The organism is Rahnella sp. RcJ3 (genome assembly GCF_009498575.1).
Classification (GTDB): domain Bacteria; phylum Pseudomonadota; class Gammaproteobacteria; order Enterobacterales; family Enterobacteriaceae; genus Rahnella; species Rahnella aceris.
Map to the genome: position 1 here is coordinate 1 of NZ_QSNX01000006.1, position 57,671 is coordinate 57,671.

The 57,671-nt window shown below is 48.0% G+C and carries 55 protein-coding genes and 1 tRNA gene (1 of these 56 running past the window's edge); 24 read left to right on the top strand and 32 right to left on the bottom strand.

Features of this window, described 5'->3' with window-relative positions; translation table 11 throughout:
- The 9 genes from DXU84_RS09430 to ruvX all read left to right on the top strand — a co-directional run.
- On the top strand, nucleotides 1-288 hold a 288-nt coding region (locus DXU84_RS09430; RefSeq protein ID WP_305076204.1), incomplete at its 5' end, for a CfaE/CblD family pilus tip adhesin.
- 55 nt (nucleotides 289-343) lie between these two features.
- Nucleotides 344-1,093: a fimbria/pilus periplasmic chaperone gene (locus DXU84_RS09435; protein WP_119261931.1), complete on the top strand. Its 750-nt coding sequence runs from the start codon at nucleotides 344-346 to the stop codon at nucleotides 1,091-1,093.
- A 308-nt stretch (nucleotides 1,094-1,401) separates the two neighbouring features.
- Nucleotides 1,402-2,796 (top strand): sugar porter family MFS transporter, encoded by a 1,395-nt coding sequence (locus DXU84_RS09440; protein ID WP_013576822.1) that lies wholly within the window; start codon nucleotides 1,402-1,404, stop codon nucleotides 2,794-2,796.
- Nucleotides 2,797-2,886: 90 nt separating this feature from the next.
- A complete protein-coding gene (locus DXU84_RS09445; protein WP_037033267.1) occupies nucleotides 2,887-3,408 on the top strand; it encodes a SprT family zinc-dependent metalloprotease in 522 nt (173 codons plus the stop codon).
- 93 nt (nucleotides 3,409-3,501) lie between these two features.
- Nucleotides 3,502-4,215: a deoxyribonuclease I gene (endA, locus tag DXU84_RS09450; RefSeq protein ID WP_013576824.1), complete on the top strand. Its 714-nt coding sequence runs from the start codon at nucleotides 3,502-3,504 to the stop codon at nucleotides 4,213-4,215.
- An 87-nt stretch (nucleotides 4,216-4,302) separates the two neighbouring features.
- Complete coding sequence (rsmE, locus tag DXU84_RS09455; RefSeq protein ID WP_013576825.1) at nucleotides 4,303-5,034, top strand: 16S rRNA (uracil(1498)-N(3))-methyltransferase; 732 nt, start codon at nucleotides 4,303-4,305, stop codon at nucleotides 5,032-5,034.
- A gap of 11 nt (nucleotides 5,035-5,045) precedes the next feature.
- A complete protein-coding gene (gene gshB, locus DXU84_RS09460) occupies nucleotides 5,046-5,996 on the top strand; it encodes a glutathione synthase (protein WP_013576826.1) in 951 nt (316 codons plus the stop codon).
- Between the two features lie 128 nt (nucleotides 5,997-6,124).
- Nucleotides 6,125-6,688, top strand: a complete 564-nt coding sequence (locus tag DXU84_RS09465; RefSeq protein WP_013576827.1) for a YqgE/AlgH family protein — start codon at nucleotides 6,125-6,127, stop codon at nucleotides 6,686-6,688.
- A complete protein-coding gene (gene ruvX, locus DXU84_RS09470) occupies nucleotides 6,688-7,116 on the top strand; it encodes a Holliday junction resolvase RuvX (protein ID WP_013576828.1) in 429 nt (142 codons plus the stop codon). The genes DXU84_RS09465 and ruvX overlap by 1 nt, the downstream gene beginning before the upstream one ends.
- Here the strand turns inward: ruvX and DXU84_RS09475 are convergent.
- Nucleotides 7,107-8,129 (bottom strand): type IV pilus twitching motility protein PilT, encoded by a 1,023-nt coding sequence (locus DXU84_RS09475; RefSeq protein ID WP_013576829.1) that lies wholly within the window; start codon nucleotides 8,127-8,129, stop codon nucleotides 7,107-7,109. The two genes, ruvX and DXU84_RS09475, sit on opposite strands and share 10 nt — an antisense overlap.
- Before the next feature lie 22 nt (nucleotides 8,130-8,151).
- On the opposite strand from DXU84_RS09475, the gene DXU84_RS09480 reads away from it, so the two are divergent.
- The 6 genes from DXU84_RS09480 (at nucleotide 8,152) to hemW (ending at nucleotide 12,455) form a co-directional block, all read left to right on the top strand.
- Nucleotides 8,152-8,871, top strand: coding sequence for a YggS family pyridoxal phosphate-dependent enzyme (locus DXU84_RS09480; RefSeq protein ID WP_153375529.1), 720 nt, complete (start codon nucleotides 8,152-8,154; stop codon nucleotides 8,869-8,871).
- Nucleotides 8,872-8,943: 72 nt separating this feature from the next.
- Complete coding sequence (proC, locus tag DXU84_RS09485) at nucleotides 8,944-9,765, top strand: pyrroline-5-carboxylate reductase (RefSeq protein WP_013576831.1); 822 nt, start codon at nucleotides 8,944-8,946, stop codon at nucleotides 9,763-9,765.
- An 86-nt stretch (nucleotides 9,766-9,851) separates the two neighbouring features.
- A complete protein-coding gene (locus DXU84_RS09490; RefSeq protein WP_013576832.1) occupies nucleotides 9,852-10,406 on the top strand; it encodes a YggT family protein in 555 nt (184 codons plus the stop codon).
- Nucleotides 10,391-10,696, top strand: coding sequence for a DUF167 family protein YggU (yggU, locus tag DXU84_RS09495; protein ID WP_013576833.1), 306 nt, complete (start codon nucleotides 10,391-10,393; stop codon nucleotides 10,694-10,696). Before DXU84_RS09490 ends, yggU begins: the two co-directional genes overlap by 16 nt.
- A gap of 21 nt (nucleotides 10,697-10,717) precedes the next feature.
- On the top strand, nucleotides 10,718-11,326 hold the full coding sequence (locus DXU84_RS09500; RefSeq protein WP_119261936.1) for an XTP/dITP diphosphatase: 609 nt from the start codon (nucleotides 10,718-10,720) through the stop codon (nucleotides 11,324-11,326).
- Nucleotides 11,319-12,455, top strand: coding sequence for a radical SAM family heme chaperone HemW (gene hemW / locus DXU84_RS09505; protein ID WP_121019745.1), 1,137 nt, complete (start codon nucleotides 11,319-11,321; stop codon nucleotides 12,453-12,455). The genes DXU84_RS09500 and hemW overlap by 8 nt, the downstream gene beginning before the upstream one ends.
- Nucleotides 12,456-12,536: 81 nt before the next feature.
- Here the strand turns inward: hemW and DXU84_RS09510 are convergent, their stop codons facing one another.
- From DXU84_RS09510 to trmB, 4 genes are all read right to left on the bottom strand, one after another.
- Nucleotides 12,537-13,271 carry a DUF2884 domain-containing protein gene (locus DXU84_RS09510; protein ID WP_013576836.1) on the bottom strand — a complete coding sequence of 245 codons (735 nt, stop codon included), beginning with the start codon at nucleotides 13,269-13,271 and terminating at the stop codon, nucleotides 12,537-12,539.
- 24 nt (nucleotides 13,272-13,295) lie between these two features.
- Nucleotides 13,296-14,222: a glutaminase B gene (gene glsB / locus DXU84_RS09515; RefSeq protein ID WP_013576837.1), complete on the bottom strand. Its 927-nt coding sequence runs from the start codon at nucleotides 14,220-14,222 to the stop codon at nucleotides 13,296-13,298.
- Nucleotides 14,223-14,414: 192 nt separating this feature from the next.
- Nucleotides 14,415-14,741: a YggL family protein gene (locus tag DXU84_RS09520; RefSeq protein ID WP_013576838.1), complete on the bottom strand. Its 327-nt coding sequence runs from the start codon at nucleotides 14,739-14,741 to the stop codon at nucleotides 14,415-14,417.
- Nucleotides 14,741-15,460: a tRNA (guanosine(46)-N7)-methyltransferase TrmB gene (gene trmB, locus DXU84_RS09525; protein ID WP_013576839.1), complete on the bottom strand. Its 720-nt coding sequence runs from the start codon at nucleotides 15,458-15,460 to the stop codon at nucleotides 14,741-14,743. Before trmB ends, DXU84_RS09520 begins: the two co-directional genes overlap by 1 nt.
- A 223-nt stretch (nucleotides 15,461-15,683) precedes the next feature.
- Between trmB and mutY the strand changes: the two genes are divergently transcribed.
- The 3 genes from mutY to mltC all read left to right on the top strand — a co-directional run bounded on the left by mutY (nucleotide 15,684) and on the right by mltC (nucleotide 18,222).
- Complete coding sequence (mutY, locus tag DXU84_RS09530) at nucleotides 15,684-16,760, top strand: A/G-specific adenine glycosylase (protein ID WP_013576840.1); 1,077 nt, start codon at nucleotides 15,684-15,686, stop codon at nucleotides 16,758-16,760.
- Between the two features lie 33 nt (nucleotides 16,761-16,793).
- Nucleotides 16,794-17,066, top strand: a complete 273-nt coding sequence (locus tag DXU84_RS09535; protein ID WP_013576841.1) for an oxidative damage protection protein — start codon at nucleotides 16,794-16,796, stop codon at nucleotides 17,064-17,066.
- 76 nt (nucleotides 17,067-17,142) lie between these two features.
- Nucleotides 17,143-18,222, top strand: coding sequence for a membrane-bound lytic murein transglycosylase MltC (gene mltC, locus DXU84_RS09540; RefSeq protein ID WP_013576842.1), 1,080 nt, complete (start codon nucleotides 17,143-17,145; stop codon nucleotides 18,220-18,222).
- Nucleotides 18,223-18,270: 48 nt separating this feature from the next.
- Here the strand turns inward: mltC and DXU84_RS09545 are convergent, their stop codons facing one another.
- The 13 genes from DXU84_RS09545 to speF form a co-directional block, all read right to left on the bottom strand.
- A complete protein-coding gene (locus tag DXU84_RS09545) occupies nucleotides 18,271-19,404 on the bottom strand; it encodes a glycosyltransferase family 4 protein (RefSeq protein WP_112150892.1) in 1,134 nt (377 codons plus the stop codon).
- Between the two features lie 41 nt (nucleotides 19,405-19,445).
- The gene (locus tag DXU84_RS09550; protein WP_153375531.1) at nucleotides 19,446-20,405 is read right to left on the bottom strand and encodes a right-handed parallel beta-helix repeat-containing protein; all 960 of its coding nucleotides are present in this window, start codon (nucleotides 20,403-20,405) and stop codon (nucleotides 19,446-19,448) included.
- A gap of 46 nt (nucleotides 20,406-20,451) precedes the next feature.
- Complete coding sequence (locus tag DXU84_RS25100) at nucleotides 20,452-21,096, bottom strand: glycosyltransferase family 4 protein (RefSeq protein ID WP_370461759.1); 645 nt, start codon at nucleotides 21,094-21,096, stop codon at nucleotides 20,452-20,454.
- A complete protein-coding gene (locus DXU84_RS25105; protein WP_228388987.1) occupies nucleotides 21,083-21,637 on the bottom strand; it encodes a hypothetical protein in 555 nt (184 codons plus the stop codon). Before DXU84_RS25105 ends, DXU84_RS25100 begins: the two co-directional genes overlap by 14 nt.
- On the bottom strand, nucleotides 21,634-22,215 hold the full coding sequence (locus DXU84_RS09560) for an acetyltransferase (protein ID WP_153375533.1): 582 nt from the start codon (nucleotides 22,213-22,215) through the stop codon (nucleotides 21,634-21,636). The genes DXU84_RS25105 and DXU84_RS09560 overlap by 4 nt, the downstream gene beginning before the upstream one ends.
- Complete coding sequence (locus tag DXU84_RS09565) at nucleotides 22,208-23,293, bottom strand: glycosyltransferase (RefSeq protein WP_153375535.1); 1,086 nt, start codon at nucleotides 23,291-23,293, stop codon at nucleotides 22,208-22,210. The genes DXU84_RS09560 and DXU84_RS09565 overlap by 8 nt, the downstream gene beginning before the upstream one ends.
- The gene (locus DXU84_RS09570) at nucleotides 23,280-24,503 is read right to left on the bottom strand and encodes a hypothetical protein (RefSeq protein WP_119261941.1); all 1,224 of its coding nucleotides are present in this window, start codon (nucleotides 24,501-24,503) and stop codon (nucleotides 23,280-23,282) included. Before DXU84_RS09570 ends, DXU84_RS09565 begins: the two co-directional genes overlap by 14 nt.
- Nucleotides 24,504-24,510: 7 nt before the next feature.
- A complete protein-coding gene (locus DXU84_RS09575) occupies nucleotides 24,511-25,728 on the bottom strand; it encodes an oligosaccharide flippase family protein (RefSeq protein WP_112150898.1) in 1,218 nt (405 codons plus the stop codon).
- Nucleotides 25,729-25,831: 103 nt separating this feature from the next.
- Nucleotides 25,832-27,982 carry a polysaccharide biosynthesis tyrosine autokinase gene (locus DXU84_RS09580; protein WP_112150899.1) on the bottom strand — a complete coding sequence of 717 codons (2,151 nt, stop codon included), beginning with the start codon at nucleotides 27,980-27,982 and terminating at the stop codon, nucleotides 25,832-25,834.
- A complete protein-coding gene (locus DXU84_RS09585) occupies nucleotides 27,979-28,428 on the bottom strand; it encodes a low molecular weight protein-tyrosine-phosphatase (RefSeq protein ID WP_370461760.1) in 450 nt (149 codons plus the stop codon). The genes DXU84_RS09580 and DXU84_RS09585 overlap by 4 nt, the downstream gene beginning before the upstream one ends.
- Before the next feature lie 6 nt (nucleotides 28,429-28,434).
- Nucleotides 28,435-29,565, bottom strand: coding sequence for a polysaccharide export protein (locus tag DXU84_RS09590; protein WP_153375537.1), 1,131 nt, complete (start codon nucleotides 29,563-29,565; stop codon nucleotides 28,435-28,437).
- A 310-nt stretch (nucleotides 29,566-29,875) separates the two neighbouring features.
- Complete coding sequence (gene wecA, locus DXU84_RS09595; protein ID WP_223509105.1) at nucleotides 29,876-30,970, bottom strand: UDP-N-acetylglucosamine--undecaprenyl-phosphate N-acetylglucosaminephosphotransferase; 1,095 nt, start codon at nucleotides 30,968-30,970, stop codon at nucleotides 29,876-29,878.
- Nucleotides 30,971-31,310: 340 nt separating this feature from the next.
- On the bottom strand, nucleotides 31,311-33,473 hold the full coding sequence (speF, locus tag DXU84_RS09600) for an ornithine decarboxylase SpeF (protein ID WP_037033294.1): 2,163 nt from the start codon (nucleotides 33,471-33,473) through the stop codon (nucleotides 31,311-31,313).
- Between the two features lie 706 nt (nucleotides 33,474-34,179).
- Here speF and DXU84_RS09605 point away from each other — a divergent pair.
- Nucleotides 34,180-34,255, top strand: a tRNA-Phe gene (locus DXU84_RS09605).
- Nucleotides 34,256-34,563: 308 nt separating this feature from the next.
- On the opposite strand, the gene DXU84_RS09610 is transcribed toward DXU84_RS09605, so the two are convergent.
- The 4 genes from DXU84_RS09610 to rbsK all read right to left on the bottom strand — a co-directional run bounded on the left by DXU84_RS09610 (nucleotide 34,564) and on the right by rbsK (nucleotide 38,801).
- Nucleotides 34,564-35,877: an MFS transporter gene (locus DXU84_RS09610; protein WP_173362116.1), complete on the bottom strand. Its 1,314-nt coding sequence runs from the start codon at nucleotides 35,875-35,877 to the stop codon at nucleotides 34,564-34,566.
- 15 nt (nucleotides 35,878-35,892) lie between these two features.
- Nucleotides 35,893-36,390 (bottom strand): YhcH/YjgK/YiaL family protein, encoded by a 498-nt coding sequence (locus DXU84_RS09615; RefSeq protein ID WP_041673240.1) that lies wholly within the window; start codon nucleotides 36,388-36,390, stop codon nucleotides 35,893-35,895.
- 172 nt (nucleotides 36,391-36,562) lie between these two features.
- The gene (locus DXU84_RS09620; RefSeq protein ID WP_015690356.1) at nucleotides 36,563-37,492 is read right to left on the bottom strand and encodes a dihydrodipicolinate synthase family protein; all 930 of its coding nucleotides are present in this window, start codon (nucleotides 37,490-37,492) and stop codon (nucleotides 36,563-36,565) included.
- Nucleotides 37,493-37,586: 94 nt separating this feature from the next.
- Complete coding sequence (rbsK, locus tag DXU84_RS09625; RefSeq protein WP_112197496.1) at nucleotides 37,587-38,801, bottom strand: ribokinase; 1,215 nt, start codon at nucleotides 38,799-38,801, stop codon at nucleotides 37,587-37,589.
- 285 nt (nucleotides 38,802-39,086) lie between these two features.
- Between rbsK and DXU84_RS09630 the strand changes: the two genes are divergently transcribed.
- The 3 genes from DXU84_RS09630 to DXU84_RS09640 are packed head-to-tail and all read left to right on the top strand — an operon-like array spanning nucleotide 39,087 to nucleotide 42,054.
- The gene (locus tag DXU84_RS09630; protein WP_013576859.1) at nucleotides 39,087-39,848 is read left to right on the top strand and encodes an endonuclease/exonuclease/phosphatase family protein; all 762 of its coding nucleotides are present in this window, start codon (nucleotides 39,087-39,089) and stop codon (nucleotides 39,846-39,848) included.
- Nucleotides 39,845-41,092: a cardiolipin synthase ClsB gene (gene clsB / locus DXU84_RS09635; RefSeq protein ID WP_015690357.1), complete on the top strand. Its 1,248-nt coding sequence runs from the start codon at nucleotides 39,845-39,847 to the stop codon at nucleotides 41,090-41,092. Before DXU84_RS09630 ends, clsB begins: the two co-directional genes overlap by 4 nt.
- Nucleotides 41,092-42,054 carry a YbhN family protein gene (locus DXU84_RS09640; protein ID WP_015690358.1) on the top strand — a complete coding sequence of 321 codons (963 nt, stop codon included), beginning with the start codon at nucleotides 41,092-41,094 and terminating at the stop codon, nucleotides 42,052-42,054. Before clsB ends, DXU84_RS09640 begins: the two co-directional genes overlap by 1 nt.
- Nucleotides 42,055-42,065: 11 nt before the next feature.
- On the opposite strand, the gene DXU84_RS09645 is transcribed toward DXU84_RS09640, so the two are convergent.
- Nucleotides 42,066-43,370: an Nramp family divalent metal transporter gene (locus DXU84_RS09645; RefSeq protein WP_153375539.1), complete on the bottom strand. Its 1,305-nt coding sequence runs from the start codon at nucleotides 43,368-43,370 to the stop codon at nucleotides 42,066-42,068.
- 542 nt (nucleotides 43,371-43,912) lie between these two features.
- Between DXU84_RS09645 and DXU84_RS09650 the strand changes: the two genes are divergently transcribed.
- Nucleotides 43,913-45,520 (top strand): methyl-accepting chemotaxis protein, encoded by a 1,608-nt coding sequence (locus DXU84_RS09650; protein WP_013576863.1) that lies wholly within the window; start codon nucleotides 43,913-43,915, stop codon nucleotides 45,518-45,520.
- A gap of 9 nt (nucleotides 45,521-45,529) precedes the next feature.
- Nucleotides 45,530-46,543 (top strand): substrate-binding domain-containing protein, encoded by a 1,014-nt coding sequence (locus DXU84_RS09655; RefSeq protein ID WP_037033306.1) that lies wholly within the window; start codon nucleotides 45,530-45,532, stop codon nucleotides 46,541-46,543.
- Between the two features lie 87 nt (nucleotides 46,544-46,630).
- Here the strand turns inward: DXU84_RS09655 and DXU84_RS09660 are convergent, their stop codons facing one another.
- The 9 genes from DXU84_RS09660 to DXU84_RS09700 all read right to left on the bottom strand — a co-directional run.
- Entirely contained in the window at nucleotides 46,631-47,701 is a 1,071-nt protein-coding gene (locus DXU84_RS09660; protein WP_015690360.1) for a GDP-mannose 4,6-dehydratase, read from the bottom strand.
- Nucleotides 47,702-47,839: 138 nt separating this feature from the next.
- Complete coding sequence (locus DXU84_RS09665; protein WP_015690361.1) at nucleotides 47,840-48,994, bottom strand: glycosyltransferase family 4 protein; 1,155 nt, start codon at nucleotides 48,992-48,994, stop codon at nucleotides 47,840-47,842.
- Between the two features lie 85 nt (nucleotides 48,995-49,079).
- Nucleotides 49,080-50,459, bottom strand: a complete 1,380-nt coding sequence (gene cpsG / locus DXU84_RS09670) for a phosphomannomutase CpsG (protein WP_015690362.1) — start codon at nucleotides 50,457-50,459, stop codon at nucleotides 49,080-49,082.
- Nucleotides 50,460-50,473: 14 nt separating this feature from the next.
- On the bottom strand, nucleotides 50,474-51,895 hold the full coding sequence (locus DXU84_RS09675; protein WP_015690363.1) for a mannose-1-phosphate guanylyltransferase/mannose-6-phosphate isomerase: 1,422 nt from the start codon (nucleotides 51,893-51,895) through the stop codon (nucleotides 50,474-50,476).
- 120 nt (nucleotides 51,896-52,015) lie between these two features.
- Nucleotides 52,016-52,996, bottom strand: coding sequence for a polysaccharide pyruvyl transferase family protein (locus DXU84_RS09680; RefSeq protein WP_119262063.1), 981 nt, complete (start codon nucleotides 52,994-52,996; stop codon nucleotides 52,016-52,018).
- A 35-nt stretch (nucleotides 52,997-53,031) separates the two neighbouring features.
- Nucleotides 53,032-54,549 (bottom strand): hypothetical protein, encoded by a 1,518-nt coding sequence (locus tag DXU84_RS09685; protein ID WP_119262064.1) that lies wholly within the window; start codon nucleotides 54,547-54,549, stop codon nucleotides 53,032-53,034.
- 89 nt (nucleotides 54,550-54,638) lie between these two features.
- Nucleotides 54,639-55,622: a glycosyltransferase family 1 protein gene (locus tag DXU84_RS09690; protein ID WP_119262065.1), complete on the bottom strand. Its 984-nt coding sequence runs from the start codon at nucleotides 55,620-55,622 to the stop codon at nucleotides 54,639-54,641.
- Between the two features lie 23 nt (nucleotides 55,623-55,645).
- Nucleotides 55,646-56,692 (bottom strand): glycosyltransferase, encoded by a 1,047-nt coding sequence (locus tag DXU84_RS09695; protein ID WP_153375541.1) that lies wholly within the window; start codon nucleotides 56,690-56,692, stop codon nucleotides 55,646-55,648.
- A 39-nt stretch (nucleotides 56,693-56,731) separates the two neighbouring features.
- Nucleotides 56,732-57,671, bottom strand: partial view of a hypothetical protein gene (locus tag DXU84_RS09700; protein ID WP_153375543.1) — the 3' portion only. The gene runs 278 nt beyond the window's last position; 940 of the gene's 1,218 nt are visible here — the last part of the coding sequence; its start codon lies off the right edge, out of view; the stop codon is at nucleotides 56,732-56,734.

Below are 57,671 nucleotides of genomic sequence, written 5' to 3' on the forward strand. Positions count from 1 at the left end.
ATTTATTCTGATCACGGCGACACTAATTTGGATTCAGGACGCATTGATTATTATGTGCGAATGCAGGCACCCGACGGTAAATACGTCAGCGTAATACGCGGTGATGATCTGGTAATTTCTGATATTCAGACCGCTCATACCCGGCCAGTGCATCTGCCCGGGATCCCACAGGCAGTATTGTGTGTTCCTGCACCACTGGAACTCAGCACCAAGACAATGGATATCAACAGTAAACAAGCTGGGCATTATACCGGACATCTGATTGTGAATTTTACGCCGCAGCTTTAGGAGATTCTCCTGGCAACGGATTGCACTTCATCACCGCATTCACGTAAGGATTTTTATGCGCAGATCACAAATACAAAGGCGGGTCTCAGACCTGAAACTGCTCCCGTTACTGATGCTGACCATACCTGTCCTGTGTTTTGCCAACATCACCGTTTCACCGATGAAAGTAACGCTTAACGAACAACATGCTGCTGCACTGGTCATCAGTTCTAAAAGCGAAACTACCCAGTATATTCAGGGAAAAATCACCGAGGTTCATAACCCCGGCACACCACAGGAAAGTGAAACGCCTGCACCACAGGGCGCACAAAACAGTCTGGTGGTCTCGCCGCTAAAATTTGGTTTGCCCGCCGGTAACAGCCAGCCGGTGAGGATCGTCGGCCTCGGTGAAAGCAACGAAGAAAAAATCTACCGCGTGCATTTTCAGTCAATGACTCCGGAAGAATTCAAAAACCCTGCCAGCAACAAAAATTTCACCAGCGAACTGAACCTGACCATTGTCTGGGGGGTCGTCGTCATGGTGCCGCCAGCAAAACCGGTCGCCAGACTGGGTTGGGATCCATCTACTCAGCAAATTACCAATACCGGCAATATCCATCTGCTGGTACAGCGTATTGGCCTGTGTGACAGCGATAAAAAGGAAGCACGGTGCCAGTGGAAAGAGCTGAAGAAAAACGTCTATCCGGGCAAGCCATACAGCCCATCGTTACCATTTTCGGCTTCAGCATCGTCTGAAAAAGTCCGAATTGAGTATTTCAACGATTACACTCAAAAGCAGGAAGCGGGAAGTTTTATGGCCAGATGATGGCTAAAATGAAAACGGTTACAGAAAATAATTTGTTATAAATTAATAAGTTATTTGTATATGTAAAAGTTTGAAACACTGTATTGATTGATATAAATCAATTTATGGGCTATTACTCTCAGGCACATCTCCTTCCTGTTACGCTATCCGTTTGAAACCCTTCAGAAACAAGATACCCAGCCACACCTATTAGTGTAAACGATTACAACACTGTGACCGGGTTCACGTTAAGCTGTGTGCAGGGTTAATAACATAACAGCCTAAGCATTATTACAAACTCAAAACGATTGCATTATTTTGGAGACCGGATGAACAACTCAACTTCGACCAAAGGAAAACGCTCGAACAAAAGCGTCACTTTCTTTGTCTGTTTTCTTGCTGCACTTGCCGGACTGCTGTTCGGCTTAGATATCGGCGTCATCGCGGGCGCCCTGCCCTTTATCAGCCATGACTTCCAGATTACTAACCACCAACAGGAATGGGTTGTCAGCTCCATGATGTTTGGTGCCGCCGTCGGTGCTGTCGGCAGTGGCTGGCTGAACTTCCGTCTGGGACGTAAATTCAGCCTGATGATCGGCGCAGTTCTGTTCGTTGTCGGCTCCCTGTGTTCCGCCTTTGCGCCCAACACAGAAGTGCTGATTGTTGCCCGTGTTCTGCTGGGTCTGGCTGTCGGTATTGCCTCTTACACCGCACCGATTTACCTGTCAGAAATCGCACCGGAAAAAATCCGCGGCAGCATGATTTCCATGTACCAGCTGATGATCACCATCGGTATTCTGGCCGCATACCTGTCGGATACCGCGTTCAGCTACACCGGTGCATGGCGCTGGATGCTGGGCATCATCACCATTCCGGCATTGCTGTTGCTGGTTGGCGTCTTCTTTCTGCCGGACAGCCCGCGCTGGCTGGCCGCTCGTGGCGATGACGGTAAAGCACGCCGCGTACTGGAAAAACTGCGTGATTCCAGTGAGCAGGCAAAACATGAACTGGATGAAATCCGTGAAAGTCTGAAAGTAAAACAAAGCGGCTGGGGTTTGTTCGTTAATAACAAAAACTTCCGTCGTGCGGTTTACCTCGGCGTTCTGTTGCAGGTCATGCAGCAGTTCACCGGTATGAACGTCATCATGTACTACGCACCAAAAATCTTCGGCATCGCCGGTTTCGCCAGCACCTCTCAACAGATGTGGGGCACGGTGATCGTCGGGCTGGTTAACGTTCTGGCGACGTTCATCGCCATCGGTCTGGTTGACCGCTGGGGCCGTAAACCTACGCTGAAACTGGGCTTCCTGGTGATGGCAGTCGGTATGGGTGTGCTGGGTACTATGCTGCATATCGGTGTCGAATCCGATGCGGCGAAATACTTCTCCATTGCAATGCTGCTGATGTTCATCGTTGGTTTTGCGATGAGTGCTGGTCCGCTGATTTGGGTACTGTGTTCTGAAATTCAGCCGCTGAAAGGCCGCGATTTTGGTATCACCGTGTCTACTGCGACCAACTGGATCGCCAACATGATTGTCGGCGCAACCTTCCTGACCATGCTCGACAGCCTCGGCAACGCCAACACCTTCTGGGTGTACGCGGCGCTGAACGTGGTGTTTATCTTCATTACCATTGCGCTGATCCCTGAGACCAAAAACGTCTCTCTGGAACACATCGAACGCAACCTGATGAAAGGTGAAGCCCTGCGCGACATCGGTAAGTAAGTTAGCAATAAATAAGCCTGCCATTCCTCCCCTGCAAAGGGGAGGAATTCCATATTGCATCTCTCCCCCGCCAGATTTATCCTTCGCCAGATGAAAACCTCACGTCTCCCCATCGCCCTGCAACAAGCCGTTATGCGCTGCCTGCGGGAAAAACTCCAGATGGCAAATCAGTTTTTTGGCACCGATTACACGGAGCCGGAAATCAGCTATCAGCAACGCGGCACCAGCGCGGGAAGCGCGTATCTGCAACACTGGCAAATCCGCCTTAATCCGGTATTACTGCTGGAAAATCAGCAACCGTTTATCGATGAAGTGGTGCCACACGAGCTGGCCCATTTGCTGGTATACCGCCGTTTTGGTCGCGCTCCTGCACCGCACGGCAAAGAGTGGCGCTGGATGATGGAACATGTGCTGGGTGTCTCAGCGAGCAGAACGCACAAGTTCGAAGTGGCATCCGTGCAAAGTAAAACCTATCCGTATTTATGCGCCTGCCGCGACCACCAGTTGACCGTGCGACGCCACAATAAGGTGATGCGCAAGGAGTCGGAATACCGCTGCCGCCATTGCGGCGAACTGTTACGTTTTAACGCTAACGGCATCACTAATTGCTGATTTTTCAATCACTCATTAGCAGCAAAGTCCCATTGTCACATCGCGCCGCATCCGTTACCCTTCCGGCCTTTTAGTCTTGGGTCTTTCAGAAACATGTTTCATAAAACGTTCTTATCTTTTCTGTTTATCAGTGCGCTGACACCGCTGAGCGCCTTCAGCCAGTCCGGCAACGCCATCAATAACTTCAGTCAGGCCAAAGCCGCTGCCGTGAAAATCAATCAGGGCGCGCCAACATTTTACTGCGGCTGCGATATCAGCTGGCAGGGGAAAAAAGGCACGCCGGATCTGCAATCCTGCGGTTACGCGGTACGTAAAAGTGAACAGCGCGCCAGCCGGATCGAATGGGAACATGTGGTTCCCGCGTGGCAGTTCGGCCACCAGATGCAATGCTGGCAGGATGGCGGGCGCAAAAATTGCGCGAAAAGCGCCGACTATCGCAAGGTTGAAACTGACCTGCACAACCTTGAACCGGCCATCGGTGAAGTGAACGGCGACCGCAATAATTTCATGTACAGCCAGTGGAACGGTGGCGAAGGTCAGTATGGCCGCTGTGAAATGAAAATCGACTTCAAAGCCAAAGCCGCCGAGCCGCCAGCCCGCGCCCGTGGGGCCATTGCGCGCACTTACTTCTACATGCGTGACCAGTACAAACTGAATTTATCCCGCCAGCAGACACAGCTGTTTACCGCCTGGGATCGCCAGTATCCGGTCACATCATGGGAATGTGAACGCGATAACCGCATTGCCAGGGTGCAGGGGAATCACAACCCTTACGTTCAGCAGGCTTGCGTGCAAAGAAAAAGCTAACCTACTATAGGGCACAATAGTCAGCGACAGGGCTGGCAACAGTTGCCAAAATAGCCCACTTCACCACTTTAAGGACAGCAGTCACACATGCGCATACCCCGCATTTATCATCCGGAAATCCTGACCGCTCACAGCGAGATTGCGCTGAGCGAAGATGCCGCCAATCACGTCGGGCGCGTTCTGCGTATGCAGCCGGGTCAGGCGATTCAGTTATTTGACGGCAGCAACCAGGTCTTCGAAGCCAGCATCACGCAGGTTGATAAGAAAAGTGTGAGTGTCAGCCTGAATCAGGGGGTGCTGGCGGATAATGAATCCCCGCTGAATCTGCATCTTGGTCAGGTGATCTCGCGTGGCGAGAAGATGGAATTCACCATTCAGAAATCTATTGAGCTGGGCGTGAATACGATTACTCCGCTGTTTTCCGAGCGCTGTGGCGTCAAACTTGACGGCGAACGTCTGGAGAAAAAATTGCAGCAGTGGCAGAAAATCGCCATTGCCGCCTGCGAACAGTGCGGACGTAACCGTATCCCTGAAATTCGTCCGGCGATGCAGCTCGAAGCCTGGTGCAACGAGCAGGACGACAGCCTGAAGCTGAACCTGCACCCGCGCGCCAGCCACAGCATTAACACCCTGCCGCTGCCGGTAAGCCATGTCCGCCTGCTGATCGGTCCGGAAGGCGGTTTATCCGCTGAAGAAATTGCAATGACCTCCGGCTACGGATTTACTGATATCCTGCTGGGACCCCGTGTTCTGCGTACAGAAACCACAGCACTCACCGCGATTACAGCCTTACAGGTTCGTTTCGGCGATCTGGGTTAAGAGGAAACCAAATGATTAAGCTTGGCATCGTGATGGATCCGATCTCTTCCATCAACATTAAAAAAGACACCAGTTTCGCTATGTTGCTGGAAGCGCAGAGTCGTGGTTACGAACTGCATTACATGGAAATGAATTCCCTGTATCTGCGCGGCGGCGAAGGCCGTGCGACCACCAAAAAACTCAGCGTGAAGCAGGATTACGATGGCTGGTATGAGTTTGGCACAGAGCAGGATATCGCCCTGCAGGAACTGGACGTGATCCTGATGCGTAAGGATCCGCCGTTCGATACCGAATTCATTTACGCCACTTACATCCTCGAACGTGCCGAAGAAAAAGGCACGCTGATCGTCAATAAACCGCAGAGCCTGCGCGACTGTAACGAAAAGCTGTTCACTGCGTGGTTCCCTGAACTGACGCCAGATACGCTGGTTACCCGCAATGCAGCGCAGTTGAAAGCGTTCCATAAAGAACACACTGACGTGATCCTCAAGCCACTCGATGGCATGGGCGGCGCTTCCATTTTCCGTCTGAAACCTGAAGATGCCAACGTCTCCGTCGTTATCGAAACACTGACCGAACACGGCAGCCGTTTCTGTATGGCACAAAACTACCTGCCAGCCATCAAGGACGGTGACAAACGCGTTCTGGTGGTCGACGGCGAACCGGTGCCTTACTGCCTGGCGCGTATTCCGGCGCAGGGTGAAACCCGCGGTAATCTGGCTGCCGGAGGCCGTGGCGAAGCCCGTCCGCTGAGCGAAAGTGACTGGGCAATTGCCCGTACCGTTGCGCCAATCCTCAAGCAGAAAGGCCTGATTTTTGTCGGTCTGGATATTATCGGCGATCGTCTGACGGAAATTAACGTCACCAGCCCGACCTGTGCACGTGAAATCGAAGCCGCCTTCCCGATTTCCATCACCGGCATGCTGATGGACGCCATCGAGAAACGTCTGGCTTCACGATAAGCACAGATTAAAATCGATAAACGGGTTGTTCAGCATTGCTGGATAACCCGCTTTTTTTGGCGAGCCTGACGTAATAAACTGGCCTGCCTGCACTGATTTCAATTCTGAGGTTAAACATCCTGCATACCATGAATCTACAACATCACTTTCTTATTGCGATGCCTGGCCTGGATGAACCCCAGTTCAAACGTTCGGTCGTGTACATCTGCGAGCACAATGAAGACGGCGCCATGGGGCTGGTGATTAACAAACTGGTCGACGATTTCACCATTGAAAGCGTACTCGACAAACTCGACATCACCCCCGAACCCCGTGACCTGAGTATTCGTCTTGATCGCCCGGTTTTTTCCGGGGGGCCGCTGGCAGACGATCGCGGTTTCATTTTGCATACGCCGCGCGAAGGTTTTGGCTCCAGCATCCGCATCTCTGACTGCACGATGATCACCACCTCGAAAGACGTGCTGGAAACGCTGGGCACGCCCGATCAGCCAAAAGATGTGCTGGTGGCACTGGGTTATGCCGCATGGGAACAGGGCCAGCTTGAAAAAGAATTACTGGAAAACTCGTGGCTGACCATTGAAGCCAGCAGCGATATTTTGTTCCGCACCCCCATTGCTGACCGCTGGCGCGAAGCAGCGAAAATGATCGGCGTTGACGTCGGACAGCTCGCCACCCATGCGGGGCATGCATAATGGCAAACCGCACGGTTTTTGCTTTCGACTTCGGCACCAAAAGTATCGGTCTGGCTATTGGTCAGGAAGTCACCGGCACCGCCCGTCCGCTGACCTCGTTTAAAGCGCAGGACGGCACACCGGACTGGCAGAAAATTGAAAAACTGCTGAAAGAATGGCTGCCGGATCTGGTGGTTGTCGGTTTGCCGCTGAACATGGACGGCACAGAACAACCTCTGACTGCCCGTGCGCGCAAATTTGCCAACCGTCTGCATGGCCGTTTTGGCGTTCAGGTTGAACTGCACGACGAACGCCTGAGTACCGTAGAAGCCCGCGCCGATTTGTTCGATCGCGGCGGTTTCCGTGCGCTGGATAAAGGCAGCGTGGATGCCGCTTCCGCTGTCATTATTCTGGAAAGCTGGTTCGAGAAACAGTGGAGTCAGTCCTGATCTTCCGCCAGTAATCCCGCACGTTGCCGCTGCTGACGGCTTTGTGCGAACGTCTGCATGCCGGCCTGCGCGCCGGTTTGCAGGATATCCGCCAGTTGATGAGTTTTCCCTTCACGGATTAAATTGCACACCGCCGGTGTGGAAGTCAGCACTTCAAAAAGCGCTACCCTTCCCGCTTTTCTACCGTCCTTTTCTTCAGTCACCGCCAGTTTTTGCGCGATCACGGCCCGCAGGCTACCCGCCAGTTGAGCGCGGACAAACGCTTTTTCTTCTGCCGGAAACACATCAACCAGCCGGTCAATGGCCTGTGTGGCGTTGCGCGTATGCAGTGTCGCGAGAACCAGATGTCCGGTTTCTGCCGCCGTCAGCGCCAGCCGGATACTGTCAGTGTCACGCAGTTCGCCCAGTAACAATACATCCGGATCTTCACGCAGAGCACCGCGCACCGCTTCGCCAAATGAACGCGTATGCAGCCCGAGTTCGCGCTGCTGAATCAGACAGTGCCTGCCAGTATGGATAAGCTCAATGGGGTCTTCCAGCGTAATAATATGGCGCTTCGCATGGCGGTTGAGATGATCAATCAGCGCCGCCAGCGTGGTGGATTTCCCGCTGCCCGTCGCACCGGTGACCAAAATCAGGCCGTCTTCCTGCATAATCACATGCTGCAAGATATCCGGCACCCTCAATGCAGCCAGCTCGGGGCAACGGGCAGGCACCGGTCTCAGCGCCGCAGACAACCCGTGCAGTTGCTGAAAGATATTGAGCCGCATCCGCACGCCATCACCCAATGTCAGCGCTTTATCCACCTGTCCGGCCAGCTGCAAAGTATGTTGTTCAGTGGCATCCAGCCACGCATGGATCAGCCCCAGCATCTGCGAAGCCTCCACCACCGGCAGATCTTCACAGCGACATAATTCCCCGTCAATGCGCAACACAGGCGGATAGCCGGTACAAAGGTGCAGATCGGAGGCATTTTGCTTTACACTACGTCCCACTAATCCATCAATATCCATGTTGAAATCCTCCTGAGTCCCTATGAGCCTTAGTCAGCAAAACGCTATTGAGCAGAACTTACAGAATGTCCGCGAGAAAATCGCAGCCGCTGCACAACATTGCGGCAGGTCTCCAGAAGAAATTACCTTGCTTGCAGTCAGCAAAACAAAACCTGCGAGCGCTGTCGAAGAAGCGATTGCCGCCGGGCAGTTAGCGTTCGGCGAAAACTACGTGCAGGAAGGCGTGGATAAGATTGCCCACTTTGCCGGACATCAGCCTGCGCTGACCTGGCATTTCATCGGGCCATTGCAGTCGAATAAAAGCCGCCTGGTGGCGGAGAATTTCGACTGGTGCCATACCATCGACCGCCTGAAAATCGCCCAGCGACTGAACGAACAACGTCCGGCCGGTTTAGCACCTTTACAGGTGCTGATTCAGGTCAACATCAGCGATGAGGCCAGTAAATCCGGCATTGCGGTGGGCGATATCGCAGAACTGGCCCGACAGATTATGGCGATGCCCCGCCTGACACTGCGCGGCCTGATGGCGATTCCGGCAGTGGAAACGGATCACGCGCGACAGCTTGAGGTCTTCGGCAAGATGCGGGATGCGCTGAAAGATTTACAAAATATTTGTCCGCAGGCCGATACGCTGTCGATGGGTATGACCGATGATATGCCTGCGGCAATTGCGGCTGGCAGCACGATGGTTCGCATCGGGACCGCCATTTTCGGTGCCCGTGATTACAGCATAAAACAGTAACCTTTATCTTTGGGTTTACTGCTTTACTCTTGATAGGCTCAATTCAGCCCCCATTAAAAGCAAGGAGCATGAATGCAACATCGCAAAATCAGTTTTATCGGCGCCGGTAATATGGCGGGCGCAATTATTTCCGGCCTGGTCGAAAGCGGCTATCCGGCAAATCTCATCAGCGTTTGTGCCCCTTCCACCACGCATCGCGATGCGCTGGCTGATAAATATGGCGTGCAAAGCAGCAGCGATAACAGCGGCTGTGCAAAGGAGGCGGATGTCGTTGTTTTGTCGGTAAAACCGCAAATGATGGCCGATGTGTGTAAAGCACTGCAAAAAGACGTGGATTTTAGCGACAAGCTGGTACTGTCGATTGCCGCAGGCGTCAGTGTGGCGCGCTTCTGCGAGTTGCTGGGCGATAATCTGAACATCGTGCGTATCATGCCGAACACGCCATCCCTGGTCGGGAAAGGCATGAGTGGCCTGTACGCACCTTCTCAGGTTTCTCAGGCAGACCGTGATTACAGCGGCGAACTGATGACCGCCGTCGGGAAAATTTGCTGGGTCGATACCGAAGAAGGTATCAACCACGTAATTGCCGCCGCAGGCAGCGCCCCGGCGTATTTCTTCCTGTTTATGGAAGCAATGCAGGCTGAAGCGCAACGTCTGGGTTTCAGCGCTGAAACCGCACGGATGCTGGTTGAGCAAGCCGCCAGCGGCGCCAGTGCTTTAGTCGCCGCCAGTCCGGACACGCCATTGTCACAACTTCGTGAGAATGTGACGTCCAAAGGCGGCACGACGTTTGAAGCTCTGAAGGTTTTCACCGACCGTAAATTACCGGAGATTGTCTCCGAGGCCATGCAGGCCGCCATTACCCGCGCGCAGGAAATGGAAAAACTGTTCTAATAAGAGCAAATAATAAAATAACACTGCCCAAAATCATTCGTGTTGCGTCAAGGCGACACGCGAAGGATGAAGGGCATAGGAGAATTATGTTAACGCTGACGTTTCTGGTTAAAACCCTCATAGATCTCTACGTGATGGTTCTGCTACTGCGCATCTGGATGCAATGGGCACGTACAGATTTTTATAACCCGTTTTCACAGTTCGTGGTGAAAATTACTCAGCCCATTATCGGACCACTTCGCCGGATTATTCCGCCGCTGGGCCCGATTGACAGCGCGAGTTTGCTGCTGGCGTTTATCCTTTGCACCATCAAATTCCCGCTGCTGTTGCTTATTCAAAGCGGCGCTATTTTCTTTGGTCTGAGCAGCCTGCTGATTGGCCTGATAGGGCTGGTTAAAGCAGCCGGTTATCTGGTGTTCTGGCTGGTGATTATCCGCTCGCTGATGAGCTGGGTGAGCCAGGGCCGCGGGCCGATGGATTATCTGCTGATGCAGCTGACTGAGCCGCTGATGGCGCCAATTCGTCGTATTCTTCCGGCGATGGGCGGCATCGATTTCTCGGCGATGGTGGTGATCCTTATCCTCTATATGCTGAATTATCTGGGGATGGATCTGCTGGGTGCGTTGTGGTTCCAGCTTTAAGCCCGGCGTTCTGGCAATCTGATGCGCTGGTTTTGCGGCTGGTTATCCAGCCCAAAGCCAGCCGCGACAGCCTGGTGGGTTTGCATGGCGACGAACTGAAAGTCGCCATCACCGCCCCGCCGGTTGATGGTCAGGCGAACACACATCTGGTGAAATTTCTCGCAAAACAGTTTAAAGTCGCCAAAAGTCAGGTCAGCATTGAAAAGGGCGAACTGGGCCGCCATAAACAAGTCCGCATTACACATCCGCAAAATATCCCGACTGAGGTCGCGGTACTGCTCGCAGAATAACGTTTACGTCAGGACTCTCCCATGCAGAAAGTCGTATTAGCTACCGGCAACGCCGGTAAAGTGCGTGAGCTCGCACATCTTCTGGCCAGTTTCGGGCTGGACGTGGTCGCACAAACGGAACTCGGTGTTGAATCTGCCGAAGAAACCGGGCTGACGTTCATTGAGAACGCCATCCTGAAGGCCCGCCATGCGGCAGCGGTCACCGGTTTGCCAGCCATTGCTGATGATTCAGGTCTGGCGGTGGATTTTCTCGGCGGCGCGCCGGGGATTTACTCCGCACGCTACGCAGGCGTTGATGCCAGCGATCAGCAAAACCTCGATAAACTGCTGGTGGCGCTGAAAGACGTGCCACAGGGTCAGCGCGATGCGCGGTTCCATTGTGTGCTGGTGTATATGCGCCACGCTGAAGACCCGACGCCGCTGGTGTGTCACGGCAGTTGGGCTGGTGAGATTACCTTTGCCGAAGCAGGCGAAGGCGGCTTCGGTTATGACCCGATTTTTTATGTTCCTGAGCTGGGCAAGACCGCCGCAGAACTGACCCGTGAAGAAAAAAGTGCGGTCTCGCACCGTGGACAGGCACTGAAACTATTGCTTGCCGCGATGAAAGAGGCTGTACAAAAGAATGCGTAAGTTACCGCCGCTGAGTCTCTACATCCATATTCCGTGGTGCGTGCAAAAATGCCCTTACTGCGATTTCAACTCGCACGCGTTAAAGGGTGAAGTGCCGCATGACGATTATGTCGCGCATCTGCTGGCTGATCTGGATGCAGACCTGCATCTGGTGGGCGGACGCAGTGTGGGGACGATTTTTATCGGCGGCGGAACCCCAAGTCTGCTGAGCAGCGAAGCGATGCAGAATCTGCTCGACGGCGTGCGCGCGCGTTTGCCGCTCGATGCTAATGCTGAAATCACCATGGAAGCTAATCCGGGTACCGTCGAAGCAGACCGCTTCAGCGGCTATCAGCGCGCCGGTGTGAACCGTATCTCCATTGGCGTGCAAAGTTTTGATGCGCAGAAACTGGAGCGTCTGGGGCGTATTCATGGCCCTGACGAAGCCACACGCGCGGCGCATCTGGCGACCGACCTGAACCTGCGCAGCTTCAATCTGGATCTGATGCACGGCTTGCCGGATCAGACGCTGGAAGAAGCGCTGGACGATTTGCGTCAGGCTATTGCACTAAACCCGCCGCATTTGTCGTGGTATCAGCTGACTATTGAGCCGAATACAATGTACGCCTCGCGCCCGCCGACCCTGCCGGATGACGATGCACTGTGGGATATTTTCGAGCAAGGCGATCAGTTGCTGACTGCGGCTGGTTATCAGCAGTATGAAACCTCGGCGTATGCCAAACCGGGCTACCAGTGTCAGCACAATCTGAACTACTGGCGCTTCGGGGATTATCTCGGCATCGGTTGTGGCGCGCATGGCAAACTGACGCAGCCCGACGGGCAAATCCTGCGTACCGTAAAAACCAAACATCCTCGCGGCTATATGCAGGGACGTTATATGGACAAACAACATCCGGTCGAAACCGAAGATTTGCCGTTTGAATTCTTCATGAACCGCTTCCGCCTGCTGGAAGCCGCGCCGCGTGAAGAGTTTGGTCTGTATACCGGGCTGGATGAGTCGGTGATACGCGCACAGCTTGACGAAGCGATCACCAAAGAATATCTGGTGGAAACCGCCACGCACTGGCAGATCACCGGCAAAGGAAAATTATTCCTCAACTCACTGCTGGAGCTGTTTTTGGGGGAGTAAGGTGCAGTTCACAAAGGACGGTTCGTTTTCCAACAAAAAAACCGCGTAATCGCGGTTTTTTTGTGTCTGTCATTTAGCCGGTTACTTTTTCAAATCCGCCAGCAAGGCTTTGTGCTGAGTATCCAGATTCGTCACACGCTTACAGACGTCATCGCCAAAGGCTTTGAACTCTTTTTCCTGCTTGTTCCACTCTTCCTGAATGGCTTGCTGCAGCCCGCCAAGATTACCCATCATCGCCTGCAACGGATTCCCACCGCTGGTAGCCTGTTTGAGGCCCATTTCGTTGATGCTGTCCTGCATCACGCCGCCCATGGTTTGTTCCATCAGCTTCTGACCGTTTTGCTTAACCTGATCCACCGCTTTATGGTGGAAGGTCAGACCGTCGGCGCGGTGCTCAATGATCAGGTTCATTTGTTGCTTCAGTTGCTTGTCGAGCGTGACCAGACGGTTACGCACGTTGCTGTCGGTGCCCAGTTTCTCGACGATCACCCGATCTACCGCCACGCGGCCTTTTTCGAGATGCGCCGTCGCACCCTGATCAATCCACGGCAGGTCGCGGCGCAAACCGGCCTGATAATCGATCGCTTCCTGACGCTGTCTGGCGCTCAGGGTCATGTCTTTACCGTTGAGGGTCACGTTACCATTTGGCGTGATCAGCAAATCACCGCTGTTGCCGACCACCTGAACGGTCTGCGGCTTAATGATCACATCATCTTTAGGCTGTACGGCACACTGATAGTCCGCCTGTGCGCTCCACGCACTGAGAGCCAGCAACGCAGCAAGTCCGGTTTTTACCACTCCACTTTTTACTAACATGTACTCTCCCTTAAGACAGCAAACTCAAAAAATTGAACGGCCAATACGTTGCGCCAGTAGTTCTAAGGCAGCAATACCTGCCAAAGAGTTCCCTGCCGCGTCAAGTTCCGGCGACCATACCGCGATACACATCTCCCCCGGCACCACGGCAATAATACCGCCGCCGACACCGGATTTGCCCGGCATCCCGACGCGATAGGCGAACTCACCCGCACCATCGTACATACCGCTGGTCACCATCATCGCATTAATCTGCCGTGCCTGACGGGCATCAATGAGCGGTGTCTCGCTACCCAGCGGATGCCCTTTATTGGCCAGATACACAAAGGTGCGCGCCAGCTCTTCACAGCTCATGCGCAATGCGCAGTAGTGAAAATAGGTGTGCAAAACGGTGATGACGTCGTTGTCGAAATTACCGAAAGACTTCATCAGATACGCAATCGCCGCATTGCGGTCGGAGTGCTCAAACTCGGAACGCGCAACGTGCCGATCGTAGTTGAGATCTGCCGATCCGGCCAGCTGACGCACCACTTCCAGCATTCTCTGCTTCGGTGCCGAAAGCCGGGTTTGCAGCATATCGCAGACCACCAGTGCGCCCGGATTGATGAACGGGTTACGCGGTTTACCCTGTTCCAGCTCAAGCTGTACCAGAGAATTGAATGGCTGACCGGACGGCTCTTTGCCGACACGCTGCCAGATTTCGCTTTCCTGATAACGGGTCAGCGCCAGCGTCAGGCTGAGAACTTTTGAGATCGACTGGATCGAGAAACGAATATCGGCATCACCGGCACGAAAGATCTCCCCTTTCGTGGTACACACGGCGATTCCTAAATGATCGGGGCTGACTTCCGCCAGAGCAGGAATGTAACCGGCCACTTTACCCCGACCTATCAGCGGCCTGACCTGCGCAAGAATATCTTCCAGCAAACTGTTATCAAGTTCGGTACCCAACGTCCTGCCTCCAGATGTAACAAAGGTGCCGGAAGGCACCTTTATGAGATTCAGAGATCCTCAGGATCTGCCTAAATCATTCGAGTTGTATCAAGGCGACAACTGAACTTATCCCCGGGAGCTTACAAAAGTAAGTGACCGGGGTAAGTGAAGGCAGTCAACGCAGAGACAATTCGAAGGATGACGGCAGAATCAGTCCCACCAGATATCGAATAACTCAGAAACTTCCACGTCTTCCATTTTATGGTCTTCTAACCATTTTTTGACCAGCGCACGTTGTTCATCAGTGCAATGGCCGATGTCCTGACGGCAAACCAGACCTTCCCATTGCAGATAGCCACTGCCGTCGAAGGCCAGCTTGTTTGGCTCGATCACACCGTCAATGAATTTATCCAGTGATTCGTCAATGGTTTCTACCGCGGTACCTTCCGGGAAACGCCATTTTACAGAGAAGCCCAGTTCCTGGAACTCGGCAATGTGTAACTTCTTACGTAAACGACGACTGCGATTTGTAGCCATTATTGCTTCCTCTCAAACATCAGATCCCATACGCCGTGGCCTAAACGCTGGCCACGCATTTCGAACTTGGTCACCGGGCGGGATTCCGGACGCGGGACATAATTGCCCTCCTGCGACAGGTTCACCCAGTTTTCTAAACTGGTCATGACGTCAAGCATGTGCTCCGCATAAGGCTCCCAGTCGGTTGCCATGTGGAATACACCGCCCACTTTCAATTTTTTGCGCAGCTTCTCAACGAACTCCGGCTGCACGATACGGCGCTTATTATGACGCGCTTTGTGCCACGGGTCAGGAAAGAATAGCTGCACCATGTCAAGCGAGCCATCCGGAATCATTTTTTCCAACACTTCGACCGCATCGTGACACATTACGCGCAGGTTACTGACACCCTCTTCATGCGCGGTCGCAAGACAGGCACCGACGCCAGGCGAGTGAACTTCAATGCCGATGAAATTCTGGTCCGGGTTCTGTTTCGCCATCGTGACCAGCGAGGTGCCCATCCCGAAACCGATTTCCAGCACAACCGGTGCCGGGCGACCAAACAAGGCATCAATTGCCAGAGGTTCTGCCTGAAACTCCACGCCCATCACCGGCCAGAAATTGTCCAGCGCGAATTGCTGACCTTTGGTCAGACGGCCCTGACGGCGGACAAAACTACGGATACGGCGCATCGCGCGACCGTTCTCGTCGAACTCCGGTGAAATGACGTCGTTTTTCATGGTGTTTCCACTCCGATTGGCAAGACGCGGTACCCGCGCGCGGATGCCTGTGCTTTGGTCACTGAATATAAGGAAAGGCGCATTATCCAAACTTACTCCCGATTAGCAAGGTTTGACGGCAGGAAATCCGTCAATACAGTGCGGAAAGTTCCGGTTTACAGCCAGACGGGAACTGTGATGTGATCAGCCCCGTCTTTTAACCCTGCCGGACTGTAATTCACCCATGATGGAAACCCCTGGTTTTATGGAAGCAAAAAGTTTTTCGCCGCTGGTGCTCGACTGGTATCAGCGCTATGGCCGCAAAACGCTGCCCTGGCAAATCGCAAAAACCCCCTATAAAGTCTGGCTTTCTGAAGTGATGTTGCAGCAAACGCAGGTAGCGACTGTCATCCCGTATTTTGAACGCTTTATGGAACGTTTCCCGACGGTGTCTGATCTCGCCGCCGCGCCACTCGATGAAGTACTGCATCTGTGGACCGGGCTGGGTTACTACGCCCGCGCACGAAACCTGCATAAAGCAGCGCAAACTATCGTCAGCCAGCACAGCGGCGTATTTCCAACAACCTTTGATGAAATTCTTGCGCTGCCCGGCATTGGCCGTTCCACAGCGGGTGCCGTTTTGTCGCTGGCACTGAATCAGCATTACCCCATTTTGGACGGCAATGTGAAACGCGTGCTGGCCCGCTGCTACGCCGTTGACGGCTGGCCGGGCGAGAAGAAAACCGAAAATAAACTGTGGGCGATCAGTGAAGACGTCACACCTGCCGAAGGGGTCGCGCAGTTTAATCAGGCAATGATGGATCTGGGTGCGATGGTGTGTACCCGCAGTAAGCCGAAATGCGAGCTATGTCCGGTGAAGTCAGGCTGTGAAGCCTATGCACATCACAGCTGGGCAAAATATCCGGGGAAAAAACCCAAGACGACGTTACCGGAAAAAACGGCCTTTATGCTGATGATCCAGCAGGAGGATAAAGTCTGGCTGGAGCAGCGTCCGTCCGTCGGCCTGTGGGGCGGATTGTTCTGCTTCCCGCAATATTCGACCGAAGACGAACTCACGCTGGGGCTGCAAAAATACGGTGTTACGCAAAATGCGTTGCAGCAGCAGACCGCCTTTCGTCACACTTTCAGCCATTTCCATCTGGATATCGTCCCGATGTGGTTAAATCTGCGTTCTCCGGCAGGTTGCATGGATGAAGGTGCGGGTCTCTGGTATAACTTAGCGCAACCACAATCCGTCGGGCTGGCTGCGCCGGTAGAACGTTTGCTGATGCAATTAGCAAAGCAGACCGCTGGCAAATAACCGCCCCAAAAGAACGATCGATAAGGAATTAGCATGAGCAGAACGATTTTTTGCACCTTTCTCAAGCGCGATGCCGAAGGGCAAGACTTCCAGTTGTACCCTGGCGAGATTGGCAAACGTATTTTCAATGAAATTTCCAAAGAAGCCTGGTCACAGTGGATGGCCAAACAGACCATGCTGATCAACGAAAAGAAACTCAGCATGATGAACCCGGATGACCGTAAATTGCTGGAACAGGAAATGGTGAATTTTCTGTTTGAAGGTCAGGACGTTCATATCGAAGGCTACACCCCGCCATCAAAATAATCATTTGTAACAATGGTTGAAACATTAAGGCAGGCGCTCCGGGCGCCTGCTTCTTTCAGCAGAAACGGCTTGTAAGATGAAGAAAATTTTAGCTTTGCTGATTATCGCGCCAATGTTGATCTCCTGCTCCGGCAGTAAGAAAAACCAGTTCAACGAAGCTTATGTGAAAGATACCAACGGATTCGATATTTTGATGGGGCAGTTTGCCCATAACATCGAAAACATCTGGGGCATAAATGAAGTGCTGATCGCGGGTCCGAAAGACTACGTGAAATATAGCGATCAGTATTACACCCGCAGCCACATCAACTTTGATGCGGGTACCATCACCCTCGAAACCATTTCAGGCACCGATCCGGCCGCCAGCCTGCGTAAGGCAATTATCAGCACCTTACTGGTGGGCGATGACCCGGGTAACGTTGATCTCTATTCAGACGTCAACGATATCCAGATCAGCCGTGAACCGATGTTGTACGGTCAGGTTCTCGACAACACCGGTCAGCCAATCCGCTGGGAAGGCCGCGCAGCCAGCTTTGCCGACTATCTGATCCAGAACAAGCTGATGCGTCGTCAGTCCGGTCTGCACGTGATTTATTCCGTGACGATTCAGATGGTTCCAAACCACCTGAATCAGCGTGCGCATAAATACCTGCCGATGATCCGGGAAGCGTCCGCGAAATATGGTGTCGATCAGTCGCTGATACTGGCGATCATGCAAACAGAATCGGCCTTTAACCCGTATGCGGTCAGTAATGCTGATGCGCTGGGTCTGATGCAGGTTGTGCAGCACACCGCAGGCGTAGATGTGTTCAAATCCGAAGGGAAATGGGGCAAGCCGAGTCGCAGCTATCTGTTTGATCCGCAGAATAATATTAATACCGGCACCGCGTATCTGGCGATGTTGCAAAACGTGTATCTGGGGAATATCAGCAACCCGACATCGCGTCGTTATGCGGTGATTACTGCTTATAATGGTGGGGCGGGCAGCGTGTTGCGCGTGTTCTCAAGTAATAAAACTCAGGCGTTTAACATCATCAACAATATGTCACCGGGCGATGTCTACACCACCCTGACGACCAAACATCCGTCCGGGGAATCGCGCCGCTATCTGTATAAAGTGAACAATACTCAGCGCAGCTATCGCCGCGTGGATTAGCATTTTGTCAGCAAATGGCCCTGAAACGGAGGCAGAATAGCCGCCGTTTCAGGGCAAGACTTGTTCGATCGCCTTCAGATAACGGGAAATAACGATCTTTTCATCGAACTCCCTGACCATCTTTTTCCTGCTCTCATTACCCATCTCCAGGCGTTGCACATGAGTCATATTAATGAGCCGCTCCATCGCCCGCGTTAAGCAGTCCGTATCTTGCGGCTCACACAGAAAGCCATTTATCCCGTCATCTACCGTATCCTGACAGCCAATATTACGGGTGGTAATCAGCGGCTTTCCCATCGCTCCGGCTTCAAGTAATGATTTCGGCACGCCTTCACGATAAAAAGAAGGCAGCACAATACAATCAACCTGCGCGATTTCCTGCTCAACATTATCGGATGTCCCCAGATATCGAATATTACCTTCCTCAATCCAGGCGGCCATACGCTCAGTCTTCACCGCTGCCGGATTGCTAACATCCAGAAATCCCAACAAGCGAAATTCGCAGCGTTGACCATGACGCTTCTTGAGTTTACGTGCGGCTTCAACATAATGCTCAACCCCTTTGGAATAAAGCATGCGTGCAATCAGGGTGAAACGCACGACATCATCGTCGGGTGCCGGTGTCACATTAAAACGAACCAGATCAACCCCAGAACCCGGTAAACGTTCGGTATGTAAGTAATCAGGCAGCATTTCAGTCAGGAATAATTCGCGGTCATCCTCATTTTGAAAAAATATTTTGGCCGCGTAGCGCTGGCTGAACCGATACAGGTGCTGACAGATTACCCTTACCATCCCTTTGCTCATGAAAACACTGCCCAGTCCGGCGATATTATTAATGGCTGGAATATTCAATACCTTTGCTGCGAGCGTAAAGTAGATATTATTTTTAGGTGTAAAATTCAGAATGACATCTACTTTTTCTTTACGTAATACATACCAGGACGAAAGCAGAGTAATAGAATCTTTAATAATGCTAGTCCCACCAGAGTCTATTTTCACTGAAACGGTTTTACATCCCAGTTCAGCAAGCCGGTGAGTATATTCATCCACAGGTGAGATGGCTATAACCTGATAGCCACTCTCTAACAGCGCAAGAATAGTATTTTTACGAAAATTATAAAGATACCAACTGGTGTTGGCGGTGATTGCGATGGTGTTTTTCTTATCGATTCCGTTCAAAATTATAGTTCCTTTTTGTTGCAGAAAATAACTTTCAACTCTTATTGCAATACATCCTGATTTATCCTTAAAGATTTCCAGCATGAATCAGAATACTTTTCTATTGCAGGAAGATTGTTATCTGTCGCAGCATTGACATTACAAATGCTGTAATCTCCTTTACTTGCAGATGAACTCCGATTATCAAAAATGTGAAAATTATTATTAACATGAATTTTAGGAATTGCCGATTTGATGAGAATACCTCTGACAACCTTGTCGAAGATATTACCTTTGATCGTGACGTTATCAGGAACAGTCCCTCCCGCATGCCTCAGGCTTATCACAATAGCAGCCATTCCATGCACATCAGTGAAATGATTACGACTGATCATAATGTTATAAATGCGCTGAAGCGAAGTGTTAGGTTCCAGATCAATGCTGCCTGGCATTCCTTTACGTGAAATACGGGTAAAGCGATTTCCATCAATAAGGATATCATGCCCGTCAATAATACTAATGCCATTACGGTTACTGAAGTTAACGCCGTCAAAGATGACGTTTCTTATCACAATATGGTGGTTTGAAACAACATTCCCCTGCCCGACATAAACTCCATCGCCACGAAACCCTGTGAGGTTTAAATTTGAAAGCGTAACATCGTGCGCATTGAATATACTGATCAGAGGATTATGTTCTGCAAAGCCGTTTTTTTCTGCGCCGCCAATAAAAGAAACCCCCGAAATTTGCACATTACTGACAGCCCTTGTGCTATCGCCCGAAGAAATATTTATCACGCCAACAGTATCCGGTAAGGTAAAAGTCTGTTGAATTTGCGCACCTTTTTCACCGGAAAGCGAGGTATTGCTGTCAATGAAGAGAGGATGACTGAGGAAACAGCCAGGGTGAATTATTTTAATCTGCGTATTTTTTATTTTCCTCTCTTTAAAAAAGTGATAAATGTCAGGTGTAATCAGGCAGTCAATGATGACTGTTTCAGCCCGACATAAAGAGCCGCTCATCAGCAATATCAGTACAACGCAAAAAAAACAGAGAGGATGTTGCACCCTAAGCACGCCTGCGGGAAAGCAAATAATCTTTATAGTGGCTGAAGAAATCAAAGCGAATTCTTTCTAAGAACTCAGGTTGATAAAAACGCGCCTTATTAAACGAGTAGTGCGCCATCATTAACATTTCCTGACGGTTATTCAGTAATTTCTCAATGTTTTTTGCCAACCCATTGGCATCATCGGGCTTATGCAAATATTCGCTTTGACATAACTCAGGCATTCCTCCGGCAGAACTGGTGATCACGGGGCAGGCTCGCGACATGGCCTCTATCACAGCCCGTGGCAACCCTTCCTGATTACTCGGCTGCACATAGAGATCGACAGTATCAAGAAATGAAAAAATGTCTTTCCCCGGCGTCCTTGGTCCGGAAAAAATAATATTGTCACGCAGGGATAATTCATCAATCATTTTAATATTCTTGAATTTACTTCCCGCACCCGTGATTTCAAGAACGATCGAAAAGCCTTTGTTTTTTAGCCGATAAATTGCTTGATAAAGGGTATTAAAACCTTTGTGTGGACTGTCAAGAGAAGCAATCATACCTATTTTGAAAGGCCCGCTGGAAGACGCAGTGATTTTATGCAGCCTTTGATTAAGAACATAAGCCGAGGTCGGCAATAATTCTACGTTAGAAGCAGACACTACATGATGTCTGTTGGGATAGCGTTTTTGCAAAAAACTGCCTGTCACATAAATAGCACCCCAGGCTTTTTTTAATCGCCTGCTTCACTCGCCAGGTTAATACCGGGGCATAGAGTAATCCTTTCAATGAGCCGTATCCGACCATCGCATCCCAGGGGCACGCGACCACCTCAACGACATAAGGAATATTCATCTGCCGCGCAAGCTTTGCGGTAATAAGACCTGTTTCGCTGGGTAACCTGATCACAACGCCATCACAGCCTCTGAGAGCTTCTTTAATTGCGATGACATTTTTACGGGAGGGTAATAACACAGACTTCAAAGAGGAATGATTTTCTATTTTTTTGAAAACCATTCCATCGCCGCTGGCCAGAGTCCAGTGCGGCGAAAATGAGGAATCACTTTTATAACGAGATAAAACTATTATTTCATTAAAATGATGAAAATACCGGGCAAAAGCAGAATAAGGAAGTTTACCAGGAGAATATACTTTCTCATCGTGATGAATAAAATAGTGGTCATGCGCAAAAACCATTTTCATGGTAATTCCTTAACTTTCATTGCAGGGGATCCAGCATACACCCCCGCCGTAAGGTGTTTTTTGGTAACAGAATTCGCCGCTACCACGACGTCAGAATCAATGACCGAACCCGCGAGGATCCTTACTCCGCATCCCACCCATACATTTGAAGCAATACAAACATTTCTCAGGTCGAGCGACTGATATTTAAAGGGCTGTCCGTACAATTCGTAACGATGTTCAAAGGAGATGATCGAAACAGAATGTGCAAACGATACATCACTGCCCACAGAAATATTTCCGGCAGCATCAACATAAGCGCGTTCATGAAAACTGATATTACTACCCAGTGAGAGGTTTTGCGGATTTTTGAATACGCACCATCGTGCGATATAGACATTCTCGCCGCACGTTTTTACCAGCGTACGAATAAGAATATAACGGATCCCTACCCCGATTCTTCCGGGAAAACCGGAGAAGACATCCAGAAGATAAGCGCGGAAAATTTGCGGTAAAAGAGACGTTATGGCACATAAAACAAGAATAACTCCCCGCCAGCGACGAAAAGACGCACGGCCATTTTTAATATTTTCAGGCATATAACCTCAATATTTCTGCCGCATTCTGCCCGATTGAAAAGCGCCCTGTTATTACATCAGTATTGATTTTTTTCGTTGCTGACTGAGTCATCAATACATCAATCTCTGACGTCCATGCGCAGAGATCGCTGAGTGACTGATGGGAAATACGCTCAGTCACATCAATAAGCCGCGGAACGTGCAAGGACGCGATGACCGGTAATCCGGCAGCCTGAGCTTCAATAGCCGCAAGCCCGAGACCTTCGTGCAGCGGCGGGAACAGGAACACATCCATAACATCGCGTAAAATTAACAATGCATCATTTCTTGCGCCGGTCAGGATAACTTTGTCAGCGAGACCCCGCTCCACGGCCCTTTTGTGCAAGTCTTTTCGCAAACTTCCTTCACCTACAATCAGTAAACACACATCTTGATCCCGGTATTGCGACAGTATTTCAAGCAGGAATTTGTGATTTTTGACGGATTCCATTCGCCCGACGGTTCCCAATACGAACGTGCTTTCAGCAATGCCCAGATCATGTTTAAGGCTGGTGGGAGCAGCAGACACAAGACGATGGAAATCTTTGCCACAGGGAATAATATTGACCACAGGCGCCCCTGTTTTATAGTGGCAACGCGCTGAATCTTCACTTACCGCGACGCAACAGGTTGAATAACGCTTAGCCAGGAGAATTTTGAAACTAATTTCAATGCGTTTTATCGGACCAGCATTTTGGTAGTACAGCGTTCGATCTGAATGAGCATGGGAAATAATCCGTGCTATTCCACACCTTTTAGCAATGTACGCCACGAAACCATTATTGAAGCTGACATGACTATGACAGACGTCATATTTGTTATTCCTGAAAACGGAGAATAAGGCAGCCAGGTATTTCAGCGGTTTTTTATAAGAAGGAATATGTATTATTTTGCAATCCATAGCTAATAAAGCATCTTCGTAAAACCCTTTATGGGGCTTATCGACGATAAAGGTGTGTTGAATACTTCCTGAGGTTTCTATCACAAAATCAAAAAGCCAGCTTTCAATCCCACCGATATCCAATTGACCTAACAGGTGTACAACTTTAATTTTCTTCATCTGATGTCCCTGAGGCGTAGGTTCTTAAATAAAGCAATATGGAGAAAATAACCAGTGGCATAATTAGCAATTGTTTTCTGAAAACGGCATCCCCCACGCTTCCAAAAGTATAATCGGTACGGATAGCGTAGAACCCAACCAACGTCATTACGGCAGAATAAATCAGGACACACATAATCGATGACATCAGTCTGGAGTCCAAAATGAGTGTGGTATATTTTATTGTCCTGATAATAAGAAGAACTAAAGTCACAATGACACAGAGCGCAGGTAGTAATGTAAACCCTTCATAATTCATCCACTGCGCAGGGTTAGGGGCCATATACATAAAAGCAAAAATCATTGGCCAGTTAATAATCAGCAGAATAGATTTGAAAAATGCGGCCAGCATGAGAATAAAAAAAGCCCCTAACGTGATGAACTTCATTGCCCGGTAATATTCCAGAGTAAAAACCACATACAGAAGTGCCGTTACGGGAGAATAGGGTCGGAGCAGGAAACAATAGCCAGCCAGCATCAGTATCACAACGGCCTTTAATAATCGCATCACTTTCCCCTGCGTCTTACAAAAATCGACTAACGCCAAAGCCAGAAGGATTGTCAGAAAGAGAATGAATATATCTTTACCAAAAACTGAAGAAAAATAATTAAACGTCGGAGAAACAATAATCAGGGATATCAGAACACAGCGAAAATCAACTGAACTCACATTAGAAAATAATCGACTCATTGCCGCGATGCTCATCAATTTAAACATACAATTGAAAATAACAATATAAAATGGATCTTTGGCAGGCATCAAACTATAAAATATTTGAACTGGCACCCCGAAAATAAAGAAGGATCCCGGCCCTTCAGTCATGCCGTTCTCATGCATTGTGGCCATTCTCGCCACAGCACCGGATAAAATTTCACCCAGCGAATTATTTGACAGTAAAAAATTATAATATCGTACGGCATCTATCCCGGGGAAAATATTAAAAACATAAATACAATAAAAAGTATAGATAGCAGAAAATAGTAATGCCGCAATGATCAAATAATTATACCGGGCTCCTGGAATGGTAATCGCGGGAATGCTCAACGCGGTCAAAGTAAAAATCACCACGCCTGCAGCATCACGGGCATCAAAAATAAGATGTGTTATACTTACAGAAGTGAGCATCATCAAACAAAGGTAAATAACACCACGTTTAAAATTAATATTCACTGTTACCTCACTGGTCGCTCTCTGTCACAGGCCTGAACACAGTTATATACATCAGCAAAGCAACAAAACTATTTGAGAAAAACAATACCCATGGTACAGAAAACACGTTCATAAACTTACAGACCAAGAATAATATAACACAATGGATAACCCCACCTGTAAAAGTACAATAAGAAATTGCTTTGCTCTTCCCATGAAAAAAACAAGTCGATGCCATAATCAGATAGAACCCCTGCGATAAAAATGCAGGTACCATAATGACTACAAATCGTTTAACGTCCTTATACTCCTCACCCGCCACCAGATTGTATACTCCCTCGGGAATTAACTGTGCCACAATGGTTACCAGTGTGCTCATAAAAAAATACCCAACGAAGATCAGTGTAAAGTGTTTACGGCTGATTTTATTATTTTTCAACTGACTGTACAGGTGAGGTGTTAATGCTTTATTCAGGGCCATCAGCACCACAGTAATAATTACGCTTAACTGAAATGATGCAGAGTAATTTCCCAGCGTGGAACTGGAAAAATAGTTACTGATCATAATCCTGTCCAATCCTGACCGGGCCAGAAAGCTCATATTATGAATAATGAGTGGAATACCAAAAAGTAGCAATTGTGATGATGTTTTTTTAACGGTATCAAAACAAAAATCGGCCTGCTTCAGCCAGTTTCTGTTGGACCATGAAGAAATAAATATTGAAATCAGGAAACCAAGAATAATCGCGTAAACCCTGATTTCATAGCTCACCTTAAAACAGTACAGGAACAATAATGTGATAACGAATGACATTGCTGCATTAAGGACTTGAGCAGTCATGTATTTCTTCGCTTCTTTCCTGGACTGATTAATCGATACGAGGCTTGTATAAATACATTGAAAATATCCCGCAATCGCGGCAAGAATAATTATATCACTCGGATAAAAAGCATATACCCCAGCAACGCAAAGGATAAAGGCAACGGATGATATAATGACAGAGGAGAAGAAATAGTCTGCCGAGTTGTAATCTTCTTGCGTATATTCGTACTTAATTATTGCGGCAGATGTGTTTAGTCCAATGAAGACAAAGAAGACCGCGACATAGGCATTAAATAAGGATATTTTCCCATACTGCTCAGGGCCTAAAGCACGTGAGAGAACAGGGAGAAGAAGGAAGGGGAAGATTTTTACAATCAGTTCCCCACCGACATAAATAATACTATCACTGAATATCTTTTTCATTATTTTTCACTAACTGGCATGATAAGCATCGTGATTCAGTCTTGATTGTCAAAAATAAGAATCTCTGTTAACCCCTGCAATATCAAAACTCAGTGGTAAACTCTCATGTTTCAGGCGAATGATATTCATATATTTCTTTTTTACCATAGTTATAAAATCCTGAAGGTTTATTAACTACTGCGTTGAGTATCACTCCATTAATATCAATATTATTTCTGTTAAATACTCTGATTGCGGATTCTATTTCACGCACTGTGCTCTGCTCAAATTTAGCGACCAGCATAGAAATACCTGCATACCTACCTATAATAACGGCATCGCTTACCGCAAGGACTGGTGGCGCATCAAGTATGACGAAATCATAATTATCTGATGCCCAATGAATAAGATCGTGATACTGCTTACGCAGCAAAAGCTCTGAAGGGTTTTTTGACCACTTCCCGCGAGTGATAATATCCAGTCCGGGGATTTTAGTACTCTGAACAGCTTCCTGACACGTGATTGAACCCGTAATCGCATCGGTTAACCCGACGTTCTTAATATCGAAGATCCGATGCGCATATCCTTTTCGCATATCACAGTCAATATATAAGACCCGCTTGTCAGCCTGACTCACTACCACTGCAAGGTTGGAGCTGATGAATGTTTTCCCTACCTCCGGAGTGGCACCGGAGATCATCAACACATTTGAACGAGCTTCCATCATCGAGAAATACAAACTGGTTCTTAAATTCCTCAGAGCTTCTATCGCAATATCTGATGCTTTTTCAAGTGCTAACAAACTAACAGGCCGAGTATCACTCATAGAATGAGAATAGTGATTATTCCTCCACTCTGACAGAGGCACATTTGAAACGACATTAAGTCCGATATCTTCAAGTATTTCTGCGGAGTCGATACCCTGCTGTAATGAGACCTGTGCCAGTATAAATCCAACTGATGAAATCAATCCCAGGCAAGCAAAGATAAATATTACCAGGACTTTATCAGGCTTAACCGGTTTTAATCCTGTGACGGCACTGTCGATAATTCTGACAGAGCCAATAGTACTTGCCTGGCTGATTTTAAGTTCTTGCTGCTTATTCAACAACTGCATATAAACGAGCTGACCCGATTGGACATCACGCGTCAATCTGACGACTTCCTGTTGCGTCAGAGGTAAGGTGCTGACTTTTTCATTCAGATTTTTCTTTTCATCTTTCAGAACCTGGATTTTTTCAATCAATGCTAAATAAGCCGGATGTTGTGTTGTATATAACTTTGAAATTTCGGTTTCTTTAAGGATAAGCTGATTAATCTGACCATCGAGTTGCACCATGCTATCGAGAGTTGATTTTGCTTCCATCGGTAAATCTACGGAATTGTTACGGCTTCTGAAGGCGTTTAATTTCGTTTCCGCGATTCCGAGATTGTTTTTTACCTGCGGAAGCTGACTCTTAATAAATCCCAGACTTTTCTCCGCTTCTTCCGCTTTTCGGTGAATACTTTGACGAGCATAGCAATCAATGATTGTCTGAAGGATGCTCTTAATTTGTTTACGATCCCTGCCATTGTAGCTAATAGTCAAAATACCGGTATCTTTGCCCTGATCGATGACGTTGACATTGGCTCGTAACTCCTCAATGACCTTGAGTGTTTCAACTTTGGTAACAGAAAACTTATCTCCCTTAAGAGCATGTATTTCGTTCACTTCAATACGAAATTCAGGAGTTTCCAGCATCTTCCCTGCCGTTCCAGATACGGTAGTACCGGACGGTGACGTTATCTGATACTCAGCATCATTGAGAATTTCAAGCGTATAAGAACCTCCGATAACACCTCTGCGTGGCTCAAAGATATCCACCGCGATCCGCGGTACTCCAGGCTGTGAGTAACGTCGTATCGCCTCTCCAATGATGGGGAAACTGATAAAACGAACTTCAGTATCCAGATTCAGTTTAGCAACCGTTTCTCCAAGGATTGCCCGGGAGGTAACCAGTTGCATTTCTGTTGCAGAAACAGGCGATTTCGCCGGCAATAATTGCGAGATATTACTCATCATGTCGATTTCACCTGAGTGATCGACCTGAACTAAAGCGTCAGCATGATAAACCGGAGATGATAAAAAGGCATATAACAAACCGATAAAGACAAAAATAAAGGTAATCACAATAATAATGTATCTTTTATCAATGATAGCGCCCATATTTTTACGTAAATCAAACTCGTCCGGGATACATTTATTTCCTGACTGACCCGTCATTTTTCCAATCATTTTAAACCCTGATAATTTAAAGCAGCTTTCCAGCCAGATACTGACTCTTTTATAAGAGAGAATATATAATCAAATGCTTCCATATCTTTTCCATAAGGATCGGGAATTTCTTTCCGCTGATTCCAGTGGCCCAGCAACATAATTTTCCCTCTGATTTCGGGTAAAGAATGAGTGATGGCATTGATATGCGTCCGCTCCATCACCAGAATAAGATCAAACTCCTTACCCCTTTCTGGTGTGAACGGCTTCGCCTTATGATTTTCCAGTGATATCCCGTGGCGTTCTGCCACCATTTTTGCCATGTGATCAGCCCTTTGTCCCTTAAGCGCAGATAAGCCTGCCGACTGTATATTTTTTTCAGGCAGACATTGTTTCATCAAGGCTTCGGCAATCGGTGAGCGACATATATTCCCCACGCACACCACCAGGATAGAATTAAATATCACCTTTTCTTACCAGTTTCGAATATAACGGGCAGTTTCCGTCAGATCATGAACCCCGGTAATGGTTGGCAATAATTGTCCGATAATACGGTTCCATTTAGCCAGCGGAGCTGTCGTCACATAAACAATATCGTAAGGCTCAAGCTGGAATTCGGTTCCCAGCACCAGTGCCGTAGCATCGCTTGCATTCAACTGGTAGATGTTCGCTATTTTCTTTTTAGCATCCCCTTTCAGGGTTCTGATGACAAATACCCCTGTGGCATCCGACGTTAACGGATCCATGCCTTCGGCATTAGAGAGGGCTTCGGTCAGTGTCATGCCGCTACGATCCATGCGAAGTGTCGTTTGCTTTTTCACTTCGCCCATCACGAACACTTTCAGCTCGTCGTTTCTCGGGACATACAGGATATCTCCCGGCTCAAGCAAACGGTTCTGCCGCATATCTCCATGCTTCATTAAAGACTGCAGTGAAATGAGAGATTTCTCGCCATTATGCGACAACACGATATTATTCCAGTCCGCATTTTCACTTAATCCCCCCGCCAGATTAATTGCGTCCATGATGGTCATGGGAACGTTAGTGACAGGTAACTGACCGGATTTTTCCACCTCACCGGTGACATAGACTTTCTGCGAGCGGAACGTCGCAACATTGACATCGACCTGCGGCGATTGAATATATTGGGTGAGCCTGGCGGTAATATCACGACGAATTTCAGAGGTCGTTTTGCCTGCCACGTTGACCATCCCTATGTAAGGGTAAAATATGGCACCTTCGGCGTTAACCCAGTTCCCGGCATCGCCGGCACTTCGATACTGACCGGCAGGTGTCGTCAGTTCAGGATGATCCCATACCGTAATTGTTAATATATCGCCGATGCCAACATAGTACTGGTACTTGTTAACACGTGAATCAAGGTCGCTGTTGACTGTCGCAATGGCAGGGTGGCGAACAAGTGACTCCACCAGTTTAGGCGTGATGGGATAAATATCGACCATTGCATTAATATCCTGATAAGGGCCGTTTTCTTTCACGACATTTTTACCCGAAGTACTTATACCGATACCAGGCGATAACGAACATCCACAAAGCGATACTACAAATATGATGAGTGGAATAGTAACAATCTTAACTTTCATAACGTTTTAACCGTTTATTTTCATGGGGAGTAGATTTAATGGTGTTGTTTTTAGCAAAATCTTCACAAGGAGTCTGGAGGGAATATTGTTACTCAATTTAGGGATCGATAAATATTGCGATAGCATTGAGTATTTTTTCACGCTACCGCCCATGGATGTTGTAGACATCCATTAGAATAATAAAATCACCAATAAGTCCTTTACAAAAAATTTAATATTAGCCAGTCTCCGCTTAAAAAAAGCAGAATTTAAACATATCTATAAATTAGTATAAATGCCGACGACAATAACAGATCGTTTATCGTCGTGTTTATTGTACTGATATTTCTATGGTTTCATTATTATTCTCATCTCCCGGGGAGACTTCTGAATATTTTGTATGAATCGCCAGCCAGTGACGAACAAAACAATAGATGACAAAAATCAGGCAGAATAAAAATAAAGACAGCAGTTCATTTACTTTAAGAATATTTAATCCGATACCAAATGCATTCATCAAAAAAGAGCCAAGAAGAATAATACTGAGAGTTTTTTTATTGGAGAAACCATAATTTATGAGCAAGTGGTGCAGATGCGTTCTGTCTGGCTTGAAAGGAGAATGTCTTCGGATGAGACGCCCAAACATCACCGCAACCAGATCCATCAGTGGGACAGCGATCAACCAGATTGCGGTTGCAGGTGCCATCACGGCGTTATATTCCCCGGTGGCCAGCATGATAGCCCAGATAACCGTAAACCCAAGGAATGTACTCCCCGCATCTCCCATAAAAACTTTCAACCTGGAACAGCTGACATTCAGGATAATGAAAGGAACAATTGCCGCAATAAAAAGCTGACAGTACAGCGCCATAGGTATTTTCCCTGCCACAGCAAAGCAGATTGCCAATCCCGTAAATGACAGAATACTTAACCCGCCTAACAGCCCGTCAATTCCGTCTATCATATTGAAAGCATTAACTGATGCCCAGACAGCCAGCAATGAGACGGGGAAACTTAAGATCCCCAACCTAAGCTCGTAATTGTTCCACAAATTGCCGAAAGAGCTAATATATACGCCGTCAGACATAATGATAATTGCACCTGCCGCCTGAACAATCACGCGAAGAAATACTGAAAGAGCATAGCGATCGTCAAGAACACCGATACAAACCAGAAGGAAGCTACTCATCAGAAAAGCATTATTGTGCGCAACGGAAGGAAAAAAAAGTAAATTTATTACTACCACCGTGAGATAGATAGCAATGCCGCCTACCAGCGGAATATTACTGCTGTGTTTTTTTCTGTAATCAGGCTTGTCGACCAGTTTTAATTTAATACTTACAGCCCTGGCCGCCAGTAAAAAAATAAAACAAATGATAGGGGTGACAAATAAAAATCCGTACATCCCGTTAACATCCTTTTCCATGGAGTTTTTATTTTAACAGTTGAAGTAAGCTTGGCAATTTATAGGAACGGAAAGTAAAAAGCAACATCTGGAAACAAGTTTGATTTGAAAGTTGAGAGGAAGAACATGAAAATAACACGTACAATTAATATCACACAAAGCATACAAAAAACGAATTATTCTCTGTAATTAATAACACAAACAAATAATCAAACAAACTAACACAGACTATTTATATTAATGGCAATACTTGAAACAATAAAACATTCACAAAGCATATCAATATCATAAATAATGGAGAGGTTATTGCCTCCCCATTATTTGAAAACCAGCAAGCGGATAATTTATTTTTTACAGCAAATTACGCAGAAACCACATACCCCATCACGCGCTTCCAGCCGACCGTTTTTTTCTCAATATACACACCCTGCAATTCTGGGGAGAAACCCGGCAGCAGATTGATACCTTCTTCCAGCGCCATAAAATAGCGCTGAACCGCCCCGCCCCACAGTTCGCCCGGCACGACACATAGCACGCCAGGAGGATATGGCAGCGCGCCTTCCGCAGCGATACGGCCTTCGGCATCACCAATTGCCACCAGCTCGATGTTATCGCGGATAAACTCGTTATGCGCATCCTGCGCATTCATCACTACCTTCGGGAAACTCCTCTCACGGAACATCTCTTTCTGTAACTCTTTCACATCAAAGCTGACGTAGAGATTATGCATTTCCTGGCACAGCTGGCGGATGGTGTAATTCCGGTAGCGGTCTTCGTTTTTGCGATACACCGTCGGCAGCACTTCGCTGAGCGGCGCATCTTCTTCGATGTATTGCTCAAACCGCACCAACTCTTCCACCAGTAACTGCATTTTGGCCGGTGTTTCCGCCGGGGTAAGCAGGAACAAAATCGAGTTCAGGTCACATTTCTCCGGCACGATGCCATTCTCGCGCAGATAGTTCGCCAGAATGGTCGCCGGTATGCCGAACTCCGTGTATTTACCGCTGGAAGCATCAATGCCCGGCGTAGTCAGCAGCAGCTTGCACGGATCAACGAAATACTGTTTCTCGGCATAACCGTCGAAGGCGTGCCAGCGTTCACCCGGCACAAAATCAAAGAAACGCACATCGTTGGCCATTTCATTGGTTTCATGATCCTGCCAGCGTTTGCCGCCGACGGTTGGAGGAACGAACGGTAAAATCATCGAGCACTGATCAAGCAGCATTTTGCGGGTTTCGATGCCAAGCTTCACGCACTCCATCCACATGTGTTTTCCGCTGCCACCGGCATGAATGCGCGCATTGACGTCAAGCGCGGCAAACAACGGATAAAACGGGCTGGTCGAGGCATGCATCATAAACGCATTGTTGAGCTTTTTATGGCTGCAATGACGCTTCTGGCCTTTGATGTGATTGTCTTTTTTGTGGATCTGCGAGGTCTGCGAGAATCCGGCCTGCTGCTTATGTACCGACTGCGTAACGATAATGCCAGGGTCATTTTCGTTCAGCTCCAGCAGCAGCGGCGAGCATTCTTTCATCATCGGGATGAATTGCTCGTAACCGACCCACGCGGAATCAAACAGGATGTAATCACACAGATGACCGATTTTATCGACCACCTGACGCGCGTTGTACACGGTACCGTCATAAGTACCAAGCTGGATAATCGCCAGGCGGAACGGACGTTTTTCAGTCGCGCGATGTGGCGCCACTTCTTTGATTTGTGCTCGCAGATAAGTTTCATCGAAACAAGCCGCATCAATGCCGCCGATAAAACCGAACGGATTACGCGCTGTTTCGAGATAAACCGGCGTAGCGCCCGCCTGCAACAGCGCACCGTGATGGTTTGATTTGTGGTTATTACGGTCGAACAGCACCAGATCGTCGCGGGTCAGCAGCGCGTTGGTGACGACTTTATTGGCCGCAGACGTGCCGTTGAGCACGAAATACGTTTTATCTGCGCTGAAGACTTTAGCCGCATACTTTTGGGCATCTTTCGCTGAACCTTCGTGGATCAGTAAATCGCCCAGTTTGACGTCCGCATTACACATGTCGGAGCGAAAAATATTCGGGCCATAGAAATCATAAAACTGGCGCCCTGCCGGATGACGACGGAAAAACTCGCCGCCCTGATGCCCCGGACAGGCGAAAGTGGCGTTCTCCATCTCGACATACTTTTTCAGCGTATCGAAAAACGGCGGGAATAAGGCTTCTTCATAAACCTGTGCGGCAGACTCAATCTGCGCGGCATAAAATGCCTGATTGGCGTCCGATAGCGTGATTACGCCTTTCAGCAACGGCAGAAACTCAGGTGAAACCTGCTCCGTCCCCTGCACCGCAACAAACGCGGGAATACCAAATCCCAGCGTTTCAATATCCGCCAGCCTGCCGTGGTTCAGGTCACCGACAGAAATAATGATGGCCGCAACGTCCGCGTAATCGGCGCGACGCAGGTCAACGACCAGACGTGCTGTCTGGAGATAAGGGGCGACGGAAGCGCTTGCTGCAAGTTTTAAGTGTTTCATTCAGGCTCTCAAACGGTTAAGTAAGAGGGTGTGCCAGGTGGCACGGCAATGAGCTGGCGCATACGTCATTAAAGGTATAGAGCGCAGAGTCCAGCCCGGCAAATGACGTTGGCTAAAGCGAGATATCGAGTGCAACAGAACAATGCCGGTATGGCAAAGTGGTGACAAATCGGGTTTCAGGCCAGGCCACGTCTGATAGACAACATTAAAATCAGAGAACTGTTCTGTTTTATTCTCTGTTTTTAATAATGCCTGACAGCGAGCAAACGGTAGCCTTACCGCATGAAAGAGACTACAAATGGAGGAAAACTGAAATCGTGGTGTTTACAGCACCCGGAGATCATCATCAGATTGTTTGTGCACTGACGAACAGTGCGATGTGATAAACCAGCCATGCCGCAACCCTCTTGAGCTGTCGCGTGAAAACGGGATCAGAGTTGTTTAATAAATCGGCGCAATAATGGCATCTTTTACCCCCCTGTTCAACCCTGAACATTGCGCGAATTTCTTACAGAATGCGACATAGATTACGCCCGGAATTTCCGCGCTTTTCGGGATTATAGCCGGGTACGAACGGGGCAAGCGGCCTGAACCCTAAGTTAAATCGTCAAATTGTCGTAAAAAGCATCAGTCGGTTGACGAACCCCGCGGTTGTCACAAAAAGCCGTTGACGGCACATGCCCGATACGGTTTAATGCGCCCCGTTGCCCGGATAGCTCAGTCGGTAGAGCAAGGGATTGAAAATCCCTGTGTCCTTGGTTCGATTCCGAGTCCGGGCACCATATTTAAAGAAACCCGCCTATGGCGGGTTTTTTGCTTTCAGAGATGCGGACTCTCCATCGAACTCCGTTCGATGACTCGCCTTGACAGGCTCGCCCTGCGGGCCAACGGCAAAGCCGTTGTTCAAACGCCTGCGGCGTTAGTCCGAGTCCGGGCACCATATTTAAAGAAACCCGCCTATGGCGGGTTTTTTGCTTTCAGAAATACGGACTCTCCATACTGTCTTCAGTGTGTCAAAAGGCGAAACATGGGAAACCCGTACTCATTAAACGCCCGATAGTCAGGCGTTTAATGAAGTTTACGATTGTCGCTATTTCGACATTGTCACCAAAATAGGCTTTTTCACGAACAGTCCGTAGCTTAACGCGCCCAGCATCAGTAAACCGGCGCCGAGAAAGAAGACGTTGGTGAACTGCCCGGTTGCATCCAGAATAAGCCCGGTGACAATCGGCGCACAGGCCGCCCCCAGGAAACCACCGAAGTTCTGAATGGCGCCCATCGATGCCACCTGCTCTTTCGGCGCAATGTCTGAGGCCAGCGTCCAGATGACACCCTGCGGCAGTTGCGAGAAGAAGTAGCCAACTGACAGCAGCGCGATACTCAGTGTTGTGTTGTGCACAAAAGGAATCGGCGCCACAAAGCAAGCCGCCAGCGCTGCACCGGCCACAATCGGCACCTTACGCGCGGTAATCGTCTTCACACCGCGACGGATAAGACGGTCAGAGATAGCCCCGCCGCACAGCACACCTAAAATCCCCGCCAGGAACGGAATGGCCGCCAGCCAGCCTGTTTGTTTCAGGCTAAAACCCAGCGATTTCTCCAGGTAGCCCGGCAGCCAGGTCAGGTAAACCCAGATAGTGAACATGATAGAAAAGTTGCCGATCACCATAAACCAGGTGGTTTTATGCCTGAACAACGCTCCCCAACTCGCCTTGTTATTGCCGTTAACTTCGGTCACCGACTTCTGCACCAGCTGAGAATTGGCGTGGATCACCTTTTCTTCGCGCTCGGTCGGATTGCGGTAAAATTTCAGCCATACCAGCAGCAGCGGAATCCCCGCCAGGCCAATGGCAATAAACATGCCGCGCCAGCCGAGCGTTAACAGCAGCACGGTCAGGATTGGCGGTGCAATGGCATTGGCAATCTGCGAACCGGTATTGATGATGGAGGTCGGCAGCGCGCGCTCTTTATCAGAGAACCAGCGGTGAGTAATCTTGATGCCGGAGGTAAAGAACGGTGATTCGGAAATGCCCAGCAGCATGCGCAGGGCATAGAACATGGAATAACCATTAACGAAACCTGCCATCACCGTGAAGGTGGACCACAGCCCCACGCCCCACGAGAACATTTTTTTAGGACCGAAACGGTCAACCAACCAGCCCGCAGGCAGGTTTGCCAGCGCATATGGCCACAGGAAAGCAGACAGCAGCAGGCCCATTTCCGTCTGGCTGAAACCAAACTCTTTCGCAATGGTGGTATTAGCAATACTTAAATTGGCACGGTCGAGATAATTAATGACCGCCGCCATTAACAAAATAAAAATAATGCCCCAGCGCAAGCGTGAAACAACAGGAGCAGCCGTTTTAACCAAAGATGTATCGGGAGGAGAGGTAGCGTCTTTCATCATTTTAATTATCCACTATTGGTTATTCATAAATAAGTCATCATTGAACAGACTCAGGTGAATTTTAATCACAGCTTTACGAATAAAAGACTGACTTCGGGTATTACAGCAAGGGCGATGTAAATCTTGCGGAAAGAAAACGGCAAACATGCCGGGTTCCAAACGAATCAGCGATTCATTATTCGTTTCCTGATAAAACACGATGTCATGCTTCTCCGCCCGGTCTTCTGCCACCTCGTGCTCCGCCGCACCGCGCGCCACACCGATGGTTTCTTCTCCCTGCAAGAGAAATTGAATATCTGCAAACCTGAAATGTGACTCAGCCCGCATTTCATGAGCAGGAACGGTATTCATTTCCTGGAGAAGGCAAAACATCTTGTCCGGAATAATATCGAATTTCCCTGGTGTCAGCGTGGTAAAATCAGTTTGAGTAATATACTCAATACCTTTATTAATAATCGGATGGAAAGCGAATTTCTCACGTTCCCAGTCTCTCAGGCAACATACGATCATGTTGAATAATCCTTTTATATTTATATTCAGGGTCGGATTACGGCTAAAAAGGTTATAGATTTGAAACTGACGGCCTGGCAGCATCATCATGTGCATTGAATATCCGACCAGGCCATTAATCAGCGGATAAGATGTCAGCCCATCCGCATCACTCACTCATGGCTATCTCACCTTATACGGCGGCGATTTTTTTCTGCCACAGCGCCGTGCCGCTGTGAATTTGATCCAGCAATACGGTCAGCCCCCAGAACTTTTCCAGCACATTGTCTTTATTCACACGGCAGAACTCGCTGTCGAAAGTGCCCAGTCGCTGATGATAAATCTTGGCATTCTTCGGATACCCCAGTGTTTCAGTCACCGCGCCCAGCGACAGGAAAATGGCTAACTCGTCGGCGAGTTGCGGCTGGGTTGCCGCCTTGTGATACAGCCAGCTGTAAAGCTCGGGGTGGAAATTGGTGAACACGCCGCTGAATCCTTTAGACCCCGCCAGCATCGCCGGATAAGCAATCGCGGCATTAGCATTAATGATGTTCAACGGCGTATTTGCCACCAGCTTCACGCGGCGGGTAACGGTTGCCAGGTCACAGCTCACGTCTTTCAGTACAACGAAGCGGCCGGTGTTGGCGCAGTAAGTGAGCTCTTCGTCGGTCAGCAGACGGCGATACGGTGCAGGACACTCATACAAACCCAGCGGCATGGATTCAGGCAAGGCACTCAGCAACTTATCCAGGGTGGCAAAGAAGGTCTCACTGCCCTGATTTTTCGGATCGAGATGGTTGGTGACCAGCACCAGTGCGTCGGCTCCGGTTTTCGCCATCGCACTCAGCTCACTGATTTGGTCATTGATATCATCACTGATATGGCCCGAGGCAATTACCGGCACGCGCCCCGCGACGTGCTTCACCACAAACCCGGCCAGCGCAACGCGCTCTTCGAGGGTCAGAAACTGCATTTCGCTCGACTGACACACGGCGAACAACGCATCTACACCTTTCTCAAGATACCAGTCGATCAAACGGGTCAGGCCCGGATAGTCAATCTGGTTGTCTTCGGTGAAAGGGGTCAACATCACCGGCACGATGCCTTCAATACTTTTAGTCATGACTGCTCCTTAAGACGGAATCGATTACGTGGCCGCTAAACTCAATGCATCAAGGCAGCGACCGTCACAAGAAACTAAAGAATTACCGCAGCATTTATCGCTGCGCCAGACGTGCTGAAACCTGAGCCTTATCAGGCATGTTTGATGCACCTTCACGCTCGACGGCCAGCGAGGCAAACGCCGCGGCATAGGTCGCCGCCTGAACCAGACTTTGTCCATTGGCAATACCTGAGGCCAGCGCGCCGTTGAAAGCATCGCCTGCACCGGTGGTATCAACGCTCAGCGCCGGGAAGGCCGGAATGTGCTGGAACTGATTACCGTCAAACAGCAACGCGCCGCGCGATCCCATGGTAATAATCACCCGCCTCGCCCCCTGGCTGACGATACGCTGTGCAGCCTCTTTGGCGCTGGCTAAATCCTTCACGTCAATGCCGGAAAGCTGCGATGCCTCAGTTTCATTAGGTGTAATAACGTCAACATATTCCAGACACTCAAGCGCATGGCTCGAGAAAGGAGCCGGGTTGAGAATCACCTTCACGCCCAGCGCTTTGGCCAATTTCATCGCGCTCAGGGTAGCGGCAAAATTGTTTTCGAGCTGTACGAGCAGCACGTCCGAATCTTCCAGTTCGGGGGCGATCGCTGCCACTTCGTCTTCACTGATGGTTTTATTGGCACCGGAATAAATGGCAATCATGTTCTCGCCGTTTTCCTGCGAGACATAAATGATGGCGTTGCCGGTCGGCTCAGTGTCCGACTGATAAAGGGTAAAGGAGTGGATCTCCGAGGAGGTCAGGTGATCATAAGCAAACTGGCTGAACTGATCCTTACCCACCTTGGAAACGAAATGCACTCTGGCACCCGCACGACTGACCGCCGTGGCCTGATTCGCCCCTTTGCCGCCGGGGCCGAGCGTGCTGCCCAGCGCCAACAGGGATTCTCCGCCTTTTGGAAAACGTTCAACCTTCGCCACGATATCGACGTTAAATGAACCCAGAATGCAAACCTTACCTTTCATGTTCTTTCCTTTCCCCTGTTGTACGCTCTGCTTTCTTTTCTGACTCTGCAGCCGTTGCAGCAACACTTCAAAGTTGCCTCCGGTGTCAGCAATTAGCTTTGACTGCAAACTCCGCCGTATCACCATTGCACCGCCATGACATCGCTGAACCAATTTTTCAGCCGCCAGGGCATTCAGATCACTGCGAATGGTCTCTCTGGTCACCGCAAACAGGGACGCCAAAACCTCCACTTTTACCCGCTCGTTTTTATCCAGATATTCCAGGATTTGCTGCCGACGTTCTTCAAGAAACATATCCACCCGCCTTCTCTGTATTCAGAATAAGTGCACGAAACTGATTAAAGAGTGATGATGCTCATAGCTTAACCAGCAAAACGGAAGTAAACAAAAATGGGAATTTTTGATTTGGCGAAGTGAGAAGAAAGGAGCAGAAAAGAGCCATCGAAAGTGAGGGGCTGTCACAAGAGGGCGCGCATCACCCTGATGCTCGTTTCACCCGGACACACATGACGCCGCCTCTTTTCGTAACAGAAACTATACTTTATTTTCATCAGGATAGTGACGCTGGCAGGATAAAGAATGACCCAACAAAGACCGCAATTTTCATTGAAAGTACTGACGATTAATACTCACAAGGGCTTCACCGCGTTTAATAAACGTTTCATTTTACCCGAGCTGCGCGACGCGGTACGCACCGTCGGTGCCGATATCGTCTGCCTGCAGGAAGTGACGGGCGCACATGATGTGCATTCGTTGCATGTGGAAAGCTGGCCGGACACCCCCCATTACGAGTTTCTTGCTGACACCATGTGGAGCGACTTCGCCTACGGGCGCAACGCGGTCTACCCGGAAGGTCATCACGGCAATGCCGTCCTTTCACGCTATCCCATTGAACATTACGAGAATCGCGACGTGTCGGTCGCGGGTAGCGAGAATCGCGGCCTGTTGTACTGCCGTATCGTGCCCCCGCAGCTTGGGTCTCCTGTCCACGTGATTTGCGTACATCTGGGTCTGCGCGAAGCGCACCGCCAGGCGCAGCTCAAGATGCTGGCCGACTGGGTTAACGCTTTCCCGCAGGGAGAACCGGTGCTGGTGGCGGGCGATTTCAACGACTGGCGGCAAAAAGCCAATCGCCCGCTTAAAGTACAGGCGGGACTCGATGAGATTTTCACCCGCGCAAAAGGCCGCCCGGCGCGCACTTTCCCGGTCAGGATGCCGCTTCTGCGTCTTGACAGAATCTATGTGAAAAATGCCAATGCCAGCGCGCCTGCGGTGCTGCCGCTGCGTAACTGGCGTCATCTGTCCGATCATGCCCCGTTAAGCGCGGAGATCCATCTATGAAAACCGCATGGCGGGAAGGCAACCGCATCCAGCTTCTGGAAAATGGCGACGAATATTACCCGGCGGTATTTGACGCTATCGATAACGCTCAGCGTAAAGTGATTCTCGAAACTTTTATCTGGTTTGAAGATGACGTGGGTCGCCAGTTACACGCGGTGCTCCTGCGCGCCGCACAGCGCGGTATCGGGGTTGAAGTGCTGCTCGACGGCTACGGATCACCTGATTTGAGCGATGATTTCGTCGGCGAACTGACTTCAGCAGGCGTGGTGTTTCGCTATTACGACCCGCGCCCGCCGCTGTTCGGTATGCGAACCAATCTCTTCCGCCGTATGCACCGTAAAATTGTTGTCATCGACAATACAGTGGCGTTTGTCGGCGGGATTAATTACTCCGCCGAGCACATGTCCGATTACGGTCCCGAGGCCAAGCAGGATTACGCCGTACGGGTGGAAGGCCCGGTGGTGGATGACATTTTGCAGTTTGAGCTGGAAAATCTGCCTGATCATGCGCATACCCACCGATGGTGGCAGCAACGTCGCCGCTATCATGCGGCGGAAAATCGCAATCCCGGCGAGGCGCAGGCGCTGTTTGTCTGGCGCGATAATGACGATCACCGGGATGATATTGAGCGTCACTATCTGAAAATGCTGGCCAGCGCCAGGCGCGAAGTGATTATCGCCAACGCCTATTTCTTTCCTGGTTACCGTCTGCTTCACGCCATGCGCAATGCAGCCCGCCGCGGCGTGCAGGTAAAACTCATCGTGCAGGGCGAGCCGGATATGCCGATTGTAAAAGTCGGTGCAGAGCTGCTGTACAACTATCTGCTGAAAGGCGGTGTGCAGGTGTATGAATATCGCCGTCGTCCGCTGCACGGCAAGGTCGCGCTGATGGATGCTCACTGGGCGACGATCGGCTCCAGTAATCTCGATCCGCTGAGCCTGTCGCTCAATCTTGAAGCCAATCTGATTATCCACGACCGGACGTTTAACCAGACGCTGCGCGAGAACCTGCACGGTATTATCGCCAGAGACTGCCAGCGCGTAGATCAAACTATGGCCCCGAAACGCACCTGGTGGAACCTGGCGAAAAGCGTGGTGGCGTTTCACTTCCTGCGTAAATTTCCGGCCATGGTCGGCTGGCTACCGGCGCACACGCCAAGGCTTGCCCAGGTAAAGCCGCCCGTACAACCCGAAATTGAAACGCAGGATCGGGTGACGTCAGAGAATTCAGAGGTGAAATCATAATGTCTGCATCACATCCGAAGTGGCGTCTGGCGAAAAAAATACTCACCTGGATTTTCTTTATCGCCGTAGCTGTGCTGCTGGTGGTTTACGCCCGCACGGTCAACTGGGAAGACGTGTGGAAGGTCATTCGCAATTACAACCGCACGCCACTGCTGATATCAGTGGTGCTGGTGATCATCAGCTATCTGCTGTACGGCTGTTACGATCTGCTGGCGCGCGCTTATTGCGGGCACAAACTCGCGGCCCGTCAGGTGATGCTGGTGTCATTTATCTGCTACGCCTTTAACCTCACGCTCAGCACCTGGGTTGGCGGCATCGGCATGCGTTACCGGCTCTACTCCCGCCTGGGTCTGCCCGGCGCCACGATCACCCGCATTTTCTCACTGAGCATTACCACCAACTGGCTTGGCTATATTTTGCTCGGCGGAATTATCTTCACCTTCGGCGTCGTGGAGCTGCCTTCGCACTGGTACATCGACGAAGGCACACTGCGCATTATGGGCATTGTGCTGCTGGCGATGGTGGCCACTTACGTCTGGTTCTGCGCCTATGCTAAACGCCGCCATATGACGGTGAAAGGGCAAAAACTGGTGCTACCGTCGTTTAAATTTGCCGTGGCGCAGATGGTAATTTCCAGCGCCAACTGGATGGCCATGGGGGCGATTATCTGGCTGCTGTTAGGCGAGGATGTGAACTATTTCTTTGTGCTGGGCGTGCTGTTAGTCAGCAGTATCGCCGGGGTGATTGTGCATATTCCCGCGGGGATCGGCGTGCTGGAAGCGGTGTTTATCGCCCTGCTGGCCGGAGAACATACGTCGCAGGGCACGATTATCGCCGCCCTGCTGGCCTACCGTATGCTCTACTACTTCCTGCCGCTGCTGCTGGCGCTGGTGTGCTATTTGATGCTGGAGAGCCGGGCGAAGAAATTGCGGGCGAAGAACCAGAAGGCGATGGCGAAGTAAGCCTTCTGGCATTATTCCAGACCGGGAATATTCACGCCAAATGTTTGCAGCAGCAGGATGATATTGAGCGCCACAATCACCACGGTGCCGATGATGGAAGTCACGACAGTCAGGCGGCTGTTAACAAACTCCCCCATGATGTCGCGACGGCTGGTGAATATCACCAATGCAATCATCGGCGCAGGCAACGCCAGGCTGAGCACCACCTGGCTGTATACCAGCGCGTCGGTGGCATTAACGCCCATCGCCACCACGATAAACGCAGGGATCATGGTGACCAGACGGCGCAACCAGACGGGAATGCGAAAACCGACGAAGCCCTGCATGATCATCTGGCCTGCCATAGTGCCTACCACTGAACTGGAAATACCGGAAGCAATCAATGACAGCAGGAAGAAACCTGCCGCCCCCGCCCCTAACAGCGGAGTCAGGGTGTGGTAAGCCGTTTCGATTTCCGACACATCGCTGTGGCCGGCATGGAAGGCACTCGCGGCCATAATCACCATCGCGATATTCACCAATCCGGCGAGGGTCAGCGCGATCACCACTTCAATATTAGAAAAACGCAGCAGTGTACGACGTTCGCCCGGATTCCTGGCATGGGTACGGTGCTGAGTCAGCCCCGAGTGCAGGAAGATCGCATGTGGCATCACGGTGGCTCCGATGATCCCCACGGCAATGGTCAGCGCCTGCGCGTCGGGCAGTTGCGGTGTCACCATGCCCAGACCGGCTGCGGCCCAGTCAACCTGCGCAATAAACATTTCAACCAGATAACACAGTGCAATCACCGCCACTAACCCGCCGATCATCAGCTCAACAGGGCGGAAACCACGCTTTTCCACCATCAAAAGGCCGTAGGTAACCAGCGCCGTGATACCCATCCCGGCCAGTAACGGCATATGGAACAGTAACGACAGGGCTAAAGCCCCCCCGAGGAATTCGGCCAGATCGGTCGCCATTGCGGCGATTTCGCTGCCCACCCACATCCCCCAAACCACGGGTCTGGAGAACTGGTCGCGACACATTTCCGCCAGATTTCTGTTGGTGACGATCCCCAGTCTGGCGGAGAGCGCCTGAAACAGCATGGCGATCATATTGGCCATGACAACCACCCACAGGAGCGCGTAGCCATAGCGCGAGCCAGCCTGAATATTGGTCGCAAAATTACCCGGATCCATATAGGCGATCGAGGCGATCACCGCTGGCCCCGCAAACAACAGCGGTGTCATCAGGCCGCGTTTGCGGCCGGACATGGCGTTAGCAATCGCCGCATTGGTTCTGTCGGTTAGAGAAGAAGTCTGGCCTGTTCCACGCATACTGCCCGCCCTGTTCTTGCTTGTTATTTTTGTGTGAATTTTATCCGGCAAAGACGAATATAGCACTGGCTATACTCTATAGTGCAAGCTTAGTTTGAGGGTTATTAAGGGCTTTATGTTTCAAAATATGAAACTTGAATCATTGCCTGAGATTATAAAAATGGAATGATTTTTCTGATGATGAATCCGGCGTGACGGCCACACTGACGGCCCTGTGCCCGCGCCTTTCGTTCAGAGGTTATGCGCAACAGCGCGTGAAAACATTGCCGGCATGAAAACCTGACAGACATCACACTTTTCTGACAAACAAACCGGCTGTCCGCCCCCTGCTATCAAGTTTCCTCGCCAGTGTGCCGTTAACTTAATCACTAAAACTCATTCGGTTCACGTGACCAACTTCAGTTTCTTCCCGACAGATTTCTATCCTGTGTTTCCTGACAGGCTACTCCGGTAACGACATTTTACGCACGAGACTGATTGAAATGTTGTCATAACTTAAGGTGCCTGCACCTTTTTAATCGCAATTTCAGGGAGTTACCACTATGTCTTTTAAACACACTACTGTACGCACCCAGCTTACGCTGGGATTTGGCGTTTTAGTCGTCATTGTTCTCGCAGTAGTCCTGCTCTCTATCAACGCGTTAAGCCAGGCCAACAACAGATTCAAAACTCACGTACAGCAGGTTTCCGCCCGTGAGGCGGCTGTGAATTTAATTCTCAGCGGCGTAAAAGACAGTTCATTGAATATTTACGGGCTGGTGCTGGTCAGTGAGGCTGCTGATATCGAAGCAGGTAAAAGACAAGTCGCTGCTGCAGAAGAGAAAACCGCAGCCGCGCTGAACCGGCTTCAGGCGGCAATCAAAGAACACTCAGATGTCACAGATAAGGATCGGCAATTCGTGACCGCGATTTCTAATGCGGAAGAAGGATACCGTCCGGTGGCTAAACATATTGTTGATCTGGCCCTTGAAGAGAAGAAAGCTGAAGCGATTGACCGCATGAATCGCGAGCTACGACCTCAGTTGGCGCTGCTGCTGAATACGACCAATGACTATCTCCAGTACAGTAACGTACGGGCTAAAGAGAGCCTGAATACCGCACAAGATGCGTATCAACAAACCCGCCTCATTTTCATCGTTATCAGCCTGGTCGCACTGAGTCTGGCGGTTATTCTGGGGGGCATTATTATCCGTTCCCTGTTCCGTGCACTGGGTGAAGAACCGCTTGTTTTAGGTCAGGTGGTACAACGTATTGCTGCGGGTGATCTCAGTGAAGTGAAAGGCGCGGAAAATGCACCACAAAACAGCGTCCTGGCAGAGCTTGGCGGAATGCAGGCGAAACTGCACCAGTTAATCAACCAGGTGGCTAATTCCGCTGAAAGCATTGTCAGTGCATCCACCGAAATTACGTTGGGCAATGAGGATCTGAGTCGCCGGACCGAAGCCCAGGCTTCCTCGCTGGAACAGACATCAGCAAGCATGGAGGAACTGACCGCGACAGTGAAACACAACGCCGACAATGCCCATCAGGGGAATCTGATGGCCACAAGTGCGTCACAAGTGGCGCAACGCGGCGGCAACGTCGTTGAACGCGTCGTCAGCACCATGCATGAAATCGCCGAAAGCTCAGGCAAAGTGACACAAATCATCACGGTCATTGAAGGCATTGCTTTCCAGACCAATATTCTGGCGCTTAACGCCGCCGTTGAAGCAGCCCGTGCCGGTGAGCAAGGACGTGGTTTTGCGGTAGTTGCCGGTGAAGTGCGAACGCTGGCACAGCGCAGCGCCAATGCCGCCAAGGAAATTAAAAACCTGATTAGCGAGTCTGTTGAAAGGATTAACGTCGGTTCTAAGCTGGTGGATGAAGCGGGCACCACCATGATGGAAGTGGTGAATGCGGTCAAAGGCGTCAACAGCCTGATGGCTGAGATTACCCTTGCCTCAAGCGAACAACATACTGGCATCGATCAGGTCAATAAAGCCGTGGTCAACATGGACGAGGCGACGCAGCAGAATGCCGCGTTAGTAGAACAAAGTGCGGCAGCAGCGGACAGTTTAAAACAACAGGCCCATATCTTGCTGGAGGGGATTTCTGCATTTGATATTTCACGTGCGGGAAATCTTAATGTCACTGCAACAGCCACCCGCTAAGGTATTTACATGAAAATTTCCTGCGTTTTTGCCGTGGCGACGACCCTGCTGACATCGGCAGCTCTTGCCAGCAGCAATGAGAACATCACGATAGGCCTGATTACTAAAACAGACACCAACCCGTTCTTTTTGAAAATGAAAGAAGGTGCCATGCTGGGGGCCACCGTACACGGGGTCAAACTGCTTACCGCAGCCGGTAAAGAAGACAGCGATTATCCTTCACAGATCATCGCGATTCAGTCCATGGTGGCCTCTGGCGCGACAACATTGCTCATTACGCCGAGCGATGCTAAGGCCATTGTGCCCGCACTCGATGAGGTCCGGGCGAAAGGCGTGCAGGTTATCGCCCTCGATTCCCCGACGGATCCGATCAGTGCCGTCGATGCCCTCTTCGCCACCGATAACTATAAAGCTGGCGAATTGATTGGCCAGTATGCTCAGGCGGCCATGCCGCTGACGTTCGCGGGACAACCCCTCAAAATAGCGATGCTGGATTTATCGCCAGGACATCTGGTAGGGGCAAGAAGACACAACGGGTTTATGAAAGGATTGGGGTTAACTGCGGCAGGTGCCGAATCCAGTGAACTGTCAGCCGCACCCGAAATTGTGTGTGCAGGCTATAGCGAAGGGGCAGAGAAACAAGGCTACGAGGTCATGACAAATTGCCTGAAAGCCCATCCGGACATTAATCTGGTTTACACCGTCAATGAACCGGCCGCAGCCGGAGCCTACAAAGCCTTGCAGGAAGCAGGTAAACAAAAGAATGCCATGATTCTCTCTGTTGATGGCGGGTGTGCGGGGGTAAATTACGTACGTGAGGGCAAGATTGCCGCCACGGCCCAGCAGTATCCTTTAACGATGGCGGCGATGGGTGTTGATGCTGCCGTTGCCTATGCCAGACACGGCAAAAAGGTGTCCGGGTATGTCGATACCGGCGTCACGCTTATCGCCGATAAACCTATGCCAGGTCTGGCAAGCAAAGATACTCAGGCAGGGCTGGATGCCTGTTTTGGCGCTAAATAAACAGCTTTCCTGAAGGCAAAAAAAAGCCGGAGAATGTCAGCGCATTCTCCGGCTTTTTTCGTACATCTTCAGAAACAGCGACTGGCGTTAGCCGTACAGCTTCAGACGCGCCGCCTTTTTGGCGAAGGCCAGATCCGCCTGCACCATCTCAATCACCAGATCCTGTAATGAGGTTTCAGGTGCCCAGCCTAACTGACGCCGTGCTTTTGACGGATTAACCGAAACCTTGCTGACCTCCGACGGGCGCATATAACGCGGATCGACGGCGACAATCACATCTCCGACTTTCAGCGCTGCCGCGACCGGGCTGATAATCGCCGCAATCACGCCTTTTTCCTCCACGCCTTTGCCGACAAACCGCAGTTTGATCCCCAGTTCAAGGGCCGCAAAAGTCACGAACTGACGCACCGTAAACTGCACGCCCGTTGCAATGACGAAGTCCTCCGGTTTGTCCTGCTGCAGCATCAGCCACTGCATTTTGACGTAATCTCTGGCATGCCCCCAGTCACGTAAGGCATTCAGATTGCCCAGATAAAGGCACTTCTCCAGCCCCTGAGTAATGTTCGCCAGCCCGCGTGTGATTTTACGCGTGACAAAACTTTCGCTGCGCCGCGGCGACTCATGGTTAAACAGAATGCCGTTACAGGCATACATACCGAATGTTTCCCGGTAATTCACGGCGGTCCAGAAATCACTGACTCTGGCGACGGTCTCCGAAGGCGGAAGATTAAACGTCACCATTTCATTGATGGTCATGCCGTTAACCAGCCCGCACAACGCGGAAGATGAGGCATGATAATAACGGGTTGTGCGCTCCAGCCCCTCAGAACGGATAGCCTCCAGCATTCTCAGCGCACTGATCCCGGTGACAGGAAATGTAGAATGCGCGGTAGTTTCACTGGTGATATCCAGATTATAAATTTCATCCGGGCGAATTAACGCCAGCAAACTCCTCAGATCTAAGATTTCACCCCAGCCATAATGATGAATATGGAAATCAGGATTGTTTGCATGTAAATCATCAGTGACAAATTCAGTATCGGGTACCGGGCTGTGCAGGATAATCCCATGGACTGTATAGCCTTTTTTAAGCAAAAGCTCAGTCAGATAAGACCCGTCCTGCCCGGAGATATTGGTAATAAGAGCGACCTTAGACATAGTAAACCCTTAGATTACAATTTAAAAAACGCATCCGGACAGATGCACGATTATAATTGCAAGGTTATGTTGAGTAAGATGAATCGCAGAATAAACAGTCAACGACAGAAAAAAGAACAATATTAAAAAGGATAAAAATTAATAAACGATGCGTTTACGTTCATTGAAGTCATGCCATTTTGTTTTGATATACTCATCCAGCTCATCATGAAATCTTTGTGCAGAGAACTTTAAAGCGTTTTCGCGGCAGTCCTTCGGCAGGATAGAGTCTTTAATCGTATCAAAGTGACGCACGGCGTTAATCAGTGATTCCGCCGTTTGCTCTGAGAAAAATACCCCGGTGGCATTACGTTCGCCATAAGGTCTGATGGTCTCCAGAACACCGCCTTTGCCAAAGGCAATAACCGGCGTCCCGCTGGCCTGTGCTTCGACCGGCGTAATGCCAAAATCTTCTTCAGCAGCAAAAACAAACGCCCGGGTGCGCCGCATGTAATCTTGCATCACATCGTCAGGCTGATAACCCAGAATTTCGATATTGCTGCCAGCCCGGGATTTTATTTTCGCCATTTCAGAACCGTCACCGATCACCACCAGTTTCTTATCCGGCATCTGACTGAATGCTTCAACAATCAGGTCGATACGCTTATAAGGCACCATGCGGGAGGCGGTAAAATAGAAGTCTTCTTTATTCTCCTGCAAAGTAAAACGTTCTACATCGACAGGAGGATAAATAACATCCGCATCCCGGCCATAGACCTTCTTAATTCGCCGGGCAATAAACTGGGAATTAGCGATAAAGTGATCCACGCCATTGGCTGTCCGGTAATCCCAAATCCTGATTTTATGCAGGAACCAGCGGGCCAGTTTCCCTTTCAGGCCTTTGTTCAGCCCCGCCTCACGCAAATACTGGTGCTGAAAATCCCAGGCATAGCGGATCGGAGAATGCACATAACTGATGTGCAACTGATCAGGGCCGGTCAATACGCCTTTAGCCACCGCATGACTGCTGGAAAGCACAATGTCATGCCCCGTCACATCAAGCTGCTCGATAGCCAGCGGCATTAAAGGCAGATACTGCTGATATTTCTTCTTCGCAAAAGGTAACCGCTGTATAAAAGAGGTCGTCGCTTCTTTTCCATAGAATTTCTTCCGGGATTCATCAGAAAGAAAATCGACAACAGAATAAATATCAGCATTTGGGTATAATTTAATAAACTCTGCAATAACTTTTTCTGACCCTGCAAATGTCACCAACCAGTCAGCAACAATCCCAACACTCACATCATGTGACATAATTTAAACCTTATAAAATGAAAAGTGAGTAATACAAACCCACAGCGAGTTATCATTACTCACTTAAATAAGATATTTTTAATAATTACATACTGCGGAGGATAGAAAGAATTCTTCTGGTTTGCTCCTGCATGAGTTTTGTATTTGCGCGGGATTCAACATTCAACCGTACAACGGGTTCTGTATTAGAACTGCGGAGATTGAAACGCCATTCGTCAAACTCAAGACTGATCCCGTCAGTATGATCGACATTAACCGCCTCACCTTCATACATGGCTAATACACGGGCAATGGATTCTTTAGGCTGCTGCAAATAGCTGTTAATTTCGCCGGACGCAGGATAGGCCGTGATCCGGTCATTAATCAGTTGCCGCAGAGACTTGCCTTTCAGATGCAATAATTCAGCGACCAGCAGCCAGGGGATCATCCCACTGTCGCAATAATAGAAATCGCGGAAGTAATGATGGGCGCTCATCTCACCGCCATAGACCGCATCTTCCTGACGCATACGCTCTTTAATAAAAGCATGGCCGGTTTTCGACATGACAGGCACGCCGCCCGCACCGGTGACAATATCAATGGTATTCCAGCTCAGACGCGGGTCATGGATAATTCTTGAGTTGGGATATTTTTCGAGGAAGGCATCGGCAAGCAGACCGACGATGTAATACCCTTCGATAAAATTACCGGCATCATCAAAGAGAAAACATCTGTCAAAATCACCGTCAAAAGCGATCCCCATATCTGCGTTGTGCTTGATGATGGCATCCGTCGTGTCCTGACGGCACTCCGGCAATAACGGGTTAGGAATACCGTTCGGGAATGTGCCGTCTGCCTCATGGTGAACTTTGATAAATTCAACCGGCACACCGGCTGCAATAAACCGCTGTTCGATGGCATCAACAACATGGCCCGCTGCCCCATTACCGGAGTTAAACACCAGCTTTAAAGGGCGGGTAAAGTTCTCTACATTGATAAAGCTGAGCAGCTTATCAACATACTCATCCAGCACAGAGGCTTTCTCGTAACTGCCGCGCTTAGCCTGATCGACCGGTGGAAAATTATTAGCTTCCGCCAGCGCCTGAATATCACGTAAGCCGGTATCACCGCTGATCGGACGGGAATCTTCACGCACCAGTTTCATGCCGTTGTAGTTCATCGGATTGTGGCTGGCTGTCACTTCAATGCCGCCATCAAGGCACAAAAAAGACGTCGCAAAATAGATTTCTTCTGTACCTGTCACGCCGATATCAACAACGTCGGTTCCCGCATCCTGCAAACCTTTCGCCAGCGCAAGTTTTAATGCTTCGCTGGTTAAGCGGACATCGCCCCCCAATACCATTTTATTGGGTTTTAAATATTCCCCGTAAGCACGCCCTATGCGATAGGCAATATCTTCATTTAATTCGACGCCTAATTCACCGCGGATATCGTAAGCTTTAAAGCAAGTTAATGTACCTGACATATTTCATCCCCAAATTAACAGCGACCATAGTGATCTTTTATACGGATAATATCGTCATCTTCCAGATAGGATCCCGACTGTATTTCCAGAAGTTCCAGAGGAATTTTTCCCGGGTTCTCTAACATATGCTGAGCCCCAATAGGGATAAACGTTGATTCATTTTCACTGAGCAGATAATTTTTATCTTCGAGAATAACTCTGGCGGTGCCCGAAAGAATAACCCAGTGCTCCGCGCGGTGATGATGCATCTGTAATGAGAACTGTCCGCCCGGTTTAACGGTGATGCGGTTCACATGATAACGGGGTGCAGTCACGACATTATCGTTACGGCCCCACGGGCGATAGGATTCGCGGTGCAAACGATATTCCCGTCGTTTATTATTTTTTAAATATTCGACGACTTTTTTAACGTCCTGCACCTGGTTTTTATCAATGACTAAAACGGCATCTTTCGTATTTACGATGACCAGATTATCCACACCAATGGCGGCCACCAATTTCTCATCGGTGTTGATATAACAATTGTTCGCATTATGGGTAAATACATCGCCATTGATGGCATTCCCTTCAGCGTTTTTATCATTCACTTCCCAAAGCGCCGACCAGGAACCCACATCATTCCAGCCCGCATCTAACGGAACAACAATCGCATCCGTGGTTTTTTCCATTACGGCATAATCAACCGATTCATCCGGGCAGGAAATAAATGCCGCTTTATCTACACGAATAAAATCTTGCTGCTCATCAGTATGCGAAGTTTCAATCGCTTTCTGACAGGCTTCGAGTATGTCCGGCCTGAATTTCGCCATCTCTTCAAGAAAACGTCTGGCGCGGAACAAAAACATACCGCTGTTCCAGTAATACTCGCCGCTTTCCAGATATTGTAATGCGGTCTCAAGATTCGGTTTCTCGACAAAACGCTGCACCCGAAAAACAGGATCGGCATCACTGCTGAATTCTGTTCCCCGCTGGATATAACCGTAACCGGTTTCAGGGCCTGTTGGCACGATACCGAACGTGACCAGTTTCCCCTGCTCAGCGAACGGAATAGCATTCTGCACGGCCTGATGGAAGGCATCCGGAGACTCGATAACATGGTCGGCAGCAAGCACCAACAGTAACGGATCAGAACCGTTGTCGATGGCACTGAGCGCAGCCAGCGTAATAGCAGGCGCCGTATTGCGCCCGACAGGCTCAAGAATAATATTGTCGGAGAGCTGGTCTATTTGTCGTAATTGTTCGGCAACAAGAAAACGATGCTCTTCATTACAAATAACCAGCGGTGCAGAAACGTCCAGCCCTTTTAAACGGGTGACCGTTTCCTGCAACATGGAATTATCGCCATGCAGACGAAGAAATTGTTTTGGATAAAGCTCACGAGACATTGGCCACAAACGGCTACCGGTGCCGCCAGCCATGATTACTGGAAGGATCATGATTACCTCGACGTAATAATTCCACGTTAATCTAAGAAAGATTAACGTCCTTTGGCATTAGGTAATGCTTAGCTTGATAAAGTTAAGATATGACAACCATACAAGGAGCGTTTATATAATCTATCTCGCGAATGAATTACACTTATCAATAAGCTGACGAGAATACTCAAGGTGGGTGTCCAAGTTCTTAATCTTCGTATTGAGGCCGATTTTATCACCTGCAAAATTGAAATTAGCGACAGATTCACCCTTTGCATCAACATCTATTCTTTTAAAGAAATCAAACAGCCCATCAAAACGACAGTTATCTACTTTGTTTTTAAAACCGCCATTAACAAAAATAACTGGCGTCCCCATAGCAAGACATGGAAGAGCAGTATGAATACGTGATGTCACAACTAATTTGGCATTAGCTAAACGCCTCAGAAAATCATCAGCAAGTTTGAAACCTTCTTTTGCAGTCACGTAAGGTATAATTTGAGTTTCAAACTTGGCATTTTTAATTAAGTCGGGTTCAAAGTATTTATTTAGGACCCGATTCCTATGGTTAAATTCAAATGCCCTTCCATTTAAAATACGTTTCCCCAATCTTAAGGGTTTACGTAGTAATTCTGGGATAGTCATCGAATCATACATTACATCAATAAAGTAAACGTCATCAGTAACATTGTCCCTTTTATAGGTTTCACCAAGTGTAAGAGTCATGCAACCTGAATAATATGCTTCAATACCTTTAGAATTTAATAAATCTCTCGTATAGAAATCGCGACAACCAATTGGTTCGTGCTGTTTGAAATGTTGTATGGTTTCTTTAGAAAAAATAGCATCTACGATAGTAGAGTTAATATGAATAGAAACATATAACGGCTCAATATTTCTTGCTGGGGGGAAATTCTCTGGAATGTCCATATACCAAGCATTCATGATCATTTTTACTGCATCCCCGCTATAAGTATTCATGTGGTCGCGAGGAATAAATGAGTCTACGGAATTTAAAAACTGTTTTGCAGCAGTACTTTGTACATAGTCACCTAAATTAATCCAATTCCTTTTTATATAAATATCACTCTCGTATGTCATAACCCCAAACTTATTATTCATAACGTCACCTTATAAACAGAAAGCGCAACACCAAATTAAAAACGTTTTTTTATCAAATTGACGATAAAACGCCTTTCAGTTGAATTTATAGAGAATATAGAAAGCATAACAAGGACAAATAAAGCATTAATAATCACTAAGAATATCAACCCACTCAAACCATTAGATAAATATCCATTTATAAATTCACTAAACAAAATAGAAATTACTGTAACACAAGCAAGTCTGGGAAAGTCATTATATAAAAACGATTTATATCCCACATTGGCAATGCGACTAACTAACAAAACTCTATATAAAAGTAATGCAAAAGAACAAACTACCCTAGCCGAGTAAGCAACATAAATAGAGAACCCGAGTGAATAAAGCACAAATGATAAAATAAGCGATGAAATCATGATTATAGAAACGGTAACTTGATATTTTTGCAGTCTTCCAACTGCATATATTGCAGTAATATATGGTCCAGATAATGCATCTATAAGTATGTATACAACGACTATTTTTATTAAGCCCTCCAAATATGGAGGCGCCTGAGAAAGCCATAAATTTACAATTACTTTAGTATCTACGAAAACAGGAATTGCAGAGATCAGAACAATACATGCTGTCAGCTTGCAACATAATTTAATTAAGGAGGAGACCTCCTGAGTTTGTAAAACCGACTGTTGCTTAATAATTTGTGGGTTAAATGCTGTCTGAAGAGTCCCTATAATCCTATTAAAGGCAACCATTATTTGTTCAGCTAGCCAGACAGAGCCATTTGCAACAACACCTACAAAGAAATAGGTTAGCAATGCTATACCCTGTGATAAGCCAACAACACTCAATGACCCAATCATGGACCAACTTGAGAATGATAGTATTTCTTTAAAAAGGTCTTTGCTTTCAGATATTTTTGGTTTTATCTTACAAATATCCAATTTATTAACACAAAATACGAAATATAAAATAAATACAAGAAAATAACCGATCAATAAAAATAAAGAATAGTATACTATTTTATGATTAAAGTTAAAAAGCGTAAATATAAAGACCATAAACCATCGCTGGAAAGCATCGAAAATACCTATTTTCGCGAAGGCATCCATTTTTTCCAGAGCTATCAAAGCAGCCATAAACGGCGTTTGCATTATTTGGAAAAGAAGGGAAATTATTGATATTTGATATACCCAAAAAACATCAGACACTCTGTCTGCTGGTATATTCATTTTATGTGAAATAAACCATAACCCGGCTGTTTCTGCAAAAAATAGAACAAACGCGCAGATAGTTAAATGCACTAAAAAACTTGTATTAAAAACCTTATTAGTCCAGGCATGGTCGTTCCTCCCTAAACCAACCGATAAGAATCTCTGAGTCGCCAAAGCAGATACGTTTTGGATAAATGAAAACAAGATAATAATACTGCCAACAACACTATATAAACCGAAATCATAAACACCTAACGCCTCCAACACCATCCTTGATGTATAGAATGTTACAAACATAATGAGTAACATTCTGGCATAAAGCATAAGAGTATTTCTTGCCATTAGTTTTTTATCAACCACGGAATTCTCTCTTATTCTAAAACTCTTAAGTTGTATATTAATTACCGTGAAAATGCGAAAAATTACGCTTATGGGAAAAGGTAATATACTTATATTAAAGACAAATGATAATTTATTTTACTCGCTGCCTTTTCCCAAGAGTATTTTTGTACATGGGATAATCCTTTATGAATTAAATCCGACCTCACAAACTCATCTCGATTAAGGATATTAATCGCTTCTGCGATTTGAGCGACATTTTCTGGATCAACCAAATATGCAGCATTTCCAGCGACTTCACCCAATGAGGTTGTCGAAGATGTAATAACAGGAACGCCGCTCGCCATTGCCTCAAGTACTGGCAATCCAAACCCTTCGTACAAGGATACGAAGACAAGAGCCTTGGCACTTCTATAGATTTTTGGCAAATCAACTTTCTTAAGAAAACCCGAAAAAATAACTCTTTCAGACATCCCGAGTTCTGCAATTTTATTCTTTAAGGTAGTATTTTCCTCACCAGTAAATACAAGTTTTATTGTGCTAGGAATTTTTGATTCTCTAAATGCCAACAAGGTTCTAATCTCATTTTTATGTGATTTCCTGTTACTTACACAAAGAAAGTACTCAAAAGGATACCCTATTCCTTCTCCTTCAGGAGAAAAATCATTTGATACACCATTGCCTACATTGATTACCTTTTCCTTCGGTACGCCTGACCAATCAACTATCCTTTTTTTGGAAAACTCTGAAACCGTAAAAATATATTTAGCTTTTTTGCATCCTCGAAGAATAATAGTATTGTAAAATAATTTTTTTAGTACACTTGAATTATCTTCTCTGTCGAGATGATTTAGATCATGAATAGTAATTACATAAGGAGAGCAGGAATACAATGGAGGAATATACCCAGGGAAAAACAAAATTTTATTTCTAGTAAACATTGTTCTCAGCGTTAACCTAAAAGAATCTAACGGACTAAATGGTTTCCCAGTAAAACCTGCATCTTTATAACGGTTTATTTTATTCGTCTCGTGTGCGAAGGTACCTATACCGCCAGTTCCGTCCCAACGGTTATCAATTAATATTTTACTCATCAATAATCACACCCTTCAATAAATTAACAATTTCTTTCGTTAAAAAAGTCCATGATTTTATTTGCGAGAGATTGGCACTCAGAGGGACCTGTGGGATATAATGAATTTTTGTCAAGATAATCAAGCATTCCATCTCTGGCAGGAGCAATTATTGGGAGATTTCTTTTCAATGCTTCTAGCATTATTAATGGTACGCCTTCATAATTTGAAGGAATGACCAGTAAATCTACAGAATTCGAGTGCTCCCATACATTTTCTTTCCAACCAAAGAAAACAACCTTTATATTCCCGTTGAGTTCTGTAGATAATTCTACTAATTTATCGAAATCAGGGCCATCACCAATAACATTAAGTTGAATATGAATATTAGGTGGGATTCTTTTTAGCGCCTTAATGAGAATATCCTGTCCTTTCTGCCTGAAATAAATTCTTCCAGCCATGAGTATAGTCAAATAACCATGTTTTTTAACATTGTTTTCGTAGGTCAGATTCGTTTTAAAAACATTAGGTGTTTCAACAAAATTTTTCAAAACGCGCACTTGAGATTTGGGATTTTTCTTCTTTAAATCGAGTGAAAACTGACTACATATAGTAATATATTTATCACAACGTCTATAAGCATATTTCGCGAGAACATCTTTCACTAAAGCGAACCTACTCCCCATAACTTTAAAACTATGAGTATAAGGAATATAGCTGATAATATTATTTAAAGATAATTTCCTTCCCGCGCTTATAAAACCTGACCCTAACTCAACATCCCCTTGGACGACTATTACGAAATCGAAATTATTATGTATTCCCTTTAAAAAACTAAAAGCTTCACGTAGATACTTCAAATTAATGAAAGAATTAATTATTTCCAGACGCCGATGACGCACTTTATGTAAAGTATAATCCAAACTTGATGATTTCATTAGAGTAATTAATTTATCATTATTTTCTGGGACAAAAGAATATATATCCAGCCCTCTTTTTTTGAATTTTTTAATATGATTTACAGCCATCAATTCATGGCCACCCAAAATTGAAGCTGTGAATACCACTGCTATTTTTTTATTTCTTAGCATATCATACTCGTCATATTAATTTCATGAGCACCAAAAAAATTAGTTGATAATTTCATTATGCTTTACTTTTTTATTCCAAAGTGTACAAAGCCCTAAAAGAATAAATAAATTTGTCGCAGTAGGTGGCAACCAGTATGCTCCATCAGAAAGTGATGCGGTAAAATATGCTATGAAAGGAAGCATATAAGGAGACTTAACGATAGCTTTTAACTTTACAGCCAAGAACCATATATAATAGACGAGCAAAGGCAACCCAAAGATTTGTAATATTGCAGCAGGTAATACTTCATAAATCTCATCAAACTTTCTATCATAAAAAAGCATGCCATTAATCAATACCCAAAAATTATTTCCAACCATTTCTAAATACTCATTTATTTTCTCAATTCTTCCACTGCCTTCAGACAAGTCTCGATTAAATAATCTCTCGCGAATTATTTCAGAAAATACATTATCTGTTGTGAAGACAAAAAATAACAGCAGAGACAGAAAAAGGATACCAAGCAGAAAAATTATAATTGAGCGGCCTGAATTATTTTTGGATGTAAAGAACATCCATAATAACCCAGCAATCAGACCAATGTAAATTGAGACCGATGCTGTTAATAAAACAACAATGCATAACAGGGAGATGGGAATTATTACTTTCTTATTGTCTACGATAAAATTAGATATTACAGCAAAACCAATGAGTAGGAGATTTGCACCAAATAAATTTCCGTTTTGATAAGTGGAAGTGGCTTTTAAATATCCGATTCCCCAGATCATATTATTTTTCCCTGCCAAAAAGTCAGGAGTTATTGCATCTTGGTAATTCGCTGTTATTCCTGGGATTGTGACTTTATAATCACCAAAAATTTTTTGCATGAGTGCGTAGATGACAAGGATATAAAAAATAAATACTAAATTCCTTTTCCATTCTTCTGAGTTCTTTATTTGTAAAGCACCGTAGTAGCATAGGAACGAGAAAAAAGAAGTA

Bases quoted from the DNA above. Each gene is read 5' to 3' on its own strand.
- DXU84_RS09435 (WP_119261931.1), top strand. From the start codon at position 344: ATGCGCAGATCACAAATACAAAGGCGGGTCTCAGACCTGAAACTGCTC.
- DXU84_RS09440 (WP_013576822.1), top strand. From the start codon at position 1,402: ATGAACAACTCAACTTCGACCAAAGGAAAACGCTCGAACAAAAGCGTC.
- DXU84_RS09445 (WP_037033267.1), top strand. From the start codon at position 2,887: ATGAAAACCTCACGTCTCCCCATCGCCCTGCAACAAGCCGTTATGCGC.
- endA (WP_013576824.1), top strand. From the start codon at position 3,502: ATGTTTCATAAAACGTTCTTATCTTTTCTGTTTATCAGTGCGCTGACA.
- rsmE (WP_013576825.1), top strand. From the start codon at position 4,303: ATGCGCATACCCCGCATTTATCATCCGGAAATCCTGACCGCTCACAGC.
- gshB (WP_013576826.1), top strand. From the start codon at position 5,046: ATGATTAAGCTTGGCATCGTGATGGATCCGATCTCTTCCATCAACATT.
- DXU84_RS09465 (WP_013576827.1), top strand. From the start codon at position 6,125: ATGAATCTACAACATCACTTTCTTATTGCGATGCCTGGCCTGGATGAA.
- ruvX (WP_013576828.1), top strand. From the start codon at position 6,688: ATGGCAAACCGCACGGTTTTTGCTTTCGACTTCGGCACCAAAAGTATC.
- DXU84_RS09475 (WP_013576829.1), bottom strand. From the start codon at position 8,129: ATGGATATTGATGGATTAGTGGGACGTAGTGTAAAGCAAAATGCCTCC.
- DXU84_RS09480 (WP_153375529.1), top strand. From the start codon at position 8,152: ATGAGCCTTAGTCAGCAAAACGCTATTGAGCAGAACTTACAGAATGTC.
- proC (WP_013576831.1), top strand. From the start codon at position 8,944: ATGCAACATCGCAAAATCAGTTTTATCGGCGCCGGTAATATGGCGGGC.
- DXU84_RS09490 (WP_013576832.1), top strand. From the start codon at position 9,852: ATGTTAACGCTGACGTTTCTGGTTAAAACCCTCATAGATCTCTACGTG.
- DXU84_RS09500 (WP_119261936.1), top strand. From the start codon at position 10,718: ATGCAGAAAGTCGTATTAGCTACCGGCAACGCCGGTAAAGTGCGTGAG.
- hemW (WP_121019745.1), top strand. From the start codon at position 11,319: ATGCGTAAGTTACCGCCGCTGAGTCTCTACATCCATATTCCGTGGTGC.
- DXU84_RS09510 (WP_013576836.1), bottom strand. From the start codon at position 13,271: ATGTTAGTAAAAAGTGGAGTGGTAAAAACCGGACTTGCTGCGTTGCTG.
- DXU84_RS09520 (WP_013576838.1), bottom strand. From the start codon at position 14,741: ATGGCTACAAATCGCAGTCGTCGTTTACGTAAGAAGTTACACATTGCC.
- trmB (WP_013576839.1), bottom strand. From the start codon at position 15,460: ATGAAAAACGACGTCATTTCACCGGAGTTCGACGAGAACGGTCGCGCG.
- mutY (WP_013576840.1), top strand. From the start codon at position 15,684: ATGATGGAAACCCCTGGTTTTATGGAAGCAAAAAGTTTTTCGCCGCTG.
- DXU84_RS09535 (WP_013576841.1), top strand. From the start codon at position 16,794: ATGAGCAGAACGATTTTTTGCACCTTTCTCAAGCGCGATGCCGAAGGG.
- mltC (WP_013576842.1), top strand. From the start codon at position 17,143: ATGAAGAAAATTTTAGCTTTGCTGATTATCGCGCCAATGTTGATCTCC.
- DXU84_RS09550 (WP_153375531.1), bottom strand. From the start codon at position 20,405: ATGAGCGGCTCTTTATGTCGGGCTGAAACAGTCATCATTGACTGCCTG.
- DXU84_RS25105 (WP_228388987.1), bottom strand. From the start codon at position 21,637: ATGAAAATGGTTTTTGCGCATGACCACTATTTTATTCATCACGATGAG.
- DXU84_RS09560 (WP_153375533.1), bottom strand. From the start codon at position 22,215: ATGCCTGAAAATATTAAAAATGGCCGTGCGTCTTTTCGTCGCTGGCGG.
- DXU84_RS09565 (WP_153375535.1), bottom strand. From the start codon at position 23,293: ATGAAGAAAATTAAAGTTGTACACCTGTTAGGTCAATTGGATATCGGT.
- DXU84_RS09575 (WP_112150898.1), bottom strand. From the start codon at position 25,728: ATGAAAAAGATATTCAGTGATAGTATTATTTATGTCGGTGGGGAACTG.
- DXU84_RS09580 (WP_112150899.1), bottom strand. From the start codon at position 27,982: ATGATTGGAAAAATGACGGGTCAGTCAGGAAATAAATGTATCCCGGAC.
- DXU84_RS09590 (WP_153375537.1), bottom strand. From the start codon at position 29,565: ATGAAAGTTAAGATTGTTACTATTCCACTCATCATATTTGTAGTATCG.
- wecA (WP_223509105.1), bottom strand. From the start codon at position 30,970: ATGGAAAAGGATGTTAACGGGATGTACGGATTTTTATTTGTCACCCCT.
- speF (WP_037033294.1), bottom strand. From the start codon at position 33,473: ATGAAACACTTAAAACTTGCAGCAAGCGCTTCCGTCGCCCCTTATCTC.
- DXU84_RS09610 (WP_173362116.1), bottom strand. From the start codon at position 35,877: ATGAAAGACGCTACCTCTCCTCCCGATACATCTTTGGTTAAAACGGCT.
- DXU84_RS09615 (WP_041673240.1), bottom strand. From the start codon at position 36,390: ATGATCGTATGTTGCCTGAGAGACTGGGAACGTGAGAAATTCGCTTTC.
- DXU84_RS09620 (WP_015690356.1), bottom strand. From the start codon at position 37,492: ATGACTAAAAGTATTGAAGGCATCGTGCCGGTGATGTTGACCCCTTTC.
- rbsK (WP_112197496.1), bottom strand. From the start codon at position 38,801: ATGTTTCTTGAAGAACGTCGGCAGCAAATCCTGGAATATCTGGATAAA.
- DXU84_RS09630 (WP_013576859.1), top strand. From the start codon at position 39,087: ATGACCCAACAAAGACCGCAATTTTCATTGAAAGTACTGACGATTAAT.
- clsB (WP_015690357.1), top strand. From the start codon at position 39,845: ATGAAAACCGCATGGCGGGAAGGCAACCGCATCCAGCTTCTGGAAAAT.
- DXU84_RS09640 (WP_015690358.1), top strand. From the start codon at position 41,092: ATGTCTGCATCACATCCGAAGTGGCGTCTGGCGAAAAAAATACTCACC.
- DXU84_RS09645 (WP_153375539.1), bottom strand. From the start codon at position 43,370: ATGCGTGGAACAGGCCAGACTTCTTCTCTAACCGACAGAACCAATGCG.
- DXU84_RS09650 (WP_013576863.1), top strand. From the start codon at position 43,913: ATGTCTTTTAAACACACTACTGTACGCACCCAGCTTACGCTGGGATTT.
- DXU84_RS09655 (WP_037033306.1), top strand. From the start codon at position 45,530: ATGAAAATTTCCTGCGTTTTTGCCGTGGCGACGACCCTGCTGACATCG.
- DXU84_RS09660 (WP_015690360.1), bottom strand. From the start codon at position 47,701: ATGTCTAAGGTCGCTCTTATTACCAATATCTCCGGGCAGGACGGGTCT.
- DXU84_RS09665 (WP_015690361.1), bottom strand. From the start codon at position 48,994: ATGTCACATGATGTGAGTGTTGGGATTGTTGCTGACTGGTTGGTGACA.
- cpsG (WP_015690362.1), bottom strand. From the start codon at position 50,459: ATGTCAGGTACATTAACTTGCTTTAAAGCTTACGATATCCGCGGTGAA.
- DXU84_RS09675 (WP_015690363.1), bottom strand. From the start codon at position 51,895: ATGATCCTTCCAGTAATCATGGCTGGCGGCACCGGTAGCCGTTTGTGG.
- DXU84_RS09680 (WP_119262063.1), bottom strand. From the start codon at position 52,996: ATGAATAATAAGTTTGGGGTTATGACATACGAGAGTGATATTTATATA.
- DXU84_RS09690 (WP_119262065.1), bottom strand. From the start codon at position 55,622: ATGAGTAAAATATTAATTGATAACCGTTGGGACGGAACTGGCGGTATA.
- DXU84_RS09695 (WP_153375541.1), bottom strand. From the start codon at position 56,692: ATGCTAAGAAATAAAAAAATAGCAGTGGTATTCACAGCTTCAATTTTG.